This is a genomic window from Hoylesella timonensis 4401737 = DSM 22865 = JCM 15640, assembly GCF_000455445.1.
Taxonomy (GTDB): domain Bacteria; phylum Bacteroidota; class Bacteroidia; order Bacteroidales; family Bacteroidaceae; genus Prevotella; species Prevotella timonensis.
In genome coordinates this window covers 145035-185811 of sequence record NZ_HG417097.1, presented here as the reverse complement: position 1 = coordinate 185811, position 40777 = coordinate 145035, and the positions used below count along the sequence as shown (strand labels likewise).

The 40777-nt window shown below is 43.7% G+C and carries 29 protein-coding genes and 1 pseudogene; 14 read left to right on the top strand and 16 right to left on the bottom strand.

Annotated features, from left to right (window positions below; genetic code table 11):
* The first annotated feature begins 100 nt into the window (after nt 1-100).
* The 3 genes from mutS to BN35_RS09100 all read left to right on the top strand — a co-directional run bounded on the left by mutS (nt 101) and on the right by BN35_RS09100 (nt 6652).
* The gene (gene mutS, locus BN35_RS09110) at nt 101-2764 is read left to right on the top strand and encodes a DNA mismatch repair protein MutS (protein WP_044071423.1); all 2664 of its coding nucleotides are present in this window, start codon (nt 101-103) and stop codon (nt 2762-2764) included.
* A gap of 98 nt (nt 2765-2862) precedes the next feature.
* Nucleotides 2863-5283 (top strand): TonB-dependent receptor domain-containing protein, encoded by a 2421-nt coding sequence (locus tag BN35_RS09105; protein WP_025072833.1) that lies wholly within the window; start codon nt 2863-2865, stop codon nt 5281-5283.
* Nucleotides 5284-5329: 46 nt separating this feature from the next.
* Nucleotides 5330-6652 (top strand): alpha-L-fucosidase, encoded by a 1323-nt coding sequence (locus tag BN35_RS09100; protein ID WP_025072832.1) that lies wholly within the window; start codon nt 5330-5332, stop codon nt 6650-6652.
* Nucleotides 6653-6792: 140 nt separating this feature from the next.
* Here the strand turns inward: BN35_RS09100 and BN35_RS09095 are convergent, their stop codons facing one another.
* From BN35_RS09095 to BN35_RS09075, 4 genes are all read right to left on the bottom strand, one after another.
* A complete protein-coding gene (locus BN35_RS09095) occupies nt 6793-9180 on the bottom strand; it encodes a DUF4982 domain-containing protein (protein WP_025072831.1) in 2388 nt (795 codons plus the stop codon).
* Nucleotides 9181-9283: 103 nt separating this feature from the next.
* Nucleotides 9284-10132: a prolipoprotein diacylglyceryl transferase gene (gene lgt, locus BN35_RS09090; protein ID WP_025072830.1), complete on the bottom strand. Its 849-nt coding sequence runs from the start codon at nt 10130-10132 to the stop codon at nt 9284-9286.
* 66 nt (nt 10133-10198) lie between these two features.
* On the bottom strand, nt 10199-11302 hold the full coding sequence (gene ychF / locus BN35_RS09085) for a redox-regulated ATPase YchF (protein ID WP_023057184.1): 1104 nt from the start codon (nt 11300-11302) through the stop codon (nt 10199-10201).
* Nucleotides 11303-12509: 1207 nt separating this feature from the next.
* Complete coding sequence (locus BN35_RS09075) at nt 12510-13937, bottom strand: BspA family leucine-rich repeat surface protein (protein ID WP_028901115.1); 1428 nt, start codon at nt 13935-13937, stop codon at nt 12510-12512.
* Between the two features lie 287 nt (nt 13938-14224).
* Here BN35_RS09075 and BN35_RS13515 point away from each other — a divergent pair.
* Nucleotides 14225-14377: pseudogene (locus tag BN35_RS13515) on the top strand (cation transporter); the annotation flags it as partial.
* 256 nt (nt 14378-14633) lie between these two features.
* Here the strand turns inward: BN35_RS13515 and BN35_RS09065 are convergent.
* Both BN35_RS09065 and polA read right to left on the bottom strand, forming a co-directional pair.
* Nucleotides 14634-14831 (bottom strand): type II toxin-antitoxin system Phd/YefM family antitoxin, encoded by a 198-nt coding sequence (locus tag BN35_RS09065; protein WP_025072826.1) that lies wholly within the window; start codon nt 14829-14831, stop codon nt 14634-14636.
* 38 nt (nt 14832-14869) lie between these two features.
* On the bottom strand, nt 14870-17632 hold the full coding sequence (gene polA / locus BN35_RS09060; RefSeq protein WP_025072825.1) for a DNA polymerase I: 2763 nt from the start codon (nt 17630-17632) through the stop codon (nt 14870-14872).
* A 152-nt stretch (nt 17633-17784) separates the two neighbouring features.
* Between polA and BN35_RS09055 the strand changes: the two genes are divergently transcribed.
* Both BN35_RS09055 and BN35_RS09050 read left to right on the top strand, forming a co-directional pair.
* Nucleotides 17785-18762 (top strand): polyprenyl synthetase family protein, encoded by a 978-nt coding sequence (locus tag BN35_RS09055; RefSeq protein ID WP_028901116.1) that lies wholly within the window; start codon nt 17785-17787, stop codon nt 18760-18762.
* Between the two features lie 78 nt (nt 18763-18840).
* Complete coding sequence (locus BN35_RS09050) at nt 18841-20205, top strand: alpha/beta hydrolase (RefSeq protein ID WP_025072824.1); 1365 nt, start codon at nt 18841-18843, stop codon at nt 20203-20205.
* Between the two features lie 752 nt (nt 20206-20957).
* Here the strand turns inward: BN35_RS09050 and deoC are convergent.
* From deoC to mnmG, 8 genes are all read right to left on the bottom strand, one after another.
* The gene (gene deoC / locus BN35_RS09045) at nt 20958-21908 is read right to left on the bottom strand and encodes a deoxyribose-phosphate aldolase (RefSeq protein WP_028901117.1); all 951 of its coding nucleotides are present in this window, start codon (nt 21906-21908) and stop codon (nt 20958-20960) included.
* A complete protein-coding gene (locus tag BN35_RS09040) occupies nt 21905-22234 on the bottom strand; it encodes a nucleotide pyrophosphohydrolase (protein ID WP_008123796.1) in 330 nt (109 codons plus the stop codon). The genes deoC and BN35_RS09040 overlap by 4 nt, the downstream gene beginning before the upstream one ends.
* A gap of 31 nt (nt 22235-22265) precedes the next feature.
* The gene (gene dtd / locus BN35_RS09035) at nt 22266-22718 is read right to left on the bottom strand and encodes a D-aminoacyl-tRNA deacylase (protein ID WP_028901118.1); all 453 of its coding nucleotides are present in this window, start codon (nt 22716-22718) and stop codon (nt 22266-22268) included.
* A 441-nt stretch (nt 22719-23159) separates the two neighbouring features.
* On the bottom strand, nt 23160-23555 hold the full coding sequence (locus BN35_RS09030; protein ID WP_025072893.1) for a hypothetical protein: 396 nt from the start codon (nt 23553-23555) through the stop codon (nt 23160-23162).
* Nucleotides 23556-23641: 86 nt separating this feature from the next.
* Nucleotides 23642-24070 carry a hypothetical protein gene (locus BN35_RS09025; RefSeq protein ID WP_028901119.1) on the bottom strand — a complete coding sequence of 143 codons (429 nt, stop codon included), beginning with the start codon at nt 24068-24070 and terminating at the stop codon, nt 23642-23644.
* 278 nt (nt 24071-24348) lie between these two features.
* The gene (uvrC, locus tag BN35_RS09020; protein ID WP_028901120.1) at nt 24349-26190 is read right to left on the bottom strand and encodes an excinuclease ABC subunit UvrC; all 1842 of its coding nucleotides are present in this window, start codon (nt 26188-26190) and stop codon (nt 24349-24351) included.
* A 191-nt stretch (nt 26191-26381) separates the two neighbouring features.
* On the bottom strand, nt 26382-26912 hold the full coding sequence (locus tag BN35_RS09015; protein WP_025072895.1) for an adenine phosphoribosyltransferase: 531 nt from the start codon (nt 26910-26912) through the stop codon (nt 26382-26384).
* Nucleotides 26913-26992: 80 nt separating this feature from the next.
* Nucleotides 26993-28864, bottom strand: coding sequence for a tRNA uridine-5-carboxymethylaminomethyl(34) synthesis enzyme MnmG (mnmG, locus tag BN35_RS09010; protein ID WP_025072896.1), 1872 nt, complete (start codon nt 28862-28864; stop codon nt 26993-26995).
* Nucleotides 28865-30016: 1152 nt separating this feature from the next.
* On the opposite strand from mnmG, the gene BN35_RS09005 reads away from it, so the two are divergent.
* The 7 genes from BN35_RS09005 to BN35_RS08975 all read left to right on the top strand — a co-directional run bounded on the left by BN35_RS09005 (nt 30017) and on the right by BN35_RS08975 (nt 38075).
* A complete protein-coding gene (locus BN35_RS09005) occupies nt 30017-30703 on the top strand; it encodes a fumarate reductase (protein ID WP_025072897.1) in 687 nt (228 codons plus the stop codon).
* 34 nt (nt 30704-30737) lie between these two features.
* Nucleotides 30738-32717, top strand: a complete 1980-nt coding sequence (locus tag BN35_RS09000; protein WP_008123784.1) for a fumarate reductase/succinate dehydrogenase flavoprotein subunit — start codon at nt 30738-30740, stop codon at nt 32715-32717.
* A gap of 88 nt (nt 32718-32805) precedes the next feature.
* Complete coding sequence (locus BN35_RS08995) at nt 32806-33162, top strand: four helix bundle protein (protein WP_025072899.1); 357 nt, start codon at nt 32806-32808, stop codon at nt 33160-33162.
* A 96-nt stretch (nt 33163-33258) separates the two neighbouring features.
* Nucleotides 33259-34017, top strand: coding sequence for a succinate dehydrogenase/fumarate reductase iron-sulfur subunit (locus tag BN35_RS08990; protein WP_025072900.1), 759 nt, complete (start codon nt 33259-33261; stop codon nt 34015-34017).
* 458 nt (nt 34018-34475) lie between these two features.
* Nucleotides 34476-35996: an alpha-L-fucosidase gene (locus BN35_RS08985; protein ID WP_025072901.1), complete on the top strand. Its 1521-nt coding sequence runs from the start codon at nt 34476-34478 to the stop codon at nt 35994-35996.
* 87 nt (nt 35997-36083) lie between these two features.
* A complete protein-coding gene (locus BN35_RS08980; RefSeq protein WP_051275193.1) occupies nt 36084-37754 on the top strand; it encodes a hypothetical protein in 1671 nt (556 codons plus the stop codon).
* A 12-nt stretch (nt 37755-37766) separates the two neighbouring features.
* Nucleotides 37767-38075: a hypothetical protein gene (locus tag BN35_RS08975; protein ID WP_028901121.1), complete on the top strand. Its 309-nt coding sequence runs from the start codon at nt 37767-37769 to the stop codon at nt 38073-38075.
* A 653-nt stretch (nt 38076-38728) separates the two neighbouring features.
* On the opposite strand, the gene BN35_RS08970 is transcribed toward BN35_RS08975, so the two are convergent.
* Together BN35_RS08970 and rbfA are read right to left on the bottom strand one after the other, a co-directional pair.
* On the bottom strand, nt 38729-39967 hold the full coding sequence (locus BN35_RS08970) for an FtsX-like permease family protein (protein WP_025072902.1): 1239 nt from the start codon (nt 39965-39967) through the stop codon (nt 38729-38731).
* A gap of 38 nt (nt 39968-40005) precedes the next feature.
* Nucleotides 40006-40341, bottom strand: a complete 336-nt coding sequence (gene rbfA, locus BN35_RS08965) for a 30S ribosome-binding factor RbfA (protein ID WP_025072903.1) — start codon at nt 40339-40341, stop codon at nt 40006-40008.
* 92 nt (nt 40342-40433) lie between these two features.
* Between rbfA and BN35_RS08960 the strand changes: the two genes are divergently transcribed.
* Nucleotides 40434-40777: acyltransferase family protein (locus BN35_RS08960; RefSeq protein WP_044071419.1), on the top strand; the 344-nt coding region annotated here is incomplete at its 3' end.

The window sequence follows — 40777 nt, the reverse complement described above, 5'->3', positions numbered from 1 at the left end:
AGCCGTGCCGAAAAAACAATTGCTTACTAAAAATGACTCAATTATTTTGCCTACCAATCGTTTTTTGATAACTTTGTAAATTCAATAGAAATATTCCCCTATGGCACAGAAAGATAAAGGTCTTACACCAATGATGAAACAGTTTTTCAGCATGAAGCGGCAGCACCCCGATGCGCTGTTGCTCTTTCGGTGTGGCGACTTTTACGAGACGTATGGCGATGATGCCATTGAGGGTTCACGCATCCTGGGCATCACACTCACGAAGAGAAACAATGGGGGCAATAGTGGCGAAACGGCTATGGCTGGTTTTCCGCACCACGCTCTCGATACGTATCTGCCCAAACTGATTAGGGCTGGCAAGCGCGTGGCTATTTGCGACCAATTAGAAGACCCGAAGAAAAAGCGAGAAGAACTGAAAGGTAAGAAGGGACTTTCCGCCACTGACAAGATGGTGAGGCGTGGCATTACCGAGTTAGTGACACCGGGTGTGGCTATGGGGGATAACGTGTTGAATTACAAGGAAAACAACTTCTTGGCTGCGGTGCATTTTGGCAAAGCGGCTTGTGGCGTGAGTTTTTTGGACATTTCGACGGGCGAATTTCTCACAGGTGAGGGTACTTATGATTATGTAGAGAAGCTATTGGGCAGCTTTGCGCCCAAAGAGGTGTTGTACGACCGCAACGACAAGCGCAATTTTGATACTCATTTTGGCACCAAATACTGTGTCTTTGAGTTGGAAGATTGGGTGTTTACCGAGCAGAGCGCACGCCAACGATTGCTGAAACACTTTGGCACCAAGTCGCTGAAAGGCTTTGGTGTAGAGCACATGAAAAGCGGTATTGTGGCTTCGGGCGCCATTTTGCAGTATTTGGAGATTACCCAACATACCAATATCGGGCACATCACATCGCTTGCCCGCATCGAAGAAGAACGTTATGTGCGGTTGGACAAGTTTACCATTCATTCGCTCGAGCTGATTGACACCATGCAAGAGGGGGGCCGGTCGTTGCTGAACATCATCGACAAGACCATTACGCCCATGGGAGGACGTATGCTTCGCCGCTGGATGGTGTTTCCGTTAAAGGATGTAACGCCCATTCAACAACGCTTAGATGTGGTGGATTATTTCTTCAAAGCCCCCGATTTCCGACAGTTGGTGGGTGAACAATTTCAACGCATAGGAGACCTTGAGCGCATTATCTCAAAGGTGGCTGTAGGCCGAGTGTCGCCAAGAGAGGTGGTACAGCTAAAGAATGCGCTGCAAGCTCTGCAACCCGTGAAGGTTGCCTGCATGAAAGCGTCGAACGAGAGCTTGCGGAGAATTGGCGAACAGTTGCAGCTTTGCGAAACCATTCGCGACCGCATTGAACACGAGATACAACCCGATCCGCCCCTGTTGGTGAACAAGGGTGGGGTGATAGCCGATGGTTATGATACCGAACTTGACGAGCTGCGACAAATATCGCGCAATGGTAAAGATTATCTGATACAGATACAAGAGCGTGAGGTAGAGCGGACAGGCATCGCATCTCTGAAGGTGGGATACAACAACGTGTTTGGGTATTACCTCGAGGTGCGCAACATGTACAAGGACAAAGTGCCGGAGAACTGGGTTCGCAAGCAAACATTGGCACAGGCAGAACGCTACATTACCGAGGAACTGAAGGGTTATGAGGAGAAAATATTGGGGGCTGACGAGCGCATCATGATGTTGGAAGACAAGCTGTTTCGCGAACTCATTGTCGACATGCAACCGTACATTCCACAGATACAGCTTGATGCCAACCTGATAGCCCATTTGGATTGTCTGCTTGGCTTTGCGCAGGTGGCGGAGGAAAATCAGTATGTGCGGCCGCAAATTGACGCCACCGATGTTCTTGACATCAAGCAAGGTCGCCACCCTGTCATCGAGATGCAGCTGCCTTTAGGCGAGACTTACGTGCCTAATGACATCTACTTGGATACGGAGAAACAGCAGGTCATGATGATTACAGGACCCAATATGGCTGGAAAGTCGGCGCTGTTGCGCCAAACGGCGTTGATAGTACTGTTGGCGCAGATAGGGTGTTTCGTGCCTGCAGAGCGTGCTAAAATAGGCTTAGTGGATAAAATTTTCACACGTGTGGGGGCTTCTGACAATATTTCCTTGGGTGAATCGACCTTCATGGTGGAGATGACAGAGGCGGCAAATATCCTGAACAACGTGACCAACAGGTCGTTGGTGCTCTTTGATGAGTTGGGTAGGGTAACGTCAACATACGATGGTATCTCCATTGCTTGGGCGATTGTAGAGTACTTGCACGAGCATTCCAAGTCGCAGGCGCGCACGCTTTTTGCCACACACTACCATGAATTGAACGAAATGGAGAAGCATTTCCCGAGGATTCACAATTACAACGTGAGTGTGAAAGAGGCAGATGGCAAGGTGATTTTTATGCGTAAGTTGGAACGTGGCGGCTCAGAACACAGCTTTGGTATCCATGTGGCTGAGATTGCAGGTATGCCCCGAAGCATCGTCAAACGCTCTAATGAAATTTTAAAACAATTAGAGTCGGACAACAGTCAGGTGGGTTCGGTGGGCAAGCCCAACCTGAAACATTTGGAAGAAAACAGGGAAGGCATGCAGTTGAGCTTCTTTCAACTGGACGACCCTGTGCTTTGTCAGGTGCGTGACGAGATACTCGGGCTTGACATCAACAACCTTACGCCCATGGAGGCATTGAACAAACTCAACGAAATCAAGAAAATCATAGGAGCAGAATAGTGTTTTAACTGTGTTCTTGTTCCCTTTTTAGAAGGGTGTCTATCTTGGTTATTGCTTGGTTTTCCATTCTTTTGTGGACAAATTTTTATATATCTGAAATGAAAAAGACCAACCTTTGTTTGATATTGCTGTTTCTTGGCATGGAAATGATGCCTGTAAAGGGAGCAGCAACAGATAGGAACAATTATGCCATAAACAGTGACACCTCGGCTGTTCGTCAGTCGCTTGTTGTCGATACCTTTAGCCACATAAACAATACGCGTGGCTTTCTCTCCTACAACATGCAAGAATTATCGCTGCGACAAGGACCAACAATAGGTGAAACGTTGGGAAGAATTCCTGGCATACAGCATCTGTCGTTTGGACCAAACGTAGGACTTCCCGTTATTAGAAGTCTGAGTGGGCATCGTGTGAGCATACTTTCAGATGGGCTGAGTGTGAGCAATCTTTCGGGCATCAGTCCTACTTTTGGATTGGATATCGACCAAGACAAATGGACAGATGTGGAGATTTCTAAGCATTCTGCCAGTGTGTTGTATGGCGGAGAAGCCATTGGAGGTGCGGTGAATATGCATTCTCAATTAGTCCCTATGCAGGTTCCTACAGGCTATGTGACGGGTACTGCCGTTTTAGATTTCGGTTCGAATAGTGGATCTCGCCTCTCTTTTAGCCTAAATGGTCGTATTGGGCAGCATTATTTATGGCATATCGGTGCATTGTATCATCACGAAAAAGAAGTAAGTATCCCTGGAAGCACCAAAGCAACATTGGCTAACGATACTTCACTGCTGGAATCGAATCCAGCGTTACAGCGAATGATGCAACGAAGTGTTGTTGCGGGGCGACGACTTAATTATACTTTGTTTCCTTATATTAGTGAGTCAGGACGATGGAACATAGATCCAGCAAAGCAAAATTATGATGATCTGTTCACTTTCCAATCAGAAGAAATCCTTTCGGGAAAAACTATTCAAAATACACCGAATCCTCTTTTTGTACCTGGACAGGACCCTCAACGCGACCGTTACGTACAGATACCACATCAATTTGTGGATTACGGTACGGTTGAGTATCAAAAAATACCGAACAGTTACCGACGGGGAAACGCTGTAGAGGCAGGCATGAGTTATGTATCTCAACATGTGAAGGTTGGCGCAGGTTATCAATATCATCACTCCAACTATGGTACACCGCTATTTGCGAGCACTTTGACCGAAGGCGCTATCACCTCTTTACACGCTCAAGACCCCAATGCAGGTCGCCCAGAAGACTACGTTGGAGTGAATGGCCGTAACGATCAGCATATCGGAAGAATAGAAACAGAACTGATTAACGTGCTACCCTACTTTCCAACGGTGAAACTTCAAGGCTTGGTGCAGTATGCCAATGACCAAGAATTTTTAGGTAGTGAGATAGGAAATCAGTTCAAGACGCTCAAACAGAACACGCGATTTGAGTTGCATCAGCAGCGACTGAAGTTCTGGACAGGGGTCACTGGTGCTGACTTTATTTATCAGCGAATGGAGGGAGAGGGTAGTGCTCGTTATCTTCCGAACCATCAGTCTTTGGGTTGGGGACTTTTCAGTATGCAATATTTCGATTATCAATTCATCCATGCCGCATTGGGTTATCGCCACGAACAGGTATATCGTAAGCTGATAGACGATGCAGTTTTTTCCACACAAGAGGGCTGGCAAGACCAACGGGCGCATGATAAACGTTTTGCACTCCATCAATTTAGCGCTACGCTGCGTGGCGACTTGTGGAAGGTAGGCTATCTTTCAGCGCATTATAATTATTCAGAGCGTGCGCCCGAAATCAATGAGTTGTATGCCCAGGGTACTCACTTTGCTTTGTTGGCTCATGAGAAGGGCGATGAAACTTTGCAGAAAGAGTCAGCTCATCAAATGGAATTTGAAGCTGGTGTGTTATGGAAAGGTTTGCATTTCTCATTTACGTTCTACGATTCTTATTATAAAAATTATCTCTATCTGTCCTCTTTAGGATTTACACCAAATGGACTGACTCACAGAAAATGGCGTGCAGCCAATACCAATATCTTAGGGTTTGAAACAGCTTTAGGATACGATATGGATTTAAGAAGCTGGGGACAGTGGAGCATGAATGTGTTCTATGATTGGGTAAAGAATAAAGAATGGTGTGTAGATGAGGAACATTTGGCGACCAGCGATGTGTATATGCCCCATCAACCAATTAGTAGAGTAGGGTGTAATTTTACGGGAAAATGGCGACAATTTACTGCCCTTCTTGACGTGGATCATTACTTTCCAAAAACGTTTTTATCTCAACAAATACTACCTGAATACGCTCTACCTCGGTATACGATGATGAATGCCCGTTTAGGATACACATTAGAAATTGCCAAAGTAGGCGTAGAATTTTACCTTTATGGTAAGAATTTGTTGAATGAAGACTGTCGTCCGCACTATTCACTTGTGAGTTTTTTGGCACCATTACCAGGTATCAATATTGGCGGAGGGATGAAGTTTAATTTTTAATGATTTGTTACAGCTTATCTATTTTCATTTATCAAACCATACAACCATGAAGAATCTTATTTCTTTTCTTTTAACTTTATGTTTCACCACAGCAGCCTTTTCGCAGACAAAGGCCGCTACTGGTCAGCCTCAGAGTTATCAACCAACGGCAGAGAATATGGCTTCGCGCCAAGCGTTTCAAGATGCTAAGTTTGGTATTTTCCTGCACTGGGGCTTGTATAGCATGTTGGCAACAGGCGAGTGGACCATGACCAACAAGAATTTGAACTACAAAGAGTATGCTAAACTGGCAGGAGGTTTTTATCCTTCTCGGTTCAATGCAGCTGCTTGGGTATCGGCTATCAAGGCGTCGGGAGCGAAGTATATTTGCTTTACTACCCGCCATCATGAGGGATTCTCAATGTTCAAAACTCGGTATTCTGACTATAATATCGTGGATGCAACCCCTTTCAAGCGCGACATTTTGAAGGAGTTGGCAGACGAATGTCACAAGCAGGGCATCAGATTGCATCTGTATTATTCGCATATTGACTGGTACAGAGAGGATGCAGTGTGGGGAAGAACAGGACGAGGAACAGGGCGTCCCAACCCTCAAGGCAATTGGCAGCATTATTATGCGTTTATGAACAACCAACTTACTGAACTATTAACCAACTATGGAAAGATAGGTGCGATATGGTTTGACGGTTGGTGGGACCAGCAACCCGATTTCGATTGGCAACTGGAAGGGCAATATCAGCTCATTCATCGCTTACAACCTGCGTGTTTGGTGGGTAACAATCATCACACCACTCCTTTCCAAGGCGAGGACATTCAGATATTCGAACGGGATTTGCCTGGTGAGAACAATGCTGGTTTGTCGGGGCAAGACATCAGTAGGTTGCCGCTGGAAACGTGCGAGACCATGAATGGCATGTGGGGATATAAGATTACCGATCAGGACTATAAGTCGGATACTACCTTGATACGCTACATTGTCAAGGCGGCTGGCATGAACGCCAACCTGTTGATGAACATTGGACCACAGCCCGATGGTGAACTCCCTGCCGTGGCTTTGGAACGCTTGCAGAAGGTGGGACAGTGGATGAAAGTGTATGGAGAAACGATTTATGGCACACGAGGGGGCATGGTGAAGCCTCACGATTGGGGTGTTACCACGCAGAAAGGCAATCGTCTCTTTGTGCATATCCTGAATCTGCACGACCGTAGTTTGCTTCTGCCCATCGGTAAACAGCGCATCAAGAAAGCCTTTGTCTATGACACCAAACAGCCAGTAAAGGTGGAAAGATGTCAGACAGGGATGGTGCTTACCTTGCCAACAGCATTGTCAAAGAATTGCATTGATAAGATTATAGAGGTACAATTTTAGAAGAGTTGAGGTTGATCCGTTACCTTTTTATGCATCAGAATAAATGACGCAGTGCACCTCAAACGCACTGCGTCATTTTAGATATAGGGGAAAGAGGGGTGAGATAGGACCCCCCTTCCTTAACAATCTCTTTCTTCCAATTACAGTGTGTGATGTGCGCCGAATCCAAATTTAGGGGCTTTGACGGTTAAATGCACTTGCCCTTTCATTCCGTTGCTTTGCACAGTTACCACCAATTTGCCGTGGAAAAGGTGCATATTGGGCAAGTGGAAAGGCTCTAATGACGTGGCGTCGCCATTGCAGACAGCCTTGAAACGGGCAGCACCAGACACTTCAAAGAGCAATAGGTCGTTGGCATCGGGACAGAGGTTGCCGTCTTTGTCTACCATACTAATGGTGTAATACAGCAAGTCCTTGCCGTCGTTTGCGAGCTGTTGCTTGTCTACTTCAATCTTGAGTGCATGAGGCGCACCGGCGGTGTGAATGGTTTGTTGAGCCACTACCTTGCCCTTTTCGTCGTAAGCCACTACCTTCAGTTCGCCCGGCTCATACACTACGTTGTTCCAGCGCAAGCGGTAGCGGTCTAATTTGGATGCCTTGTTCTTCTTGATGCGTCCTTGACTCTTGCCATTGACAAAGAGTTCGGCCTCGGGATAACTCGTATAACAGTACACGGGTGTTACTTTTCCCTCACGTCCATGCCATGTCCAATGTGGCAAAAGGTGCAGGGTGGGAGAGGAAGTGTTCCACACCGAGCGATATAGATAATAGCGATCTTTCGGCAAGCCTGCCAAGTCGACGGGTGCAAAGTAGCTACTTCGTGAGGGCCAATAGCTGTAATAAGGAGTGGGTTCGCCGATGTAATCGATGCCTGTCCACACGAATTGACCGATAGAGTAGGGCAAATCGTCTTGTTTGGCAAAGTCTTCATCGGGGTAACTGCCCCAGCTCACCTTCTCCACGTCGTACGATGAGCATTGTCCGTCATCGTAGGTAGCCATATTCTTCTCTTCTACAGGGAATTTATAGACCCCTCTTGAACTCACTGCTGAAGATGTTTCCGAGCCCAGCAAGAACCCTTGTGGCAGCTTGTCGATGAGTTTTTCGTAAAGGAACACACGATAATTAAAGCCTGGTACGTCTGTGGCAGCATAGAAACCGCAATTGACGCTGCCCTCTGGATTGTCCACACCGCAAGTGACGGTGCGTGTAGAATCGAGGCTATGGCAAAATTTCACCATGGCTCTGGCGCGCTCTGTACCCTGCTGGTTGGCTTGTTCGGGTATCTCATTGCCAATGCTCCACATCACGATAGATGGGTGATTGCGATGCCCTAAAATCAGATTTGTAAGGTCTTTGCGCCACCATTCATCGTAAAACCGGTTGTAACCGTTCTTTACCTTTGGTTCTTTCCATGCGTCAAAGCTCTCTGCCATGACCATCATCCCCATGGAGTCGCACACCTGCATTTGCATTTGCGAAGGCATGTTGTGCGCAGTACGGATGGCATCTACGCCCATATCTTTCATGATACGTATCTGTCGAATCATGGCAGCCTTGTTGGCAGCCGCACCAAGAGGTCCTAAATCGTGGTGTAGACATACGCCCTTGAACTTTCGTGTGATGCCATTGAGCTGAAAACCGTGCTCTTTCGTAATGGCTATGGTGCGGATTCCCACCTGTTGTGAGGTGGCATCCAAAGTTTTGCTGCCTCGTTTCACGCAGATTTGTAACGTGTAGAGATAAGGATGTTCGGGACTCCAAAGTTGTGGATTCTTGATGTTGAACGTCGTTGCTACATCCCCTTTCGTATCGTTTTCCACCGTGTTCTGTGCCACTGTCCTACCGTTTTTGTCTTTTAGGATAATGTGCGTCTTGAGCTTGTCGTTCTCTCTGAGTCCTTTGGTTTGTGCATTCACGGCAATTTCCGCTCCTTGTTGCGAAACGGAGAGGGTGCGGAAATACGTTTGCCAAGGGTCTATATAGGTTTTGTTGGTCGTAATCAGCGTGACTGGGCGATATAGTCCAGCACCCGGATACCACCTGCTGCTCTCCTCCAAGTTGTTCAGTTTAACCAATATCTCATTGTCCCCCTGTTTTAAGTAGGGCGTGATATCGATGCGAAAAGCGTTGTATCCATACGCCCACCGACCCGCTTCCGTGCCATTGATATAGACAACAGGTTCGCTCATGGCTCCATCGAAATAAAGTTCGGTGCGTGCATCGAGGTCGCGCACATTGATGGTGGTGCGATATTCGCCACGTCCCAACCAAGGCAGTCCGCCCGAACGTCCTGTATGCCATATAGGAGTGCGTTGTCCGTCTTGCGTGATAACTAAGAATTGGCGATCCCACTGCTTGTCAAATGGTCCTTTGATTGCCCAATCGTGTGGCACTGTCACCGGTTGCCACGCATCGCCATTGCGAGAGAATTGCCATGAGGAAAGTTCTTTTTCCACTCTGTTTTGTGCCATGCAAGCACCACTCAAGGCTAAAAAAGCCAATAATATAAAGGTTTTGTTAGTCATGAATAAAAGGTTTGTTAATCATTATTATGTTCATCAGCACCCACCTTCCTTCTTTCAAAGTAGGGTGGGTGCCTCGGTAAGTCTTAGCGTAGGGACGAAAATATTATTTCGCACCCAACTTTTTCATCCATTTTCCACCCCTCATGCAGGTAATACCAAGGATGATGAAAGGAATGCTCAGCAGTTGTCCCATGTTGAAAATCATGCCCGATTCGAAGTCTACTTGTATATCCTTGGTGTATTCTATGAAGAATCGGAACGTGAAAATGAGGGTCAGACACAAGCCGAAATAGAAGCCAGTACCCACCTCTTTGGAGGTTCGCTTGTAGAAATGCAGCATGACGAAGAAGAAGAAAAAGTAGGCAATCGCCTCGTACAACTGTCCTGGGTGGCGTGGCGTCATGTCTACCCGCTCAAAGATAAAAGCCCAAGGCACATTGGTTGGTGTGCCGATAATCTCGCTGTTCATGAGGTTGCCCAAACGGATAAAGCACGCAGTGATAGGAGTGGCGATGGCAATGTCGTCGAGTACATGCCACAAGTTCATGCCTGTTTTGCGATAGTACAGATAGAGTGCCACCATGAGTCCTATCGTACCACCGTGCGAAGCCAATCCCTCGTACCCTGTAAACTTCCATGAACCGTCTGCCATTTGGTGAATAGGCAGAAACATTTCGACGACATGCGTCCACGAAGACAAAAAGTATTCGGGCTGATAGAACAAGCAGTGTCCCAATCGGGCACCGATTAAAATGCCTAAAAAGCAATACATAAACAGCGGATCGAAATACGCATCCTTCACCTTTTGGTCTTTATAGAGCCATTTCACGATGAAGTATGCCAAGGCAAGTCCTATCAACCAGCAGGTTGAATACCAACGAATGGCAAAATTGCCGATGCGGAATATCTCTAAATCAGGATTCCACAGGATGTAAAGTAGGTGGTCTATCATATTGTTTTGTTATTAGGCTATTGGGCTAATTAGGCTAATTAGCCCAATTAGCCTAATAGTTGTTCATTAAACATTAAATCTAAAGTGCATGATGTCACCGTCTTGCACCACATATTCTTTGCCCTCGATACCTAATTTTCCAGCCTCACGGACGGCACTTTCGCTGCCATATTTGATGTAATCATCGTATTTGATGACCTCTGCCCGGATAAAACCTTTCTCGAAATCGGTATGGATGACGCCGGCACATTGTGGCGCTTTCCAACCTTTGTGGTACGTCCAAGCCTTTACTTCCATTTCGCCAGCCGTGATGAAGGTTTGTAGATTGAGCAGCGAATAAGCCTTTTTGATGAGGCGGTTCACGCCACTTTCGGTCAATCCCAACTCTTCTAAAAACATTTGCTTGTCCTCGTAGGTCTCCAAAGATGCAATATCCTCTTCTGTCTTGGCGGCAATCACCATGGCTTCGGCGCCCTCTTCTTGGGCTATTTTCTCTATTTGGGCACTATAAGCGTTGCCCTCTTTGGCACTTGCCTCGTCCACATTGCACACATACAGTACGGGTTTGGTGGTCAGCAGAAACAGGTTGTGCGCAGCCTCCTCTTCCTCTTTGGTGTCGAACGACACCGTCCGTGCGTTCTTTCCTTGCTCCAACACCTCCTTGTAGGCTTCTAATACGGTAACAAGCGTCTTGGCTTCCTTGTTGCCCGAAGCAGCTATTTTTTGCTGTTTGGATAGTTGCGCCTCAATGGTTTCCAAGTCTTTGAGTTGCAATTCGGTGTCAATCACCTCTTTGTCGCTGACGGGATTCACCGCCATACCGCCTTCTCGTACCACGTTGTCATCGTCGAAACAGCGGATAACGTGTATCAGTGCATCACATTCGCGTATGTTTCCCAAGAATTTATTGCCCAAGCCTTCGCCTTTGGACGCTCCCTTTACCAATCCTGCAATGTCTACTATCTCGCATGTGGCAGGCACAATGCGCCCCGGATGCACAATCTCTGCCAGTTTGGTGAGCCGTTCATCGGGTACCGTTATCACGCCCACGTTGGGCTCAATCGTACAAAAAGGAAAATTTGCTGCCTGTGCCTTGGCACTCGACAAGCAGTTGAATAGGGTAGACTTGCCCACGTTTGGCAACCCTACAATACCACATTTTAATGACATGTCGTTATTTCAATATAATTGTATACAGTACAATGATAGCACGAGCCGAAGACAGAGAAAGTTTACTTTCTATGTTGAGGCGAAGTCTATCTTCTGCAAAGATAGTGCAAAATTTCGATTTAGCGAGCCAAATGAGAATTTATTCTTTCATTTGCGAGCGTGAGAAATTTATCTAAAATTTCGATTTAGCGAGCCAAATAAGAATTTATTCTATTATTTGCGAGCGTGAGAAATTTATCTAAAATTTCGATTGAACGAGTTAAATGTGTATTTATTCTTTCATTTGCGAGCGTGGGAAATTTATCTAAAATTTCGATTGATCGAGTTAAATGTGTATTTATTCTTTCATTTGCGAGCGTGAGAAATTTATTCAAAATTTCGATTGAGCGTTTTTTCATCCTTATTCTTTTTGCTCAAGGTAGCCGTTGCTTTTGTCCTATTATTTTACCAAAAATCGACCATCTAAAATCTTCAAAATAGAAAAAATCAATAGGCAAACGCTCTACAAAAATCTGTTGATTTTGGCAAAATAAACGTCTTTTCAAGTAAAAACATTGACTTAACGGTCTTGGAAACATATATTAGAGGTGTTATTCACATGTAACAACGGCATTAAAGCATGCAAATAGTGGGACTATCTCAATGCTTCAGCCGACAAAAACTGATGAAAAAAGGAAAGAAAAGAGTTGTCATTGGCGTAACGTTCACAATAACAACGAATTACAAAACTTTCTCATTACTCGCGTATTTGCGACCCACTTTGCCGTTGGTTGTTTTTATGCGAGTTTTGAGAGGCACTTTGTAAAGAAAATTCAGCATCTATTTTTCTCTAAAACAGCATTTCACTCATTTTACATACGCCATGATATAGGTGTTTTTTATGGCATCCATATCGCTCTTCAATAATGGCACCGTGCCCTTTTTTTGCGCGGCGAATTTACCTAAAATTTCGAGTTAGCGATGTTCTGTCTCAACAATAATTACTACATTTGTGACCACAACATTGAATACCCCAACATTGATGAATACTCTTTTTAGCAAAAAATCAACACGTGAACAGCGCATTTACCGTGTCACTATTGCAGGCAGCATCTAATGTTATCAAAATTTATCTCTAGTCGTTGTTTGTAACCATTCGAAAACACTCCACTCCGTCTCTCCTATAGGAGGGTGGAGTGGAGTGTTTTGTTAGGTTAGGATAGAACTTCTATTTCTGAATATATTTCTTTCCGTTCTTAATAACGATGCCTTTGTAGCTCTCGTTTACACGACGACCACTGAGGTCGTATGCTTTGCCATCACCAGCCTGGTCGGCAGTCTTTACGTGGTCAATACCAGTGGTCTTGCTTGTGAAGTAACCCGTGGTGGGGTTAGCCATCTCAATACCTGTTTTGTTTGCGTTGAACCAAGTGTTGGTACCTTTCAGATGACTACAGCCATAAAACATATCACCACCAGAAACATTGTGACCAACATTCCAGTCTTTGTTGCAGAAAATAGAAGTTAAGGACTCGCAGCCAAAGAACATTCCACTCATGTTGAAGACCTTTTGGGTATTGAAGTTGCTCACATCAAGCGATGTCAATGCCTTGCAGCCAGAGAACATGGCGGTCATGTCAGTGACGTTTTGGGTGTTGAATTTGCTCAGGTCGAGGGATGTCAATGCCTCACAGCCCTCGAACATGCCGTTCATGTAGATGACGTTTTGAGTATTAAAGTTGCTGAGATTAAGCGATGTCAAGGCCTTACAACCATTGAACATTTTACTCATGTTGATGACTTTTTTGGTGTTGAATTTGCTCACATCGAGCGATGTCAATGCTTCGCAGCCTGAGAACATCCACGCCATGTTGTTGACGTTTTGGGTGTTGAAGTTGCTCAAATCGAGCGATGTCAATGCTTTGCAACCATAGAACATAATGCTCATTTCGGTCACATTTTGGGTGTTAAATTTGCTCAAATCAAGCGATGTCAATGTCTCGCAGCTAGAAAACATGCCTAATATATTGGTGACGTTTTGGGTATTGAAGTTGCTCACATTGAGCGATGTCAATGCCTCGCAGCCTGAGAACATGTAGCTCATGTCAGTGACTTTTTGGGTATTGAAGTTGCTCACGTCAATCAATATCAATGCCCAGCAGCTATAGAACATGTCGCCCATGTTGGTGACGTTTTCGGTGTTAAGGTTTCGTATGCCTTTGATGTCCTGCAAACTGATGCAATATGAGAACCAGGAGCGGGTGCTGGTTGGGCGGAACCTGGAAAAGGAGGTGTCGAACACGGCGTGCTTGATTTTTGTCTGGAGTTCATTATAATTACCTGCCCAAGCGGGAGGTTCTCCAGGTTTGGGCATGTCGTAGATGCGTTCATAATTCTGATGGGTGGTGCGCTGATTGTCATAATAGAAAGTGAGCGTGGAGTCGGGTGTTAATACGGCATAGGCCTCTTGTGCTGCCACTGGCAGGCTACCCGTGACCGCCAAAAGGGCGACGAGGAGTGAAAGCAGATAACTTCTCATGATGATGGTTTTGAATGAATAAAAGGAGGTCATCCGTCCGTCTTGTTTCCCAAAGGGGGCTTGGGCAAACTCGTGACCGAGAATAACTATCAATTGCGGATTGCAGTACACATTCATCTTTTCGTGAACAGGTGATGTTTCTGCATCGAAAATCTCACCTTAGCCATATCGGTTGCGTGTCGCAGCAGGTGAATACGAACACAAAATTAAATATAAAAACCAGGAAAACAACGGTTTACCCTGAAATTTTTGAATAATCAATCGTTTCAGGCGAGTGAGCCGCCACATACATCAGAAAATGGGATTGAGCGTCATGTTATTTTGCAGATATTCTAAAGTTGTACAAAGCGTGTAGTTAAAAATCACTATATTTGCAGCTGTAACCCTTTAATCTCAACACATTGATGGAAAAATCCGAATCCGACCGTCAGCGAGAACAGTCCATTTACCGTGTCACCATTGCTGGCAGCATCATCAATGCGGTGTTGCTGGCACTCAAGTTCGCAGCTGGAATCTTGGGCGGATCGGCTGCCATGATAGCTGATGCCGTGCACTCTGAGCCTTTGAAGGTGAATGGAGTGTATGTGGAGCCTTCTTCTGGTGAGTGTCAAACTCCCTATAGATTTGATTTGCAGGATGATTGTCGTGAATTTTGAAGTTGGCTGTTTGTATATACAAAAATCACCCCATTAACTTGAATCTATGAAGTCAATGGGGTGATAGGTTTACGTTCACGCTGTAAAATGATTGAAGCTAAGGAGTTAGGCACTTGAAGTGTGTGCGCAATGCCCTTATCTCAATACATGAATAATTTTAGATGTTAGCCTTTGGCGGTTCGTTCTTTTTAGCTCGATATTCACAGGCTTTCAGTTGGTTGTATTCTTCCATGGAGAGTATCACCACACTTTTGTCTTTCGGGCGGTGAATGAGCAAAGAATCGCCATTGTCCGCCACACTGTCAAGTAGGTGAATGGGGTCTTCAATGAGTTGTTCAATATGGATAATTTTCATATAGCGTTGTTCTTCTTTGTTTTTATATGATGCGATTTTTAGTGTGCTTCTAACCAGTTTTGTCCCCAGCCAGCGTCGGCTACGAGAGGAACTTTGAGTTGATAAGCGTTCTGCATCTCCTCTAAAACGATGCGCTCTACTCGCTCTTTCTCTGAAGGTAACACGCTGAAATTGAGTTCATCGTGTACCTGTAGAATCATCTTTGATTGGATATTCTCTCGTTTGAACCGTTCGTAAATGCGTATCATTGCCACCTTGATGATGTCGGCAGCCGACCCTTGTATGGGTGCGTTGATGGCATTGCGCTCTGCAAAGCCACGGACAGTGGCGTTTTGACTGTTGATATCGGGGAGATAGCGGCGGCGATGGAAGAAGGTCTCTACATATCCTTTCTCTCGAGCCGTGTCTTTGGCTTGCTCCATGTACGTCTGTACCTGTGGGAAGGTGGTGAAATAGCCGTCGATGAGTTGTTTGGCTTCGCCCCTGTCGATGCCCAATCGTTCCGCCAAGCCAAACACCGTGATGCCATAGATGATGCCGAAGTTGGCACGTTTGGCTTTGGTACGTTCATCACGTGTCACGTCTTTCATCTCCTTGCCATAGATTTTGGCAGCCGTGGCAGCATGGATGTCATACCCTTCTTGAAAGGCTTCAATCATGTGCTTGTCTCCACTGAGATGCGCCATGACACGCAATTCTATCTGACTATAATCGGCAGAGAAGAACAAACAACCGTCTTCAGGGATGAAACATTTGCGGATTTCTTTCCCATCCTCGCCCCGTACGGGGATGTTTTGTAGGTTAGGATCGCTCGAGGAAAGCCGTCCTGTAGCCGTTACGGTTTGATTGAACGAGGTGTGAATGTGTCCTGTTTGGGGGTTGATGAGCTTGGGTAGTGCATCAACATACGTTCCCAAGAGTTTTTTCAGTCCACGATAGTCCAAGATGAGGGTTACTATTTCGTTGCCAGTGGCATATTTTTGCAGCTCCTCTTCACTGGTAACAAACTGCCCAGTCTTTGTCTTTTTGGGCTTTTCGGCTATCTGCAATTTTTCAAAAAGAATGTCGCCCACCTGCTTTGGAGAAGAGACGTTGAACGATTCGCCAGCCAATTGATGTATTTGCGCTTCCAAGTCGTTCATGCGTTTGGTAAAGCTTTCAGAAACCTCTTGCAGTGCTTTTGTGTCTATCCGTACGCCGTTCATCTCCATTTCTGTCAGCACACGTACCAAAGGCATTTCCATTTCATAAAACAGTTGGTCGACCTCTCGTTCCTTGAGCTTAGGTTCAAGGATGTTTTTAAGTTGCAGGGTAATATCTGCATCTTCGCAAGCGTACTCATAGATGTCGTTAGGAGCAAGGTTGCGCATATTCTTTTGACCTTTTCCGCGTGGTCCAATGAGTTCTTCAATATGTATCGTTTGATACCTTAAATAAACCTCTGCCATGTAATCCATGTTGTGATGCAACTCGGGTTGTAAGAGGTAATGCGCAATCATGGTATCGAATAGGTCGCCTTTGAGCTCGATTCCGTAACGGCTTAAAACCTCCATGTCATATTTGATATTTTGACCAATTTTGAGTATAGCATCGTTTTCGTACGCGGGTTTGAATAAATTAACAATCTTTATTGCCTGTTCACGGTTTGCCGGAATGGGTATATAAAAGGCTTGGTGAGGCGCCACCGAAAAGCTCAAACCAACCAATTCTGCCTCCATTGCATTGGTTGAAGTGGTTTCTGTGTCTAGACTTAAAATCTTATTTGTTAAGAAAAAGTCACATAATTTGCGCATTTCCTCCTCATTATCAATAAGTTTGTATTCATGAGGTACTGTTTTAAGGCTCTCAAAACTCTTGTTTTTCGGCTCGACCTGAATGTTGGGCGAGGATTCTTCAAATAAATTGAGTTGTTTGTTAGCTTTCTTTGTGCTATTTTTAGATTTGTTTAGCATTCGGTTTGCTAACGTCTTAAATTCCAATTCGTGGAGAATTTTTGCAAGTTCTGCCTCATTCGGTTCTTCCACTTGTAAGTCATCAAGTTTTAAGTCGATTGGAACATCGGTGCGAATGGTGGCTAAGAATTGGGACATCTTAATATCCTCGATGGCATTTTCTACTTTCTCACGCAATTTACCTTTGATCTCTTGCGTTCGTTGTAGCATCTCATCAATGCTACCAAACTGGTTGATTAGTTTGATAGCCGTTTTCTCTCCCACGCCGGGACAGCCAGGAAAGTTGTCGGCAGTGTCGCCCATGAGGGCTAAAATGTCGATGACTTGCAACGGAGAGTTGATGCTGTATTTGGCACAAATCTCTTTCTGACCGAGTGTTTCGTACCCACCTCCGTGTCTTGGTCGGTACATCCACACATGTTCTCCCACCAATTGTCCGTAGTCCTTGTCAGGGGTTAGCATATAAGTATCAATGCCTTTTTTGCCCGATTTCATCGCTAACGTGCCGATAATGTCATCGGCTTCGAATCCTTCTACCTGTAAACACGGGATGTGATACGCTCCCAAAATCTGTTTGATGATGGGCACAGACTTTTTAATATCTTCGGGGGTGGCTTCTCGTTGTGCCTTGTAGGCAGGGAAAGCCTCGTTCCTAAAGGTAAGTCCGTGGTCGAATGCCACCGCAATATGGGTGGGCTGCTCCTTGGTAAGTACCTCGTTGAGGGTGTTGCAAAAGCCCATAATGGCAGAAGTGTTTAACCCTTTTGAGTTGATACGTGGACTGTTGATAAACGCATAATAAGATCGGTATATTAAAGCGTAGGCATCTAAAAGAAAGAGTTTTTCCATATTGCTGATGTGTTATAATGGCTTACCAGATAGGGGGCATTCTCCGTTAAAGCCCTTGGTAAAGCGATATTGAATTTATTTTTATGCTAAATTACGCAAAAAAAGCGACAAATAGCGATTTATTCTGTATTTTTGTAACAAATTTGGTAAGCATGGACTATTTATCTCTCATACAACACCCGATTACACAAGAATTGAATGATTTTAATCAGTTATTCGAAGAGTCGTTGTCACACGCTGATGGTCTGCTATCGCAAGCACTTTCTCACATTCGTCAACGAACGGGAAAGCGTATGCGTCCCATGCTTATTTTGTTAATAGCGAAGAACTTTAATGGTGTTACCTCAATAGCTCAGCATGCTGCAGTGGGCTTGGAACTGCTGCATACCGCAAGTCTCGTGCACGATGATGTGGTGGACGAGAGTGGCGAACGTCGTGGACAGGCATCGGTGAATGCGACCTACGACAACAAAGTGGCGGTGCTGGTGGGCGATTATATTCTGTCAACAGCTTTGTTGCAGGTTTCTTTCACCCATTCGGAAGCCATTATACAAAACCTTGCTAACCTTGGTAGAACCTTGTCGAATGGTGAGATTTTGCAGCTGAGTAATATCCAGAATCAGGACATATCGGAAGAAGTATATTACCAAGTCATCAAGCAAAAGACAGCTGCCTTGTTCGAATCGTGTGCCGTCATTGGTGCACAAGCGGGCAAAGCCACACCCGAAGAGGTGGAAGCTGCTCGTCAATTTGGACAGACGTTGGGTATTATATTCCAGATTAGGGATGATATTTTCGATTATTTTGAATCGAAAGAGATTGGAAAACCCACTGGCAATGATATGGCAGAGGGGAAACTTACCCTCCCTGTTATTTTTGCCTTGAATTCTACGCACGATGCCACCATGCTTCAATTGGCACATAAGGTGAAAGACAACACGGTGACGCCCGATGAGATTGCACAATTGGTAGCTTTCACAAAGCAGCAAGGGGGCATTGAATATGCCGAGCAACGCATGGGCGAATTGCATCGACAAACATTGGATTATATAGACAAGCATGTGACGGATGCCGATATTAAGACGGCTTTGCAGGCCTATATCGACTATGTGGTGAAGCGTACAAAATAAGGAGTACGCACACCTTTTCCAGCCTTGTTTTTGTTTTGAGCGTGATAGATAACCCGTAAACATCATATTCATATCGTTATGAAAACAAGATTTCTTACTTTTATGCTCCTGTTGTGTGCTTCCGTTTGCGTATCGCAAGCACAGAAATTGGAAGGTAGTTGGACGGGCAAACTGTCGGTTCAAGGTGCACAATTAACGCTTGTCTTTCACGTGGAAAAGGACAAAAACAACGGTTTCATCGTAACGATGGATAGTCCTGACCAAAGTGTTAAAGGTGTTCCTGCCACAGTGAACAGTCTGACAGCCGACTCTGTAGATATTGCTATCTCGTCGATTGGGGCTCGTTATCTCGGCAAACAGCAAGGAGACCACATTCAAGGAACGTTTACGCAGTTTGGTAGGTCTTTCCCCTTGATGCTCAATCGTGGTGTGGAGGAACTAAAAAGACCGCAAACTCCTCATGCACCTTATCCATATCAAACTGAGGAAGTGACCTTTCAAAACGCCAAGGCGAATGCTGTTTTCTCGGGAACATTGACTTATCCTGTGGATTATGAGCAGATGAACAAGCAGAAAGTACCTGTGGTACTGATGGTAACAGGTAGCGGTCAGGAAAATAGAAACGAGGAAATATTCGACCATCAACCTTTCTTAGTCTTGGCAGATTACTTTGCTCGCCATGGCATTGCATCGCTTCGGTACGATGACAGAGGGTTTGCAAAGTCTACAGGTGATGCTTCTCAATCGACGATGAAAGACAATGCGGAGGATGCCCGCTGTGGTTTCAACTACCTGAAAAGCCTGAAAAAGTTTGGAAAGATAGGTGTCATGGGACATAGTGAGGGTGGTTGTATTGCCATGATGTTGGCAGCAGAGGGCTTACCCGATTTCATTGTGAGTCTTGCAGGGGTGGCTGCACGAGGTGATAGCTTGATGTTGAAGCAAGTATATCAAGCGATGGAGGCGAGAGGGGGTGCCACTTTTGCCCACGATTACTGTAAGGTGTTGGGGGCTATTTATGCTTATAGAAATGCCAAGAAAGACATTTCTCACCCCGAAGACGTGTTAGATGCCTTGCTGAAACAAACCAATGTGTCGCTCCCAGCATTGAGCCGGCAAAGTTTGTTACCCGTTCTCACCATGCAAACCCCATGGGTTCTCGATTTCATCGCTACCGACATGGCTTGCTATCTTCCAAAAATCAAGTGTCCTGTCATGGCGATGAATGGTAGTAAAGATGTGCAGGTAGATGCGCACGACAATCTTTCAGCCTTGAGAAAAGGCTTGAAGCCCAACAAAAAGAACCTGATTAAAGAATACGAAGGTCTGAACCATCTGTTTCAACACTGTAATACGGGGCAGACAACGGAGTATCGATTGATAGAAGAAACCTTTGCGCCAGAGGTGATGCAAGACATCGTTGATTGGATCAAGGCGCTTTGATGATGCTAAAAAGCTCAAGCGGATATACACCTCTGAGGTGTATATCCGCTTTTTTAGTACGCTCGGCATGAGCATTATCTAATGGGTGGAAGTCCCGAGTAAGCCCTAATAGCGGGAATTACATAGCCAAGAGCAAGGGTGTTCATCGTGAGGTGAAATCTGAAGGAAGCTGGCGGCAAACATCTGACCTAACGAACAGAAACTTCATACAAGGCATATGACCATGGGCAAGGTTGCTAAACAAACCAAAGTCCTATAGCTATTCGGAATGGTTGGTGTAAATGAAGTAGGTATAAGATGGAAAGATAATGTTCTTATCCGAGGAGGTCTCACGGACGTTTCAAATGGTTGTTTTTACGAAGGAAGCGGAGTAAAGCTTGCCGTGAGAAGTCAGCAGAGGTCATAGTACCCAAGGTACGTGTGCCTACAGGGAAGGACCGAATCGTGCAGTGCAATAGTAAATGAATGCTACCCTGCGAACCTTTTCGTCAGATGTCCGAAAGGAGCTCTCTATCCAAGACGATAGGACGGAATCCGACAATAGGATAGAAGTGACGTTACTCAAAGGGATAGCTGAAAACAACTTGCCACACACCGTGAGGTGTAAAAGTACGAAACCGCCGTATGCCGAACGGCACGTACGGTGGTGTGGGAGGTCGGTAAATGTGAAAGTAGGAGGTAAATGCCTTTTATGAATAACATTTACCTCCTACCCGATCAGGCTTTTTTTTTCAGTTGCTTCTATTGTATCATTAGAAGAATTTTACTTCCTTTCCTTCAATTTCGCTGAGTAACATGTTCGCCAAGCGACTGGTACCGAGACGGAACCACTTGTTGGTAAGCCATTTTTCGCCTAACACTTCTTTTACAATGGTGTAGTAGATGAGGGCGTCCATCACTGAGTTGATACCACCAGCAGGCTTAAAACCTATCTGAATGCCCGTTTCATCGTAGTATTCCTTGATGGCTTGGCACATCACATATGCTGCTTCTGGTGTGGCTGCCACCTTCTCTTTGCCCGTAGAAGTTTTGATGTAATCGGCTCCGGCATACATGGAAAGGATAGAGGCTTTCTTGATATTTGAGGCTGTTTTCAAGCATCCTGTCTCTAAAATCACTTTCATGGCAGCGTCTCCGCAAGTTTCTTTCAACTCTTGTATATCCTCGCACATCTCTTCGTAATTGCCGCTTAGGAATTTGCCTACTGGCATCACGATGTCAATCTCCGTAGCTCCGTCTTTCACTGCCAATGCTGTTTCGGCTACCTTTACCTCGATGAGGGCTTGTGAAGAGGGGAAACTGCCCGATACGCAGGCTATTTCAACGCCTTCAACCTCCAAGGTGTCGCGTACCACCTGAGCAAAACAAGGATACACGCAGATAGTGGCAACGTGGGGAAGGTCAGCGTATTGCGTGTCAAACTGGTTTACTTTTTCAGTAAAAGCCATGATGCTTTCGTCCGAATCAGTGCATTTCAATGAGGTCAGTTCGATGCTTCCAAACAGAAATTTCTTTACCTCAGGGGTGTCATTGGTATGTACTTTTTCTTCGATGAGCTTCTTAACCGTTTCTCGTACTTCATCATCATTGAGATTGGTGTTGTACTTTTTCAAAGCCTGTTCGTACTTATCGACTGTTTGCTTGGGCGCATTCTTGGCGTTGCGCTGTTCCTTTGTAGGTTGTATGTTTTTGTTGACTGTCATTGTTGTTTTAGTTTTGGGTTATTGATATGTCTTGTCTTATCTCGATTGGTTTTCTTCTTCATGTTTTGCTCAAAAGCCTCGGTGAGGTCAACTCCTGTTTGATTCGCCAAACAGATGAGTACCCACAAAATATCTGCCATTTCATCGGCAAGATTAGGTGTCTCTCCTGGTTTGAAACTTTGGTCGCCATAGGTGCGTGAGATGATGCGCGCCAATTCGCCAACCTCTTCGGTGAGGCACGCCATATTGGTGAGTTCGGAGAAATAGCGAACGCCATATTCCTTAATCCAGCGGTCTACTTGTTGCTGTGCTTCTTTGATTTCCATCTTTTGAATGTTTTTCTTGGGGGTGTTTGCGTTACTCTTTATTTTTGGTATCCATACAGATGGTTACCGGACCATCGTTCACTAATTTTACCTGCATATCGGCACCAAACTCGCCAGTGCCAATTTCTTTCCCCAATTGGGCACTCAAACGTTTGCAAAACAGCTGGTAGAGTGGGATAGAAATCTCGTGCCCTGCAGCTCGAATATAGGAGGGTCGGTTGCCTTTTTTATACGATGCCATGAGGGTAAACTGGCTCACTACTAATATTTCGCCATTGACATCGAGGATAGATTTATTCATGATTCCCTGTTCATCATCAAACACACGAAGGTTGACAACCTTCGTGACAAGCCATTCAATATCGTCCTCGCTATCATCTTCACCTATGCCTAAAAGGATAAGAAAACCTTGCTGAATGGCCGATTTCATCGTATCTTTGATGCTCACCGATGCCTCTGAAACTCTTTGTATGACGATTCTCATATTACAAAGATATTTATTTTTGTGCATTTAGCCAAATATTATGTTCTTAATTGATGAGTTTTTAGGTGGAAAAATTGATGAGTGGTTTTCTTATAATAGAGGTTAAACCAATTTAGAACAAGCAACTAAAAAAGGTCAAGTGAGTCCATGAAAGTACTATAACATTGGGTTAATGCTCTTATAAACATGGGTTAATGCCCTTATAAACATGAGTTAATGCCCTTATAAACATGAGTTAATGCCCTTATTATAATGGGTTAATCCTCTTATATAAGTGCGTTCTATTTCTTTTGTTTTTATTCTAATCGTTTTATCTCTTTTCCTAACTTATTAAACAGTCATCAAAAAACCTTTCGCTACTCATCAATTGCGGTAACGAAAGGTTAGAAATATGTCTCGTGTTATATACATGAGACGTGAGAATTTGTAGTGTCGGATGTGTTAAAGCAGGTTGATGATGCTTTCTGCTGCTTTGCCTTTATAGGTGCAGAGTTCGTGGAGCGGAGTGTTCTTAAAATCCGCATAGCCAAACATTTGTATGGCAATAAGCTGTTTGTCTGCGGTTAGGCAGGCTTCCAAACGGTAGTTGCTCATGCTTTGTTTTTGTGGCATTCGCATTTTCTCTGCTTTTTCTATGATTTGTTCCTCTGGCATTTGCAGAAGTTTGACTAATTTTTCGCCATCTTCAGCGTTGTAATAATTGATGATTGCCTTCAGAGGAGTGTTTGTAGGGATATATATCGCCTTAGCTCCAAAGCCAAGGAAACCTTTAGAAATGGTGATATCTGGGTTGGAAGAGAGTGTACTGGACATCTCTAAATTCTTGAATTTTGCCATTTTTTGCTATCTTTTAATTGTTATACAAGGAAAAAAATCGCACATCTGCTGATGTACTATTAGGGGTGTTTTATAAAGATAGCAATTCAACGAATGATATGTCTCAGTGCAATCACGTAGTAATCGACAGGGACTCTTGTTGAAATGGGAGTCGTTGAAAGTGAATTTTTGTGCCCTTTCCTCCAGAGGTGAAGCTTGTTATGCCACGCTTCTGTGGATTTCTTATATGCATTGAGCTTGGAAAGTTGCAGGTATGGGGGTAGGTAGCGTTGTGGACGAGGGGCGTTGATTCGAGTAGATTGATTGGAATCAGTAAGTAGAGCCGTGCCTCGTTCTTGGTCGCTAAGGGTTTCGTGGTAAAGCTGGTATTTGTCACTAAGCTTTTGTTGAACGTCCGATAGTTCTCTATTAGCTTCTTTTTGGTAGCCGTGTCCACTTGGATATGCATTCCCTGTAGTATGATGCCCTAAGGTCATACCAACGATAAGAAGGAGTATTTGAATCCAAGTTTTCATTTCTTGGTGTACCAATTGTGTTTGTAAATTTTGACTGATGTGTGCAAAGTTACACATTAAAAATTTGAATAGTGTATATTGTTCATAGGTTTTTTGTAGGACACCTATCAGTTGAAAGTTGAGTAGGGTATCCCTTTGCGCCGTTTGTCTGTTGATAATTGATTGACAATGAATGATTTATACAACCTAATCTTATTTATGTAAACTATTGATAAACAATGAGATGTGAAATGTATGAGTCGTTTTTCTATCGCTCCATGTGTACCTCTATCTTGATATTATGTGCTTTCTTTTTCATGAAAATATTGGAAGATGATATTTGCTTTCGACTTACCAATGATGTTAGTAAGTGTTTGTAAATCAGCTTCTTTGATTTTTTTTACGCTTTTCAGAGCTTTCAAGAGCTGCTTTTGTGTCTGTATTCCGATACCTTTAATGTTATCTAACTCACTGTGCAGCGCCTGTTTGCTACGCTTGTCTCGGTGGAAGGTAATGGCATAGCGATGCACTTCGTCTTGTATTCTGGTGAGTATGTGAAACAACTCGCTATCTGCTTTCATGCCAATGACTTGTGGAGGGAAGCCATAAAGCAATTCATTGGTTCGGTGCCGGTTGTCTTTAGCAAGTCCAGCGATAGGGATATGAAGCCCAAGCTCGTCCTCAACCACTTGTCTCACCACTTCCATTTGACCTTTCCCACCATCGGTGATGATGAGATTGGGTAGGGGTATTTGTTCTTCTATCATACGTAGGTAGCGACGTCTCACCACTTCTTTCATCGAAGCGTAATCGTCAGGACCCTCAACGGTTTTAATGTTGTATTTACGGTAGTCTTGCTTTGAAGGCTTTAACCCCTTGAATACCACGCAACCTGCAACGGCATTGGTGCCAGAAATGTTAGAGTTGTCGAAACATTCGATGTGAAAAGGCATGGTAGGTAGATTCAATTGGGTTTGTAACTCTTTCATGAGTCGGGTCTGACGTTGTTCTGGATTTAGTTTCTCTGCTTCCTTCAATCGGTCAAATTTGTATTGTTTGGCATTCATTTCAGAGAGATCCAACAAGTGTTTCTTATCTCCTCTTTGAGGTATGGTAAAGGTGCAATCGTGGAGATTCCATTCGATATCAAAAGGAACAATGAGTTCTTTGGCTTTACTTTTAAATCTGGATCTAAGTTCTTGAATAGCAGTGATGAGTATTTCTTCTTTTGTTTCTTCAATTTTATACTTATATTCAATGGTGAAACTCTGGTTAATCGTTCCGTTCTTTACGTGCATGTAGTTCACATAAGCTGTTTTTTTGCCCTCATCCTCGGTTAGTGTGAACACATCAACATCCTTTATGGTATAGTTCACTACTTCGCTTTTGGAAACAAAAGTGTTAAGGATATCGTATTTATCTTTTAGAATCTGCGCTTCTTCAAATTTGAGTTCTTCCGATTTCTTCAGCATCATTTGATAAAGAATATCTCGTACTTCTCTGGTATTCCCTTTCAAAATTTCACGCGCTTGCTCCATGTTTTGCATGTAATCTTCGTGGGATTGTTTGGCTATGCATGGAGCCAAGCAATTTCCTATATGGTATTTTAAGCAAGCACGGTATTTACCTTCTTTTACTCCTGCAGGTGTAATAGGGAATGAACACGTGCGAGGTTTATAGATTTTATTGATGACATCAAGGACTGCATATAGATGAGATATCTGTGTGTATGGACCGAAATAGCTACCGTTTCCTTTCCGGATTTGACGTGTCTTTATGATTCTTGGGAGCCATTCGTTTGTAATGCAAATGCTGGGATAGGTTTTTCCGTCCTTGAGTAATATGTTATATTTTGGGTTATATTTCTTGATGAGACTGTTTTCTAATAGCAGCGCATCCTCTTCTGTATTGACAACAGTGTACGTAATGTTGTAAATTTTACTGACAAGAACTTTAGTCTTAAAGCGATCTACTTCTTTTAGAAAGTACGAAGACACACGACGCTTTATGTTCTTTGCCTTTCCCACATATATAATATTACCCTCTTTGTCAAAAAATTGATAGCTTCCAGGTCGCTCTGGAATGCTATCAACAATGTTTTTTAGTTTGGATATTCTTTCTATGTTCCCTTCTTTGGTCATTCTAACTGTATGGAATTAAGCCTATTGTCTTTGTTTTGTTTCATGTGAAACATTGTAATAAAGAATATTTCGTAGCCATGTTGTTCGCCATCTTCTATTTTGAATTGTCATCGTCTAAAGAATTTAGGAGGGGTAGAGCTGTCTCGTACCCCTTCTAATTCATAACTTTGTTTGATTGCGAGTGTCTTCTTCTATATCTGAATAAGAGTTGTAATTTCGATATCATCGTCGAATTTCTCTCTTCCATTAAGATTTTCATTGATAAGTTCTATGATGAAATTGCAATAAATCTTTTTAGGATGGAACTTTTTTACAAGGTCGCATGCCGCTTTCATCGTACCTCCAGTAGCTAAAAGGTCGTCGTGTAAGAGTACAATGTCATTTTCATTGATGGCATCTTTGTGTATCTCGATGGTGTCGATGCCGTATTCTTTTGCGTAACTCTCTTGCACTGTCTCGCATGGAAGCTTTCCCGGCTTTCTGCAAAGCACAATTCCAGCACCCAATTTAATAGCAACTGCCGACGACATGACAAATCCTCGACTTTCAATTCCTACAATCTTTGTGATTCCTTTGTCTTTGTAGAGTTCGTACATTTCATCGCTAATTGTTCTCAAACAATCAGCGTTTTTGAATAGGGTGGTTACATCTCTGAAGTTGACTCCTTTAATGGGCCAATCTGGGATGCATCTCAAGTTGTCTAATAGCAATTTGTTGTTCATTGTCAATGGTTTATGTTGTTATAAAATAATCAATCGTTTCACATGAAACATCTATGAGATTTAGATGATATGTGTTGTATTTATCTTCCTAATAATACGAGAAGAACATTGATGTCACTTGGTGATACTCCTGGAATCCTGCTTGCTTTTGCCAACGTTTCAGGGTTAATTCGTTTTAGTTTTTCACGAGCTTCTGTTGATAGCTCGTGTAGCTGGGCGTAATCAAATCTGTTTTGAATTTTTATATTTTCAAGTCGGTGCATCTTTTCGGCTATAATATTCTCACGCTCAATGTAGCCTTTGTACTTAATTTTTATCTCTGTTGCTTCGATGATTTCGCTCTTTCTGTTCGGTATCTTGCTGAGCTCGTCACTCAAAGATGGTATCATTTCCGCAAGAAGTTGAATGGATATTTGGGGACGTGCAATAAGTTCTGAAATCTTACATCCCATTTTAAGCGTTGTTGTTCCATTTTGTGTCAACATTTCGTTGATTTCTTTCGGTTTTATCGAAGTATTATTACAATAGTCCATCAAACGATTGATACTCTCTTTCTTCTGTGTCCACCAATCCAAACGGTTTCTTTTTGCGAGTCCTAATTGGTATGCTTTCTCCGTCAATCGTGCGTCAGCATCGTCTTGTCTAAGTAAAATACGATATTCAGCACGTGAGGTGAACATCCTATAAGGTTCGTCAACGCCTTTCGTTGTTAGGTCATCAATGAGCACACCGATATAACTTTCGTCACGTCTCATCACAAAAGGGGCGCCTCCAAAGCAGTGGATAGCAGCGTTGATACCTGCTACGATTCCCTGACCTGCTGCCTCCTCGTAGCCCGTAGTGCCGTTTACCTGCCCTGCAAAGAAAAGACCTTTGACAATTTTTGATTCCAATGAAGGCTTCAATTGAGTAGGGTCGAAATAATCATATTCAATCGCGTATCCAGCTCTGTAAATCTTTGCCTCTCGGAAAGCAGGTATCTGATGCAAGGCTTCTATCTGAATGTTTAACGGCATGCTCGATGAAAAGCCGTTCAAATACATCTCATTGGTATTTTCACCTTCAGGTTCTAAAAACAGCGGATGCCTATCCTTGTCGGGAAAGGTTACCAATTTTGTTTCAACAGAAGGGCAGTATCTCGGTCCAGTGCTTTGTATTTGTCCGTTGAAAAGAGGCGAATCGGGCAATGCTTTGCGTAAAACTTCATGTGATTCTGGCGTTGTGTAGCACGTCCAACAAGGAAGTTGTTTAAGGTTTCTTGCCCCACTCATGTAACTAAACTGGTGGAAGTCGTCCTCTCCGTCTTGTCTTTCCATGTCTTCAAAATGCACACTTCTTGCGTCAATGCGGACAGGCGTTCCTGTTTTCATTCGTTGGACGGTAATCCCATGTTGTGCAATGCTTTCACTCAGGTGATAGACTGCTGGCTCGGCACATCGTCCTCCAGGGAGCTTTTTCCTACCAATGTGCATCAAACCATTAAGAAATGTCCCTGCTGTGATAATAATACTTTTTGCGTATAGCTCAACTCCCCAAACCGTACGGACACCCGTTACCTCACTGTTTGCGGTGAGTAGTTCGCACGCTTCGTCCTGCCAAATGTCCAAATTGGGCGTATGGTCTAACACTGTTCTCCATTCCAAAATATATTTACTACGGTCACACTGTGCACGAGGACTCCACACTGCAGGTCCTTTGCCTTTGTTGAGCATGCGAAACTGAATAGAGGTAGCGTCAGTAACCATTCCCATGTGACCGCCTAAGGCGTCTATCTCTCGAACAATCTGCCCCTTAGCAATGCCCCCAATGGCAGGGTTACAGCTCATTTGCGCTATTTTATTCATGTCCATAGTGACGAGACAAGTCTTCGCTCCTAATTGCGCAGCTGCCGTTGCAGCTTCACATCCAGCGTGTCCTCCGCCAATGACAAGCACATCGTATTGAAATATCATCCTTCTATCTTGCTTTATTTAATTTTTATAGAAACTATCTCTATCGCTTTGTAATGGCAAGGTTGATGTTTTTGTTTTTAAGTAATCAACCTTTTTGATGCTGAGCTTTTTAGAGTAAGTTTCTTGTCATAAGAAAAAGAAACAACGCAAAATTAAGAAATAATATTGAATAAAGTAAGGATGAAGACGAAAAACTATGTAGACGGAATGTTATCATTCATTTGTATTTATGGGTTGATTTTCTGCAGAATCGTTATTTCATCCTATTTGAAACGACTCTTTCGTTTAATGATATTTTACAACGAAAATCAACAACAATACAGCAGATGCAGCATTGGAAGTATGCCACATGAACAGCTCATTAATGCTGAATTTTATTTACAAAGTGCCTCTCAAAACTCGCGTCAAAACATCCAAGGGCAAAGTTGGTCGCAAATACGCAAGTTATGAGAGAGTTTCATAACCTGTTGTTATTTAAGATGTTATAATAAAGCCACTTTGTTTCATCCCTATTTTTATCATTCTTTTCCGACTAAAGCATTGAGTTAAGCTTGCAATTTGCATGCTTTAATGCCGTTGAAGCATGTGAATAACACCTCTATTGAGTGTTTCCAAGAGCATTAAGTCCATGTTTCAGCTAAAAAAGACGTTTATTTTGTTCAAATTAGCCCATTTTTGCATCTCGTTTGCCTATTAAAATTTTCTATTTTGAAGATTTTAGATGGTCGATTTTTGGTAAAATAATAGGACAAAAACGCCAGATACCTTTGCCAAAAATGATACGGTGAAAAAAGACACAGCTCTTTCGTGGAAGAGTCATTTTTGTACAACAAATGAAAGTAAATGAGAGATGCAATGCACACAAGCCATTTGATGTGCTTGATTTATTAGATTTGTTGGGGAAACAAAAGAACAAAAATTGGTTTTTATCATCGTTCATCTATGTTAAACGAAAAAGGCGATGTCTATTTGATAGCATTTTCGATAAAAAGCTTTGAGTTATCATTAAAATATAGTATTTTTGCACTTCAGTATACGTAACGCATACTCACAAAAGGGGAGAGATGATAACGTTTGTTAAAAAATCGTTGATTATATCTAATTAGTAAGCATATTTTTTTCTAACATTTAATACTTAAATTTCAATCATTTATGTGGTTAATCAATTCATCTATTGGTAGGAAAGTAGTGATGTCGGTAACCGGTGTCGCACTTATTCTATTCCTGACATTTCACATGTCAATGAATATTGTGGCTCTCTTTTCTGGAGATGCCTACAATACGATTTGTGAACTTCTGGGTGCCAACTGGTATGCGGTAGTAGCTACGATTGCACTTGCAGCACTAGCTGTGTGTCACATCGTCTATGCCTTCATCCTTACGGCACAAAACCGAAGAGCTCGAGGGAACGAGCGTTATGCTGTTACCCAAAAGAGTTCCAAAGTAGAGTGGGCATCTCAAAACATGTTGGTTTTAGGACTCATCGTGGTTTTGGGTATGATTCTTCATTTGTACAATTTCTGGTACAATATGATGTTTGCCGAAATCTTTCACATTGCCGATCCGTTAGGCAATCCTGCTGATGGTTTTGGTTACATTCAGGAAACATTCTCACAGCCTTTGTATGTTGTATTGTACATCATTTGGTTGTGCGCTTTGTGGCTTCATCTCACTCATGGTTTTTGGAGTGCTATGCAAACCCTTGGAATCAGCAATAAAATTTGGTTCAACCGATGGAAGATCATCGGTGAGGTATATGCCACATTATTAATGCTTGGTTTCCTTGTAGTTGTTCTCGCATTTGCATTTGGCTGCGCGCCGAGTTTGTGCTGTGCGTAATTGTTTAATCTTATAATAGATAAGGAAGAATATTATGACACAAATAGATTCTAAAATTCCTGAAGGACCAGTAGCTGAGAAGTGGACCAATTACAAGGCTCACCAGCGTTTGGTTAACCCAAAGAATAAATTAAAATTGGATGTCATCGTTGTTGGTACAGGCTTAGCAGGTGCCAGTGCTGCCGCTTCATTGGGCGAGATGGGATTCAATGTATTCAACTTTTGTATTCAAGACTCGCCTCGTCGTGCACACTCTATTGCTGCACAAGGAGGTATCAATGCTGCCAAGGATTATCAGAATGACGGTGACTCTGTTTATCGTTTGTTCTATGATACCGTAAAAGGTGGCGACTATCGTGCTCGTGAAGCTAACGTTTACCGTTTGGCAGAGGTGTCGAATGCTATCATCGACCAATGTGTTGCACAAGGCGTACCATTCGCTCGTGAATACGGAGGTATGCTCGCCAACCGTTCGTTTGGTGGCGCACAGGTAAGTAGAACCTTCTATGCCAAAGGTCAAACAGGTCAGCAGCTGTTGTTAGGTGCTTACTCATCACTGATGTGTCAAGTACATGCGGGCAAAGTAAAGCTCTATACACGTTACGAGATGGAGGACGTTGTCATTATTGACGGTCGTGCTCGTGGTATCATAGCCAAGAACTTGGTGACTGGTAAGTTAGAGAGATTCTCTGCCAATGCCGTAGTAATCGCCACTGGCGGATACGGAAATGCTTATTTCCTCTCTACCAATGCAATGGGATGTAACTGTACTGCTGCCGTTCAGTGCTACCGTAAGGGAGCTTATTTTGCTAACCCTTCGTATGTACAGATTCACCCCACCTGTATTCCTGTACACGGTGACAAGCAGTCGAAGCTGACGCTGATGTCAGAATCGTTGCGTAACGACGGTCGTATTTGGGTTCCTAAGAAGATTGAAGATGCTAAGGCATTGCAGGCAGGAACGAAACAAGGCTGGGAAATACCAGAGGAGGACCGCGACTACTACTTGGAGCGTCGCTATCCAGCATTTGGTAACTTAGTACCTCGTGACGTGGCTTCGCGTGCTGCGAAGGAGCGTTGCGATAAGGGCTTTGGTGTGAACAACACTGGTTTGGCTGTGTTCCTTGACTTCTCTGAGTCGATCAACCGATTGGGACTTGATGAAATCATGCAGCGTTATGGCAACCTCTTCGAGATGTATGAAGAGATTACAGACGTGTTCCCTGGTGACATGGCGAACGAAATCAACGGTGTAAAGTACTACAAACCCATGATGATCTTCCCTGCTATCCATTATACCATGGGTGGTATCTGGGTAGATTATGAGTTGATGACCTCTGTCACAGGACTGTTTGCCATCGGTGAATGCAACTTCTCTGATCATGGTGCTAACCGCTTGGGCGCTTCAGCGTTGATGCAAGGTTTGGCAGATGGTTACTTTGTGTTGCCATACACCATTCAAAATTATTTGGCAGACCAAGCTGTTTGGCCACGTCTTTCTATCGATCTTCCTGAGTTTGAAGAGGCAGAAAAGAAGGTACAATCAGAAATTGACCGTTTGATGAACATCAAGGGTAAACGCTCTGTCGACTCTATTCACAAGGAGTTGGGTCACATCATGTGGGAACATGTGGGTATGGGTCGTACCAAGGAAGGACTTGAAGAAGGCTTGAAGATGATAGCAGACTTACGTAAAGAGTTCGATACCAACCTGTTTATCCCAGGAACAAAAGAAGGTCTGAACGTTGAGTTGGATAAAGCTATCCATTTGCGTGATTTCTTATTGATGGGCGAACTTGTTGCTTACGATGCCATCTCTCGTAATGAGAGTTGTGGAGGTCACTTCCGCGAGGAGTACCAAACACCTGAGGGAGAGGCAAAGCGTGACGATGAAAACTATTTCTATGTAGGTTGTTGGAAGTACCAGAATAATGATGAAACCGCCCCCGAGTTGATTAAAGAGCCACTCGAGTACGAGGCCATCAAGGTACAAACACGTAATTATAAGAATTAATCGTTAGTTTTTGAGTCTCTTAGTTTTTAAGTTTTTGAGTTTCTCCACTGGCTTATCAACCCTGTAATTGACGAAGTAAAGCATTAAGATGGGCACTTTTCGAGATTTATCCGTTTGGCAAAAGAGCATGAATCTTACTCGTAAGGTTTATGAGTTAACTGCTTCTTATCCTCAAGAAGAGCGATTTGGACTTGTTAGTCAAATGCGTCGATGTGCCGTTTCCATACCTTCAAATATATCGGAGGGTTATGGCAGAGAGACAAACAATGAGCATATACGATTTTTGTACATATCATTGGGTTCGTGCAACGAGTTGGAAACGCAGCTCATCTTATCTAAAGATTTAGCTTTCGTTACAACAAATGCTTGTCAAGAGCTGATAAACTTAGTAGATGAAGTTTCAAAAATGCTCAAGTCTTTAATTTATACAGAAAAGTACAAGTAACCTTTTTAGATAGGTTTCACGGTGCAAGTCAGTAAAAGAAGGAACTGAAAAAACTTAAAAACTCACAAACTCATAAACTCATAAACTCAATACACCATGTCAAAAAATATAAGTTTTACAATTAAATTTTGGCGTCAGAACGGTCCTAAAGACAAGGGACATTTTGACACTCACGAGATGAAGAATATCCCAGACGATACTTCTTTCCTCGAAATGCTTGACATCCTCAATGAGGAACTCATAGAGGATGGTAAAGAACCGTTTGTTTTCGATCACGATTGTCGTGAAGGTATCTGCGGTATGTGCTCACTCTATATCAATGGAGTGCCACACGGAAAGACAGAGCGTGGAGCAACAACCTGCCAGTTATACATGCGTCGTTTCAACGATGGAGATGTCATTACTGTAGAACCTTGGCGTTCAGCAGGCTTCCCTGTCATCAAAGACTGTATGGTAGACCGTGCAGCTTTCGACAAAATTATTGCAGCTGGAGGTTACAACACCATTCGTACAGGACAGGCACAAGATGCTAATGCGATCCTAATACCGAAGGAAAATGCCGACGAGGCGATGGACTGTGCTACCTGCATCGGTTGCGGTGCTTGCGTTGCAGCATGCAAAAACGGCTCTGCGATGCTCTTTGTGAGCTCCAAAGTTAGTCAGTTGGCATTGTTGCCACAAGGTCGTCCTGAGGCTGCCAAGCGTGCCAAAGCCATGGTTCTGAAGATGGATGAATTAGGATTTGGTAACTGTACCAACACCAGAGCGTGCGAAGCAGTGTGTCCAAAGAATGAGTCAATTGCAAATATTGCTCGCCTCAACCGCGAGTTCATTACGGCAAAGCTTAAGGACTAATCGCTTTTGTGACTAAATTTGACATCCGAGAACATCGCTGGTTTTTTGTACCATGCGCATCGGAAAAGGATAGAGCGATGACTCTTGTGGCGTTGTATCGCAGTTAATTTGCGTCAAGACGTGAGGATTTGTCGTCTGTCCATATGATTCAAGCCTGTATACTACAAAAAGTGTACAGGCTTTTTTAGGTGCTGTCAAGCAAGGCTGGTGCTTCCTCCTCTGTATTCGCAACAAACGACAAAATCTGAGATAAATGACGAATGTGTATGCATTATTCATGTCTTTTTGCTCACAAACAATTGAATTTTGTTTCAAAACTAAAACTTTTTTGTAATTTTGTAGAACTAACCAACATAAGCAATCATTTAATAGCTATAATATTTATTAACTCCATGATGCGGCTAAGGGTCGCTTAATTGTTCTTTACGGCAATGAGAGACCTGTCGCAACGTATTTTTATGAAGAAAAACTACTTACTGACACTGGCCATGACCGCAGCGTTCATGACCGTGCAAGCACAGTCGGAGTCATCGTTCCGGCTGGTACAGCAGTCGTTATCCAATCTCGATAACGAACCTGCCCCCGTATTTCCATTGCCAACAGAGCGACAAATGAAATGGCAGGAAACCGAGTATTATGCCTTTTTCCACTATGGTATGAACACATATACCAATATGGAGTGGGGAAAAGGCAACGAAGCCGAGAGCCTTTTTGCACCTACTGGCAAGCCCGATCCGCGTCAGTGGCTTGAGGCAGTGCGTGATGCGGGTATGACAGGCGGTATCGCTGTGGTGAAACACCACGACGGGTTCTGCTTGTGGCCCACAGAAACCACTAAGCACAGCGTTGTCCGTGCGGGCAACGAGAATGGTAGATCGCTTAATCTTCCACAGTCGTTTGCGGCTGCTGCCAAGGTGTTGGATATGAAATATGGCTTTTATGTATCACCATGGGATCGAAATTCTGGACTCTATGGCACGCCGAGATACGTTAGCGAGGTGTTCCTTAGACAGTGTGCAGAGCTGGCGCAGTATGGTACCGACCAGTTTGAGATGTGGTTCGATGGTGCCAATGGTGGCGATGGCTATTACGGGGGGCGCAACGAAACCGTTAGTGTAGACCGAGATACTTACTATGATGTGCCCAATCTGCGTGATTCTATACATAAAGTTTGTCCCGACATTATCCTCTGGGGAGTTGGTGGAGAAGCTCGATGGATAGGCAATGAACAAGGATGGGCTGGAGAAACCAACTGGAGTCCCGAGGACAGAGGATATGCTCCCGAGGGGAATGGTATGTATGGAACGGAGAACGGGTGGATATGGTTCCCTGGAGAGAGTGATGCCAAGTTCACCGACAAGGGATGGTTTTGGCACGAAGGTGAACGCCCCATGAATGCTGAACGTACTTTCCAAATGTATCTTGAGACTATGGGACGCAACTCCACCCTGATACTTAACTGTCCTCCCGATAAGCGTGGACTGTTGCCCGACGCTACGGTGAAGGCATTGAAGGCGTCAGGCGATCTACTTAGAAAAAGACTCGGAAACGACCTTGCGCGCTTGGCAACCGTCACAGTCACCGATCAGCGCGGTAATGGTGCAAACAGAGATTATAAGCCAAGCAATATGACAGATGCGAACAAAGATACCTATTGGGCTGCCAGTGACGGTGTGACAAAGGGTACTATCACCCTGACATGGAACCAACCACAAACCATTAGATATGTTTCCCTCATGGAGTATATTCGTTTGGGACAGCGTATTCGCAAATTCCATTTAGAGATTTCCGAGGATGGCCAAACCTTTAAGCCCGTGGCACAGGGTGTTACAACCACCACGGTAGGATATAAACGCATTGTTCCTCTCAACGGTTCCACAGTCCAGAGTTACGGCACAGGTTACAAAGTCAAGGCTCTGAGAATTGTCATTGACGACGCCAAGGCGTGCCCAACTCTGCACACAGTGAGTGTATTTTAGTGCTCAAGGCAGTTTGGAAACAATGAAAACAATAGATAACGAAAACATCAAACACAATATATGAAAACCATCAAACACCTTATAATAATGGCTGGGATATTATTCCCACTCACAACAACGGCTCAGTCTATAGGGTTTGAGCAACAAGACTACAAGTCAATCGGCGTTTATGACACATGGGAACACTCGCCTTTCCGCACAGGAAAACTGCAAGGTAATGTCGGTATCATCGCCAACCCGCACACTGAGACGGATGAGATATTAGGCGCAGCCCCCAATCCATCAGCCAAAGTCTTGGCTTTTCAACGTTCTCGATTCGCTTCTAACACCTTCGGAGCACGCATCGATCTTCAACAACCGTTGAAACTCAAGCCTACTTTGCAGTACGTTCACGTCATGCTACACAAGCCTGTGGCTGGTCGAGTGATGCTCATTGGCTTGGGTAAACGCGTTGAGCGCAACGACCAATCAAAGGAGACGGAACAGTTTTGGGTGCTGTCTACCAACAAAGTTGAACCTGACCAATGGGTAGATGCCGTGTTTCCTATCAAAGGAGCGGAGGGAGTGGACGTGCATTCGCTCGTTGTAGTACCCGACAATGAGTCTCCACACATGCTCACCGAAGACTTTGCTGTGTACATCGACTGCATTGCGGTGAACGACAAGCCCACCACGCAAACCCAGCGTGAAGACTATCCGTTGAACATTGACAAGGAAGCTCATTACACTCGTACCAACAGAGGACTGCTTAGCATTTCGCTCAACGGCAAGGAAGCAACGGTGGCTGGCAGTATCACCAAGCAAACGCCTGTCTACAGTTCTATAGACCATGTTGATTTCATCGCCAAAGCAGGCGAAACTCTTCAGCCTGCTTTCAAATACAACGGCACTTGGATGCACGGATATGTTTACTTAGACTATGGCAGGGACGGGCGATTTGATACGAATTTGGCAGCCGACGGAAAGCCTGTACAGGGCAGCGACGTGGTGACTTATTCCTTTTATGCACAAAATCCCAAAGACGATTCGCAAGGGTTCAATTCTTTAGGACAAGCTATTTCTGGCAATGACCGCAATATTCTCAACCCACCAGCATTCACCTTGCCTGCCGATATGCAGCCAGGATTCTACCGTATGCGTTACAAGGTTGACTGGAACTGTATAGATGCGGGCGGAAATATAGCCTCTTCCAATCACATTATCAATAATGGTGGGGCTATTGCCGACATCCGACTCAATGTTCACCGTGACCAAGTGCGCATCACCAATGCACAGCGTAATGGCGACGTGCTCGATGTAGACGGCAATTTTCTCGATAAACAAGTGCCATTTGGTAAACCAGTAACCATTAAGATGCGCCCCGAGAACGGGTTTACCTACAAAGGAATACGCGTCAGACATGGCTACAATCTGCAAGGCGATAGCCTTATCCATGGCGTAGCTCAATATCGTGATGTGATTGTGAAGAAGTCGTCGTTCAACGAAAATGATAGTTATACCTTACCTGCTGAGCTTATTGACGGTGATGTTGTGGTAGAAGGATTGTTTGTAAGCATTGGTTCTCCAGAAGCAAACGATTTCTACAGCATTGGTTTTGACAAGAACCAACCCAACAAGCACGCTTCCAGAAGGCTTAACGCTGTGCTTCTGAATCAGCAGGAAGTAAATATCGACAACCCTAAAAACGTGTACCACAATTTGACGCAGCACGTTTTAGTGGCATCAGCTGGCACACAAGTAGCCCTTGGTGTCAACTAAAGTGGCAGTTGGATGCAGACCCTTGTGTATGTGGACAAGAACAAGAATGGTTATTTCAATTGGAAACAGCCACTCGATGGGGGACAATTGACGTTCGAAGGACAACCTGTCGATGGCATCAAGGTGCCATACGGACAGTCTTTCACCGTGCAAATGAAGCCCGAGAAGGGCTTCAAGCTCGGTTCGGTAAAGGTACGACACGGCAACCTTGCCGCCACAGACTCGCTCATCAATGGCATGGCACAGTATGTAGAGACGGATGCGAGTGAACTTCAACAGGGAGTCTATCTTTGTAAAGGTAAAAAAGTAGTGGTGCGATAACATTTATAAGTTAGGAGGTAAGTATTGATAGCAATGCTTACCTCCTTCTCAATATCGTGATATTTCTACAAAGAAAAAGGTCCAAAAGGTGGCATTTGTAAAGTTAGTGATACGCAGCATGGAAGAATAATTAATGCTGAATTTTCTTTACAAAGACCCTCTCAAAACTCGCGTGTAAACAACCAACGGCAGAGTTGGTCGCAAATACGCGAATTATGAGCGAGGTTCATAACGTGTTGTTATTTAGGGTGTTATGCTTAAGGTGTCTCTTTTTATTCCCTTTTTTGCCATTATTTTTCGACTAAAGCAATGAGATAAGCTTCTTATTTGCATGCTTTAATGCTGTTGAAGCATGTGAATAACACCTCTAAAGAGTGTTTCTAAGACCGTTAAGTCTATGTTTTAGTTTGAAGAGGCATTTATTTTGTTCAAATCAGACGATTTTTGCTTGTCGTTTGCCTATTGATTTTTTCTATTTTGAAGATTTTAGATGGTCGATTTTCGGTAAAATAATAGGACAAATACCTCAAATGTCTTGTCCCCAAAAGATAAGAATGTAGAAGTCACAATTCTATCATAGAAGTGTCCGTGTTACTACAACAAATGAAACAACAGAAAGCGAACGAAGTAAAGGCTGGTTCTATAAATTAGCTTTATTGATTAGCGTTGAGCAGTCGTTTACTGAAATATCTCACAGGATACCACACAGCTGCCCAGCCCACAATAATTACGGTTAGGAAGATAAAGGCAATATCCCAGTAGTGTACACTCACGGGATAGGCATTCACAACGAAACTGCCTGCTTGATGACCCAGTGATACCAATCCAAAAGTTTGTTGAAGCCAGCACAGTAATAGTCCTAAGGCAATTCCAACGACAGCCCCGATGACGGCTATCATGCGTCCTTCATACAGGAATATTTTTGTGATTTGCTGGTTGCTGGCACCTAAGTTTTGCAATGTTATCACATCCTCTTTCTTATCAATCATGAGCATGGAAAGCGAACCGATGATATTGAAACAAGCAATGACCAAAATAAAAGTTAAGAAGAAATAGGCAATGATTTTCTCAATTTGCATAATCTTAAAGGTGTCTGCTTGTTGTTCGAAGCGATCCAATACCTTGTATTTATCGCCTACGATGTGTTGAATTTCCTTTTGTGTCTCCTTGAGGTCGCTCCCCGCTTTTAGTCTCAGTTCCAACGAAGTAATTCGCCCTTTCATATCAAACAGCTGTCGTGCAAAGTCAATGGAGGTAATGATATGCCCTTTATCGTATTTGGCTTGATTTACGGAGAACACCACACCTGGCGATAAAAGAGAATCAACGACAAATCCGTCTCCGGGATTTGACATATCCAACTGACCTATGCGTTTGGGCGCATAAATCTTGATAAAGCCGTCCCACGATGCTCCTACATCCAATGATTGTGCCAATCGGATGCCAAGAACACCATATTCTAAGTTGCCAGCATGTAGCTGATATTCTCCATCTCCATACAGAATATCTTTAATATGGGTTAAACTGTCAAAGTTGTCTTCTACTCCCTTAATCGTTACCATGGCTTGCTTGTCTTGATACATAGCAATCGCCATTTCTTCAACGTTTTCGGTGGATACCGCAACCTGTTTTAGTTGTTTCACCTGTTTCAACAGCTTGTCTTGTGCATCTGCCGATTTTCCTTGTGTTGGAACAATCTCTAATTGCGGATCAAAGTTTGTCAGAAACGATGCAACCAAGTCGTGAAATCCATTGAATACACTCAGTACGATGACCAATGACATGGTGGCAACGGCAACGCCTATCATAGAGATGATGGAAATAACGTTGATGGCGTTGGTACTCTTCTTGGAGAAAAGGTAGCGGTGGGATACGAAAAAAGGGAAATTCATGCGTTACTTGTTCACTGATTTTGTGAAACTTTGCGGATTTACTTCTTCAACAGTTCATCGATATGCTCAATGTAATCAAGACTGTCGTCAATGAAAAAGCGCAATTCGGGAATGATTCGCAGTTGGTTTCGCATTCTCGAACCCAATTCATAACGTATGGATTTGTTGTTCTTATTGATATTTTCTAAGATTTCATCGCCTTTTTCGGAGGGAAAGATACTCAAATAAGCCGTGCAAACGCTCAAATCAGGACTGACACGTACTCGGGTAACACTTACCATGACACCATGCGTAGCTCGAGTTTGTGACTGAAAAATAACAGCAAGTTCTTTCTGAAGCAATCTTGCAATGCGGTTTTGTCTTGTTTCTTGCATAAAACTTCTATTTTAAGGGTGTATCATTTTAGTGAAAGACAAAGATACTTATAATAGTTGACAATTAAATCTTTTTTCGTATTTTTGTGCCGATGGTGACAACTCCTCCAACAAAACCTCAGGCAAGAATATTGGAGTTAGATTTTCTCAAGTGTGTCTTTATTCTCTTGATGATAGTCTTTCATCTTGTCTATATTGGCAATCGTTATCCTGTTGCCAAGGCTTTTGTGTACACATTCCACATGCCTGGATTTCTTATTATTTCGGGTTATCTGCTCCATGTACAGAAGCCTGTTCCGCAGTTCTTGTGTTATATACAGTGGATTTTCGTACCTTATTTGCTGATGGAGAGTGGGTATGTGGTCATGGCATCCGTCTTACCCATTCGTGAGCATATTCAGCAACTCACCTTTGGCTTGTATCTTGATAAACTGTT

Coding starts and splice junctions, on each gene's coding strand:
- mutS (WP_044071423.1), top strand. CDS start 101: ATGGCACAGAAAGATAAAGGTCTTACACCAATGATGAAACAGTTTTTC.
- BN35_RS09105 (WP_025072833.1), top strand. CDS start 2,863: ATGAAAAAGACCAACCTTTGTTTGATATTGCTGTTTCTTGGCATGGAA.
- BN35_RS09100 (WP_025072832.1), top strand. CDS start 5,330: ATGAAGAATCTTATTTCTTTTCTTTTAACTTTATGTTTCACCACAGCA.
- BN35_RS09095 (WP_025072831.1), bottom strand. CDS start 9,180: ATGACTAACAAAACCTTTATATTATTGGCTTTTTTAGCCTTGAGTGGT.
- lgt (WP_025072830.1), bottom strand. CDS start 10,132: ATGATAGACCACCTACTTTACATCCTGTGGAATCCTGATTTAGAGATA.
- ychF (WP_023057184.1), bottom strand. CDS start 11,302: ATGTCATTAAAATGTGGTATTGTAGGGTTGCCAAACGTGGGCAAGTCT.
- BN35_RS09075 (WP_028901115.1), bottom strand. CDS start 13,937: ATGAATGTGTACTGCAATCCGCAATTGATAGTTATTCTCGGTCACGAG.
- BN35_RS09065 (WP_025072826.1), bottom strand. CDS start 14,831: ATGAAAATTATCCATATTGAACAACTCATTGAAGACCCCATTCACCTA.
- polA (WP_025072825.1), bottom strand. CDS start 17,632: ATGGAAAAACTCTTTCTTTTAGATGCCTACGCTTTAATATACCGATCT.
- BN35_RS09055 (WP_028901116.1), top strand. CDS start 17,785: ATGGACTATTTATCTCTCATACAACACCCGATTACACAAGAATTGAAT.
- BN35_RS09050 (WP_025072824.1), top strand. CDS start 18,841: ATGAAAACAAGATTTCTTACTTTTATGCTCCTGTTGTGTGCTTCCGTT.
- deoC (WP_028901117.1), bottom strand. CDS start 21,908: ATGACAGTCAACAAAAACATACAACCTACAAAGGAACAGCGCAACGCC.
- BN35_RS09040 (WP_008123796.1), bottom strand. CDS start 22,234: ATGGAAATCAAAGAAGCACAGCAACAAGTAGACCGCTGGATTAAGGAA.
- dtd (WP_028901118.1), bottom strand. CDS start 22,718: ATGAGAATCGTCATACAAAGAGTTTCAGAGGCATCGGTGAGCATCAAA.
- BN35_RS09030 (WP_025072893.1), bottom strand. CDS start 23,555: ATGGCAAAATTCAAGAATTTAGAGATGTCCAGTACACTCTCTTCCAAC.
- BN35_RS09025 (WP_028901119.1), bottom strand. CDS start 24,070: ATGAAAACTTGGATTCAAATACTCCTTCTTATCGTTGGTATGACCTTA.
- uvrC (WP_028901120.1), bottom strand. CDS start 26,190: ATGACCAAAGAAGGGAACATAGAAAGAATATCCAAACTAAAAAACATT.
- BN35_RS09015 (WP_025072895.1), bottom strand. CDS start 26,912: ATGAACAACAAATTGCTATTAGACAACTTGAGATGCATCCCAGATTGG.
- mnmG (WP_025072896.1), bottom strand. CDS start 28,864: ATGATATTTCAATACGATGTGCTTGTCATTGGCGGAGGACACGCTGGA.
- BN35_RS09005 (WP_025072897.1), top strand. CDS start 30,017: ATGTGGTTAATCAATTCATCTATTGGTAGGAAAGTAGTGATGTCGGTA.
- BN35_RS09000 (WP_008123784.1), top strand. CDS start 30,738: ATGACACAAATAGATTCTAAAATTCCTGAAGGACCAGTAGCTGAGAAG.
- BN35_RS08995 (WP_025072899.1), top strand. CDS start 32,806: ATGGGCACTTTTCGAGATTTATCCGTTTGGCAAAAGAGCATGAATCTT.
- BN35_RS08990 (WP_025072900.1), top strand. CDS start 33,259: ATGTCAAAAAATATAAGTTTTACAATTAAATTTTGGCGTCAGAACGGT.
- BN35_RS08985 (WP_025072901.1), top strand. CDS start 34,476: ATGAAGAAAAACTACTTACTGACACTGGCCATGACCGCAGCGTTCATG.
- BN35_RS08980 (WP_051275193.1), top strand. CDS start 36,084: ATGGCTGGGATATTATTCCCACTCACAACAACGGCTCAGTCTATAGGG.
- BN35_RS08975 (WP_028901121.1), top strand. CDS start 37,767: ATGCAGACCCTTGTGTATGTGGACAAGAACAAGAATGGTTATTTCAAT.
- BN35_RS08970 (WP_025072902.1), bottom strand. CDS start 39,967: ATGAATTTCCCTTTTTTCGTATCCCACCGCTACCTTTTCTCCAAGAAG.
- rbfA (WP_025072903.1), bottom strand. CDS start 40,341: ATGCAAGAAACAAGACAAAACCGCATTGCAAGATTGCTTCAGAAAGAA.